This window comes from Streptomyces sp. NPDC058335 (genome assembly GCF_042723915.1).
Taxonomy (GTDB): Bacteria; Actinomycetota; Actinomycetes; order Streptomycetales; family Streptomycetaceae; genus Streptomyces.
On record NZ_JBHXHX010000014.1, the window covers coordinates 1 to 57,671 of the forward strand.

Annotated in this window: 47 protein-coding genes and 1 pseudogene; 24 read left to right on the forward strand and 24 right to left on the reverse strand. The window is 73.1% G+C overall.

Features of this window, described 5'->3' with window-relative positions; all coding sequences use genetic code 11:
• Positions 1-142 (forward strand): annotated as a pseudogene (locus ACFWJX_RS26075) (sulfurtransferase); the annotation flags it as partial.
• Between the two features lie 23 nt (positions 143-165).
• Here the strand turns inward: ACFWJX_RS26075 and ACFWJX_RS26080 are convergent.
• Together ACFWJX_RS26080 and ACFWJX_RS26085 are read right to left on the reverse strand one after the other, a co-directional pair.
• A complete protein-coding gene (locus tag ACFWJX_RS26080) occupies positions 166-462 on the reverse strand; it encodes a DUF4235 domain-containing protein (protein ID WP_383247746.1) in 297 nt (98 codons plus the stop codon).
• 28 nt (positions 463-490) lie between these two features.
• Positions 491-1,510 (reverse strand): glutathione S-transferase family protein, encoded by a 1,020-nt coding sequence (locus ACFWJX_RS26085; RefSeq protein WP_383247748.1) that lies wholly within the window; start codon positions 1,508-1,510, stop codon positions 491-493.
• A gap of 132 nt (positions 1,511-1,642) precedes the next feature.
• Between ACFWJX_RS26085 and ACFWJX_RS26090 the strand changes: the two genes are divergently transcribed.
• Positions 1,643-2,701 (forward strand): cation diffusion facilitator family transporter, encoded by a 1,059-nt coding sequence (locus ACFWJX_RS26090; protein ID WP_383247751.1) that lies wholly within the window; start codon positions 1,643-1,645, stop codon positions 2,699-2,701.
• Positions 2,702-2,835: 134 nt separating this feature from the next.
• Here ACFWJX_RS26090 and ACFWJX_RS26095 read toward each other — a convergent pair whose 3' ends face one another.
• The 3 genes from ACFWJX_RS26095 to ACFWJX_RS26105 form a co-directional block, all read right to left on the reverse strand.
• On the reverse strand, positions 2,836-3,288 hold the full coding sequence (locus ACFWJX_RS26095) for a nitroreductase family deazaflavin-dependent oxidoreductase (protein WP_383247754.1): 453 nt from the start codon (positions 3,286-3,288) through the stop codon (positions 2,836-2,838).
• 88 nt (positions 3,289-3,376) lie between these two features.
• On the reverse strand, positions 3,377-4,000 hold the full coding sequence (locus ACFWJX_RS26100; protein ID WP_383247757.1) for a LysE family transporter: 624 nt from the start codon (positions 3,998-4,000) through the stop codon (positions 3,377-3,379).
• A 167-nt stretch (positions 4,001-4,167) separates the two neighbouring features.
• Positions 4,168-5,322, reverse strand: coding sequence for a serine hydrolase domain-containing protein (locus ACFWJX_RS26105; protein ID WP_383247760.1), 1,155 nt, complete (start codon positions 5,320-5,322; stop codon positions 4,168-4,170).
• Between the two features lie 140 nt (positions 5,323-5,462).
• On the opposite strand from ACFWJX_RS26105, the gene ACFWJX_RS26110 reads away from it, so the two are divergent.
• From ACFWJX_RS26110 to ACFWJX_RS26120, 3 genes are all read left to right on the forward strand, one after another.
• On the forward strand, positions 5,463-5,978 hold the full coding sequence (locus ACFWJX_RS26110; protein WP_383247761.1) for a flavoprotein: 516 nt from the start codon (positions 5,463-5,465) through the stop codon (positions 5,976-5,978).
• A gap of 96 nt (positions 5,979-6,074) precedes the next feature.
• Positions 6,075-7,043, forward strand: coding sequence for an aldo/keto reductase (locus tag ACFWJX_RS26115; RefSeq protein WP_383247764.1), 969 nt, complete (start codon positions 6,075-6,077; stop codon positions 7,041-7,043).
• Positions 7,044-7,447: 404 nt separating this feature from the next.
• Entirely contained in the window at positions 7,448-9,424 is a 1,977-nt protein-coding gene (locus tag ACFWJX_RS26120; RefSeq protein ID WP_383247767.1) for a ricin-type beta-trefoil lectin domain protein, read from the forward strand.
• A gap of 45 nt (positions 9,425-9,469) precedes the next feature.
• On the opposite strand, the gene ACFWJX_RS26125 is transcribed toward ACFWJX_RS26120, so the two are convergent.
• On the reverse strand, positions 9,470-10,177 hold the full coding sequence (locus ACFWJX_RS26125; RefSeq protein WP_383247770.1) for a DUF4232 domain-containing protein: 708 nt from the start codon (positions 10,175-10,177) through the stop codon (positions 9,470-9,472).
• Positions 10,178-10,298: 121 nt separating this feature from the next.
• Positions 10,299-12,683: a SpoIIE family protein phosphatase gene (locus tag ACFWJX_RS26130; protein WP_383247773.1), complete on the reverse strand. Its 2,385-nt coding sequence runs from the start codon at positions 12,681-12,683 to the stop codon at positions 10,299-10,301.
• 268 nt (positions 12,684-12,951) lie between these two features.
• Here ACFWJX_RS26130 and ACFWJX_RS26135 point away from each other — a divergent pair, with 268 nt between their 5' ends.
• The 5 genes from ACFWJX_RS26135 to ACFWJX_RS26155 all read left to right on the forward strand — a co-directional run bounded on the left by ACFWJX_RS26135 (position 12,952) and on the right by ACFWJX_RS26155 (position 21,321).
• On the forward strand, positions 12,952-16,038 hold the full coding sequence (locus tag ACFWJX_RS26135) for a glycoside hydrolase family 2 TIM barrel-domain containing protein (RefSeq protein WP_383247776.1): 3,087 nt from the start codon (positions 12,952-12,954) through the stop codon (positions 16,036-16,038).
• 172 nt (positions 16,039-16,210) lie between these two features.
• Positions 16,211-18,451, forward strand: a complete 2,241-nt coding sequence (locus tag ACFWJX_RS26140; RefSeq protein ID WP_383247779.1) for a glycoside hydrolase family 9 protein — start codon at positions 16,211-16,213, stop codon at positions 18,449-18,451.
• 154 nt (positions 18,452-18,605) lie between these two features.
• Complete coding sequence (locus ACFWJX_RS26145) at positions 18,606-18,851, forward strand: hypothetical protein (protein ID WP_383247782.1); 246 nt, start codon at positions 18,606-18,608, stop codon at positions 18,849-18,851.
• Positions 18,852-18,854: 3 nt separating this feature from the next.
• Positions 18,855-19,232 carry a toxin Doc gene (locus ACFWJX_RS26150; protein ID WP_383247785.1) on the forward strand — a complete coding sequence of 126 codons (378 nt, stop codon included), beginning with the start codon at positions 18,855-18,857 and terminating at the stop codon, positions 19,230-19,232.
• A 436-nt stretch (positions 19,233-19,668) separates the two neighbouring features.
• The gene (locus ACFWJX_RS26155) at positions 19,669-21,321 is read left to right on the forward strand and encodes a ricin-type beta-trefoil lectin domain protein (RefSeq protein ID WP_383247788.1); all 1,653 of its coding nucleotides are present in this window, start codon (positions 19,669-19,671) and stop codon (positions 21,319-21,321) included.
• A 19-nt stretch (positions 21,322-21,340) separates the two neighbouring features.
• Here the strand turns inward: ACFWJX_RS26155 and ACFWJX_RS26160 are convergent, their stop codons facing one another.
• Positions 21,341-22,510 carry a lactate 2-monooxygenase gene (locus ACFWJX_RS26160; protein WP_383247792.1) on the reverse strand — a complete coding sequence of 390 codons (1,170 nt, stop codon included), beginning with the start codon at positions 22,508-22,510 and terminating at the stop codon, positions 21,341-21,343.
• A gap of 371 nt (positions 22,511-22,881) precedes the next feature.
• On the opposite strand from ACFWJX_RS26160, the gene ACFWJX_RS26165 reads away from it, so the two are divergent.
• Complete coding sequence (locus ACFWJX_RS26165) at positions 22,882-23,313, forward strand: subtilase-type protease inhibitor (protein ID WP_383247795.1); 432 nt, start codon at positions 22,882-22,884, stop codon at positions 23,311-23,313.
• A gap of 162 nt (positions 23,314-23,475) precedes the next feature.
• On the opposite strand, the gene ACFWJX_RS26170 is transcribed toward ACFWJX_RS26165, so the two are convergent.
• Genes ACFWJX_RS26170 through ACFWJX_RS26180 form a run of 3 tightly spaced genes read right to left on the reverse strand, consistent with a single transcriptional unit; the run spans position 23,476 to position 25,355 of the window.
• Positions 23,476-23,673, reverse strand: a complete 198-nt coding sequence (locus ACFWJX_RS26170) for a CDGSH iron-sulfur domain-containing protein (protein ID WP_383247797.1) — start codon at positions 23,671-23,673, stop codon at positions 23,476-23,478.
• Entirely contained in the window at positions 23,654-24,283 is a 630-nt protein-coding gene (locus ACFWJX_RS26175) for a HemK2/MTQ2 family protein methyltransferase (protein ID WP_383248202.1), read from the reverse strand. Before ACFWJX_RS26175 ends, ACFWJX_RS26170 begins: the two co-directional genes overlap by 20 nt.
• 46 nt (positions 24,284-24,329) lie before the next feature.
• Positions 24,330-25,355, reverse strand: coding sequence for an iron-containing redox enzyme family protein (locus ACFWJX_RS26180; RefSeq protein WP_383247799.1), 1,026 nt, complete (start codon positions 25,353-25,355; stop codon positions 24,330-24,332).
• Positions 25,356-25,429: 74 nt separating this feature from the next.
• Here ACFWJX_RS26180 and ACFWJX_RS26185 point away from each other — a divergent pair, with 74 nt between their 5' ends.
• Positions 25,430-26,038, forward strand: coding sequence for a flavodoxin family protein (locus tag ACFWJX_RS26185; RefSeq protein ID WP_383247802.1), 609 nt, complete (start codon positions 25,430-25,432; stop codon positions 26,036-26,038).
• 23 nt (positions 26,039-26,061) lie between these two features.
• Here ACFWJX_RS26185 and ACFWJX_RS26190 read toward each other — a convergent pair whose 3' ends face one another.
• From ACFWJX_RS26190 to ACFWJX_RS26220, 7 genes are all read right to left on the reverse strand, one after another.
• Positions 26,062-26,289, reverse strand: a complete 228-nt coding sequence (locus tag ACFWJX_RS26190) for a hypothetical protein (RefSeq protein ID WP_383247805.1) — start codon at positions 26,287-26,289, stop codon at positions 26,062-26,064.
• A gap of 63 nt (positions 26,290-26,352) precedes the next feature.
• Positions 26,353-27,363: a Ppx/GppA family phosphatase gene (locus ACFWJX_RS26195; protein ID WP_383247807.1), complete on the reverse strand. Its 1,011-nt coding sequence runs from the start codon at positions 27,361-27,363 to the stop codon at positions 26,353-26,355.
• Positions 27,364-27,444: 81 nt separating this feature from the next.
• Positions 27,445-30,261 carry an NHLP bacteriocin export ABC transporter permease/ATPase subunit gene (locus ACFWJX_RS26200; RefSeq protein ID WP_383247810.1) on the reverse strand — a complete coding sequence of 939 codons (2,817 nt, stop codon included), beginning with the start codon at positions 30,259-30,261 and terminating at the stop codon, positions 27,445-27,447.
• Position 30,262: 1 nt separating this feature from the next.
• Entirely contained in the window at positions 30,263-32,380 is a 2,118-nt protein-coding gene (locus tag ACFWJX_RS26205; protein WP_383248204.1) for an NHLP family bacteriocin export ABC transporter peptidase/permease/ATPase subunit, read from the reverse strand.
• A gap of 98 nt (positions 32,381-32,478) precedes the next feature.
• Positions 32,479-33,285, reverse strand: a complete 807-nt coding sequence (locus ACFWJX_RS26210; protein ID WP_383247813.1) for an HlyD family efflux transporter periplasmic adaptor subunit — start codon at positions 33,283-33,285, stop codon at positions 32,479-32,481.
• 127 nt (positions 33,286-33,412) lie between these two features.
• Entirely contained in the window at positions 33,413-33,628 is a 216-nt protein-coding gene (locus ACFWJX_RS26215) for a type A2 lantipeptide (RefSeq protein ID WP_383247816.1), read from the reverse strand.
• A gap of 540 nt (positions 33,629-34,168) precedes the next feature.
• Positions 34,169-34,582 carry a PaaI family thioesterase gene (locus tag ACFWJX_RS26220; protein ID WP_383247819.1) on the reverse strand — a complete coding sequence of 138 codons (414 nt, stop codon included), beginning with the start codon at positions 34,580-34,582 and terminating at the stop codon, positions 34,169-34,171.
• Between the two features lie 189 nt (positions 34,583-34,771).
• On the opposite strand from ACFWJX_RS26220, the gene ACFWJX_RS26225 reads away from it, so the two are divergent.
• Positions 34,772-36,181 carry a S1 family peptidase gene (locus ACFWJX_RS26225; RefSeq protein ID WP_383247822.1) on the forward strand — a complete coding sequence of 470 codons (1,410 nt, stop codon included), beginning with the start codon at positions 34,772-34,774 and terminating at the stop codon, positions 36,179-36,181.
• Between the two features lie 134 nt (positions 36,182-36,315).
• Here the strand turns inward: ACFWJX_RS26225 and ACFWJX_RS26230 are convergent, their stop codons facing one another.
• Positions 36,316-38,466: a SpoIIE family protein phosphatase gene (locus ACFWJX_RS26230; RefSeq protein WP_383248206.1), complete on the reverse strand. Its 2,151-nt coding sequence runs from the start codon at positions 38,464-38,466 to the stop codon at positions 36,316-36,318.
• 1,225 nt (positions 38,467-39,691) lie between these two features.
• Between ACFWJX_RS26230 and ACFWJX_RS26235 the strand changes: the two genes are divergently transcribed.
• From ACFWJX_RS26235 to ACFWJX_RS26250, 4 genes are read left to right on the forward strand one after another with little or no spacing between them, the layout of a single operon-like run.
• Positions 39,692-42,136, forward strand: coding sequence for a SpoIIE family protein phosphatase (locus ACFWJX_RS26235; protein WP_383248208.1), 2,445 nt, complete (start codon positions 39,692-39,694; stop codon positions 42,134-42,136).
• Between the two features lie 49 nt (positions 42,137-42,185).
• A complete protein-coding gene (locus tag ACFWJX_RS26240) occupies positions 42,186-42,557 on the forward strand; it encodes a DUF6479 family protein (RefSeq protein ID WP_383247825.1) in 372 nt (123 codons plus the stop codon).
• Positions 42,558-42,585: 28 nt separating this feature from the next.
• Positions 42,586-42,771, forward strand: a complete 186-nt coding sequence (locus ACFWJX_RS26245) for a hypothetical protein (protein ID WP_383247828.1) — start codon at positions 42,586-42,588, stop codon at positions 42,769-42,771.
• Between the two features lie 40 nt (positions 42,772-42,811).
• Positions 42,812-43,312, forward strand: coding sequence for a metallophosphoesterase family protein (locus ACFWJX_RS26250; protein WP_383247831.1), 501 nt, complete (start codon positions 42,812-42,814; stop codon positions 43,310-43,312).
• A 10-nt stretch (positions 43,313-43,322) separates the two neighbouring features.
• Here ACFWJX_RS26250 and ACFWJX_RS26255 read toward each other — a convergent pair whose 3' ends face one another.
• A complete protein-coding gene (locus ACFWJX_RS26255; RefSeq protein WP_383247834.1) occupies positions 43,323-44,450 on the reverse strand; it encodes an XdhC family protein in 1,128 nt (375 codons plus the stop codon).
• 205 nt (positions 44,451-44,655) lie between these two features.
• Between ACFWJX_RS26255 and ACFWJX_RS26260 the strand changes: the two genes are divergently transcribed.
• Complete coding sequence (locus ACFWJX_RS26260; protein WP_383247837.1) at positions 44,656-46,626, forward strand: GTP-binding protein; 1,971 nt, start codon at positions 44,656-44,658, stop codon at positions 46,624-46,626.
• Between the two features lie 93 nt (positions 46,627-46,719).
• Positions 46,720-48,585 (forward strand): cellulase family glycosylhydrolase, encoded by a 1,866-nt coding sequence (locus ACFWJX_RS26265; protein WP_383247840.1) that lies wholly within the window; start codon positions 46,720-46,722, stop codon positions 48,583-48,585.
• A gap of 57 nt (positions 48,586-48,642) precedes the next feature.
• Here the strand turns inward: ACFWJX_RS26265 and ACFWJX_RS26270 are convergent, their stop codons facing one another.
• Entirely contained in the window at positions 48,643-49,899 is a 1,257-nt protein-coding gene (locus ACFWJX_RS26270) for a YncE family protein (RefSeq protein ID WP_383247842.1), read from the reverse strand.
• 149 nt (positions 49,900-50,048) lie between these two features.
• Between ACFWJX_RS26270 and ACFWJX_RS26275 the strand changes: the two genes are divergently transcribed.
• Complete coding sequence (locus ACFWJX_RS26275; RefSeq protein WP_383247845.1) at positions 50,049-50,714, forward strand: TetR/AcrR family transcriptional regulator; 666 nt, start codon at positions 50,049-50,051, stop codon at positions 50,712-50,714.
• A 14-nt stretch (positions 50,715-50,728) separates the two neighbouring features.
• On the opposite strand, the gene ACFWJX_RS26280 is transcribed toward ACFWJX_RS26275, so the two are convergent.
• Together ACFWJX_RS26280 and ACFWJX_RS26285 are read right to left on the reverse strand one after the other, a co-directional pair.
• The gene (locus ACFWJX_RS26280; RefSeq protein ID WP_383248210.1) at positions 50,729-51,940 is read right to left on the reverse strand and encodes a glycosyltransferase; all 1,212 of its coding nucleotides are present in this window, start codon (positions 51,938-51,940) and stop codon (positions 50,729-50,731) included.
• A 93-nt stretch (positions 51,941-52,033) separates the two neighbouring features.
• Positions 52,034-52,399, reverse strand: a complete 366-nt coding sequence (locus ACFWJX_RS26285) for a nuclear transport factor 2 family protein (protein ID WP_383247848.1) — start codon at positions 52,397-52,399, stop codon at positions 52,034-52,036.
• A gap of 172 nt (positions 52,400-52,571) precedes the next feature.
• Between ACFWJX_RS26285 and ACFWJX_RS26290 the strand changes: the two genes are divergently transcribed.
• Positions 52,572-52,871 carry a hypothetical protein gene (locus tag ACFWJX_RS26290; RefSeq protein WP_383247850.1) on the forward strand — a complete coding sequence of 100 codons (300 nt, stop codon included), beginning with the start codon at positions 52,572-52,574 and terminating at the stop codon, positions 52,869-52,871.
• Positions 52,872-52,938: 67 nt separating this feature from the next.
• Here the strand turns inward: ACFWJX_RS26290 and ACFWJX_RS26295 are convergent, their stop codons facing one another.
• Positions 52,939-54,693, reverse strand: a complete 1,755-nt coding sequence (locus tag ACFWJX_RS26295) for an ABC transporter ATP-binding protein (RefSeq protein WP_383247853.1) — start codon at positions 54,691-54,693, stop codon at positions 52,939-52,941.
• Positions 54,694-54,865: 172 nt separating this feature from the next.
• Here ACFWJX_RS26295 and ACFWJX_RS26300 point away from each other — a divergent pair, with 172 nt between their 5' ends.
• From ACFWJX_RS26300 to ACFWJX_RS26310, 3 genes are all read left to right on the forward strand, one after another.
• Positions 54,866-55,954 (forward strand): S-(hydroxymethyl)mycothiol dehydrogenase, encoded by a 1,089-nt coding sequence (locus ACFWJX_RS26300; RefSeq protein ID WP_383247856.1) that lies wholly within the window; start codon positions 54,866-54,868, stop codon positions 55,952-55,954.
• Positions 55,954-56,583, forward strand: coding sequence for an MBL fold metallo-hydrolase (locus ACFWJX_RS26305; protein ID WP_383247859.1), 630 nt, complete (start codon positions 55,954-55,956; stop codon positions 56,581-56,583). Before ACFWJX_RS26300 ends, ACFWJX_RS26305 begins: the two co-directional genes overlap by 1 nt.
• A 98-nt stretch (positions 56,584-56,681) precedes the next feature.
• Positions 56,682-57,614 (forward strand): SDR family oxidoreductase, encoded by a 933-nt coding sequence (locus ACFWJX_RS26310; protein WP_383247862.1) that lies wholly within the window; start codon positions 56,682-56,684, stop codon positions 57,612-57,614.
• The last annotated feature ends 57 nt before the right edge of the window (positions 57,615-57,671 follow it).

The window sequence follows — 57,671 nt, forward strand, 5'->3', positions numbered from 1 at the left end:
CGGCCACGTACCGGGCGCCGTGTACGTCGACCTGGACCGGGAACTGGCCGGGGCGTGCGGCGCGGGCGGCCGGCACCCCCGGCCGGGCCGGGCGGAGGTCGGGGCCGCGCTGCGCCGGGCGGGGGGGGGGGCCCCCCCGCCGGGGGGCCCCCCCGGCCGCAGCCGTCAGTCCCGGCCGCCCTTCTCCTTGGCGGGCCACACGCCGGTGGTCCGCTCGATGGCCTTCGCGCCCGTACGGTCCGCCGCGCTGCGCACCGCGGCGAAGATCGCCCCCTGGATCGCCGCCGCCAGGATGACCTCCCCCCAGCCACGGTCCCGGTCCAGCGCGTCCGGGGCGTCGTCCTCCTTGCGGACGGCCTTCCAGACCTTGCGGAAGGCCATCCCCGCCAGCGCGCCGCTGGCCCAGCCGAAGACGAATCCGACGGGCTGGTAGACGAGCGGGAGCTTCTGCTTCTTGCCCACGTGTACCTCCTGTGTGTGTAAGGGGAGTTCAGGGCCGGCCCCGCGGCGGGACCTCCTCGCCCGGCCGTACCGGGCCGGGCGGCGTGCCGTCGCCGAACGGCCGCCCGCCGAGCCGCTCCCGGTGGTGCGGGCTCAGCCAGCCGGACAGGTCGGGCCCGAGGGGGACGATCCGGGTCGGGTTGATGCCGGTGTGGACCTGGTGGTAGTGGCGTTTGATGTGATCGAAGTCGACGGTGTCACCGAAGCCGGGCGTCTGGAAGAGGTCGCGGGCGTACGCCCACAGCACGTCGTTCTCCGCCAGCTTCCACCGGTTGCACTTGAAGTGGCCGTGATACACGGCATCGAACCGCACCAGCGTGGTGAACAGCCGGATGTCCGCCTCGGTGATCGTGTCGCCGACGAGATACCGCTGCCCGGCCAGCCGGGACGACAGCAGCTCCAGCCGCCGGAAGACCGCCGCGCAGGCCCCGTCGTACTCGTCCTGTTCCTTGGCGAACCCCGCCCGGTAGACACCGTTGTTGACGTCCTCGTACACCTCGGCCATGACCGCGTCGATCTCGTCGCGCAGCGGCTCCGGGTAGAGGTCGGGCGCCCCGTCCCGGTGCAGGCCGCTCCACTCGGTGGCGAGGTCGAGGGTGATCCGCTGGTAGTCGTTCGTGACCAGTTTCCCGTCGGTGACGTCCACGATCGCCGGTACGCTCACCCCGCCGGGGTAGTCCTTCTCGCGCCGGTCGTAGGCCTCGGCGAGGAAGCGGATCCCGAGTACCGGGTCCCGGCCGTCGGGGTCCAGGGTGAAGCGCCAGCTGCGGTCGTCCTGGACCGGGTCGGCGATCGCCATCGACAGGGCGTCCTCCAGCCCGAGCAGCCGCCGGGAGATCACGGCCCGGCTGGCCCACGGGCAGGCACGGCTGACGACAAGGCGGTAGCGGCCGGACGCCACGGGCCAGCCGTCGCGGCCGTCCGCGGTGATCCGGTCGGCGAAATGGCTCTTGGACCGCTTGAACGCCTTGTGCCCGTAGGCGCTGTTGCCGTCGTCCCGGCCCGCCATGGTTCCTCCCGGTCGTGGTGTGCATGGATTTCGCTCACCCACCGCGTTCCCCGTTTTCCGCCGTCGGCACGGTGTGAGTCCGAACGGCCGGGGCAGTCGGCGGAGGTGACTGGGACGACTTCGAAAGGCACGATGGCGAAAGGCACGACCGGGAAGGACGAGGTCCCCGAAGGCCCGGCCTCGGAAGGCCCCACCGCGGAAGGCCCCACCGCGGAAAGCCCGACTTCGCGGAGCACCGCCGAACCCGTCGAGGACCGCAGGACACGCGTCACCGTGCTGGTGGCGCTCGCGGCCAACCTGGTCATCGCGGTCGCCAAGCTGGCCGGTGGTCTGCTCGCGGGCTCGCCCGCGCTGCTGTCCGAGGCGGCGCACTCCGTCGCCGACAGCCTCAACGAGATCTTCCTGCTCGCCGCGCTGCGCCGCAGCCGCCGCCCCGCCGACCGGCGGCACCCCTTCGGCTACGGCAAGGAACGCTTCTTCTGGTCGCTCCTCGCGGCCGTGGGCATCTTCGTCATGGGCGGCTGCTTCTCCTTCTTCCAGGGGGTCGAAGCCCTGCGGACCGGCGCGGAGGAGAGGTTCAGCGGCTATGTGGCCGGCCTGATCGTGCTCGGCGTCGCCCTCCTCGCGGAGGGGGCCTCGCTGTTGCGGGCCCTGCACCAGGCGCGCCGGCAGGGCGGCACCGCGGGCCTGCGCGACCCGGCCCTGCGCACGGTCCTCGCCGAGGACGGGACCGCGGTGCTCGGCGTCGTCCTCGCCGCGACCGGCATGGTCCTGCACATGGTCACCGGCCAGGTGGTGTGGGAGGCGTCCGCCTCGCTCGCGATCGGCGCACTCCTCGTCTGCGTCGCCTACGGCCTCGGCCGCGAGGCCCGGGACCAGCTGATCGGCGAGGCCGCCGATCCCGAGACCGCCGACCGGATCCGCGCCCTGCTGGCCGCGCAGCCGGAGATCGACAGCGTGGAGGGGCTGTTCACGATGCGGACGGGTGTGGACTCGGCCCTGGTGGCGGCTCGCGTCGACCTGATGCCCGGCCTGGACAGTGAGCGCGTCGAGGAGGTCGCGATGCGCATCAAGCGCTCCCTCGCCGGTGTCGTCCCCGAGGCGGACCAGATCTTCCTCGATGTGACCGACCGGCCCGCCCGGGAGCACGGCGAAAGCCCCGCCGCGACGGGGGAGCGCGGCGGGGCCTGACTTTCGAGTGCCCGGCACGGAGACGTCCATGCCTCCCGCGGGCAGATTTTTCTACGGAGTTCTCCCGGCGAACGCCGGCCGAGGCGTCGACCGGCTCCCTTCCGCGGGCCGGTTCCGCGGGCCGGTGCGGCCGGTCAGTGCGGCCGGTCGACCGGCTCCAGGACGAAGACGGGGATCTCCCGGTCCGTCTTCTTCTGGTACTCGGCGTACTGCGGGAACGCGGCGACCGCGCGCTCCCACCACTGCGCCTTCTCCTCGCCGGTCACCTCACGGGCCCTCATGTCCCGTTTCACCGGCCCGTCCTGGAGCTCCACGCGGGGATCGGCCTTCACGTTGAAGTACCAGACCGGATGCTTGGGGGCCCCGCCCAGCGAGGCGACCGCGGCGTAGCGCCCCTCGTGCTCCACCCGCATCAGGGGTGACTTGCGGATCTTCCCACTCTTCGTCCCGACGGTCGTCAGGACGATCACGGGCTTCCCGGTGTTCTGGAGCGTGGTCCCCTTGGTGCCCCCGGAGCTCTCGTACAACTCCACCTGCTCGCGCACCCACTGGGTCGGACTCGGCTCGTACTCGCCCTCGAGAGGCATGGCACCGTTCCCTTCGTCACGTCGTCGTCGACCGGTATCCGCCTTCAACACCGGCACCGGCGCGTTTCATCCGCCGTCCGACGCACCGTCATCCGGCCATGCGCACCGCCAGCACCGTCATCACCCCGCTCGACACGAGCGCCGTCACCAGCCGCCCCCGGTGACCGGTCAGCGCCCGCCCCAGCAGGGCGCCGCCCCCGGCGAGCAGCACCTGCCAGCTCGCGGACGCGGCGAAGGCCGCCACGACGAACACCCCCTGTTCGATGGGGCGTACGGCGTCCGCGGTGCCGGTGCCGAGGACGAGCGCCGCGAAGTAGACCACGGTGGTCGGGTTCAGGAGGGTGAGCCCCAGCAGGCTGAGAAAGGCCCGCGCCGGGCTCGGCGGGGGAGGGGCGACCCGGGTGGTGAGCCGGTGGGCGCGGTAGCGGCGTACGGCCGATGTCGCGCCCCACACCGCGAGGGTCAGCAGCACGAGGGCCGAGGCCCAGCGCAGCGGACCGAGCACGGGGCGCAGCGCGGCGGCCACGGCCGAGCCGCCGACGGTGGCGAGGAGGGCGTAGATCCCGTCGGCGGTGGCGACGCCGAGCGCGGCGCACACACCGGTGCGCAGGGAGGTACGGGCGGTGAGGGAGACGAGGTAGGTCCCGACCGCGCCGACGGGTACGGCGATGCCGTACCCGGCGACCAGGCCGGCGACGAGCGCGGCCGTCACGGGCGCGCGGGCTCGGGCCTCCGGGGGACGCCGGGCTGCTGCTGGACCCGCGCCGGAAGGACGGCGGCGGACAGCGGCGGCAGGAGGGCGATGGGCGTAGGCATGGGCAGATCCTGCGGGCGGGCGCCTCGGCACGGCAACGGGTTTTCCGGGCCGCGGCGCGTCCGCTAGCGCAGCAGCGCGCAGACGAAGTCCTCCTGGACGGCACGCAGCCGCGCCAACCGGGCCGGAGCCTGGGCCTCGTTGATCTGGGCGGTGACGGTGAACGTCAGTGAACGGCGGCCGTCCGCAGTCGCGGCGATCAGCTGCGTGTAGCCGGGGAAGTTGCCGGTGTGGCCCAGGACGACGCCGCACCGGGTCGCGTAGCGGAAGATCGCCAGCCCCGCCAGGTTCCGTCCCGGTCCCGCGGGCTCCGACGCACCGGCGACCCACCGGCGCTGCTCCCGTACGACGGCCCGGTCGTACAGCGCGCCGGGCGCGTAACCGCGGATGAAGCGGGTCATGTCGGCCGGCGTGGAGATGATCCCGCCGGACGCCCAGACGCCCGAGGCGCTGAGGATCTCGCTGACGTCCTCCGGAGGCGGCGGGGTCACGTCGTACCCGTGCAGGTAGGGCTCGGGCATCCGGTGGCCCAGCGGGAGGCTCGTGTCGCGCAGTCCCAGCGGCCGGTACACGAGGTCACGCAGCAGCCGCTCGTACGACGTGCCGGTGGCGGCCTCCGCCATCAGCGCGACGGCGATGTTGTCGGAGTTCGAGTACAGGTACCGGCTGCCGGGCCGGAAGCGCAGCGGCTCGTCGGCCACGTGGTCGAGCAGGCGGCGGGGGTCGAAGCGGTGCCGCGGGTCGGCCGTCAGCACGCGAAGGAACTCGGCGTCGCGCGTGTAGTCGGGCAGGCCGCTGGTGTGGTTCAGCAGCTGCCGTAGCGTCACCGCGCCCCAGGCGGCGGGCAGCCGGGGCAGCCGCTCGCGCAGGGTGTCGTCCAGGTCCAGGACGCCGCGGTCGACGAGGCTCAGCGCCACCGCGCCGCTGAAGGCCTTCGCCGTGCTCGCGATCCGCATGTGGTCGTCGGGCCGGGGCGGGCGGCCCGTCTCCAGGTCGGCCACGCCTGCCCGCAGGACACGGCTCTCGGAGCCTCGCCGCAGTACGGCGATGACGCCGGGTGGCCCGCCCGGACCGCGGACGAACTCCTCGATCCGGCGCTGCAGCGAGCGGTCGGCGTCCGGGCCGGCGGACGCGACGGCGGGGGCCAGCGCTCCCAGAGACAGGACGAGCACGGACATGGCCCGCAGCCGGCGGCGGGTTGGTACGCAGGGCAGGGACATCGGGGCTCCCGGAGGCGGGCGGACAGTACCGGTGATCCAGCCTTCCGGCGCAGCGCGGCTCTCGCCCGCCGCGTTGCTGCACCCGGCCCAGCGCACCGGTCCCCGAGGGACCGCCCGTGCCCCTTCAGTAGGGTGCGGACGTGACCGCACAGGACGAGAAGCCGCCCTTCCTCTACGTCGTCGTCTGCGCCGCCGGCATCGCCGCGGACGTCGGAAAGCTGATCACCGCCGCACAGGAGCGCGAGTGGCACGTGGGTGTCATCGCGACGCCCGTCGCCATGAACGGCTTCTTCGACACCGCGGCCGTCGAGGCGCAGACCGGCCGGCCCATCCGCTCGGCCTGGCGGCGGCCCGGCGAACCGCGGCCCTTTCCCGGGCCCGACGCGGTCGTCGTCGCCCCGGCCACCTTCAACACCGTCAACAAATGGGCGGCCGGAATCGCCGACACCCTCGCCCTGGCCACCCTGTCCGAGACGGCCGGCCTGGGCGTCCCCATCGGCGTCCTGCCCTGCGTCTCCGACGCGCTGGCCGGCCACCCCGCCTACCAGGAGAGCCTGATACGGCTGCGCGGGATGGGTGTCCGGTTCGGGTACCCCTACGACGGCACCGAGGGCGCGGAGTTCGGCTGGGAACGGGCACTCGACCTCGTCGAGTGAGCCGGACGGCGAAGATCGCGACCGGCCCTGCCGGTGAGGGGCGGCCGATATTCTGCGAACTCGTCCGTAGCCCCACCGACGACAGGAGCGGCCAAGATGCAGTACGTGAAGCTCGGTTCGACGGGTCTGGACGTGTCGCGGATCTGTCTGGGCTGCATGACCTACGGAGTCCCCGACCGGGGCACGCACGGGTGGACCCTCGACGAGGACGCGTCCCGCCCGCTCATCCGGCAGGCCCTCGAGGCCGGCATCAACTTCTTCGACACCGCCAACGTCTACTCCGACGGCACCAGCGAGGAGATCGTCGGCGCGGCGCTGCGCGACTTCGCCGGCCGGGACGAGATCGTCCTGGCGACGAAGGTGCACGGCCGGATGCGGCAGGGGCCCAACGGCGGCGGCCTCTCCCGCAAGGCGATCCTGACCGAGATCGACCACAGCCTGCGCCGCCTCGGCACCGACCACGTCGACCTCTACCAGATCCACCGCTTCGACCCGTACACCCCGGTCGAGGAGACGATGGAGGCCCTGCACGACCTCGTGAAGGCCGGCAAGGTGCGCTATCTCGGGGCGAGTTCGATGTACGCCTGGCAGTTCTCCAAGATGCAGTACACCGCGGAGCGGCACGGCTGGACGAAGTTCGTCTCCATGCAGAACCACTACAACCTCCTCTACCGCGAGGAGGAGCGCGAGATGCTGCCGCTCTGCGCCGACCAGGGCGTCGGCGTGCTGCCGTGGAGCCCGCTGGCCCGCGGCCGGCTCACCCGCGACTGGGGCACCGCCACCGACCGCAGTGCGCGGGACGAGTTCGGCAGCGGCCTCTACCCCCGCAGCGACCGCGCCGTCGTGGAGGCGGTCACCCGCGTCGCCGAGGCCCGCGGCGTCCCGCGTGCCCAGGTGGCCCTGTCCTGGCTGCTCCGGCAGGGCACGGTGACGGCCCCGATCGTCGGCGCCTCGAAGCCACGCCACATCGAGGACGCGGTGGCGGCGGTGGAACTGACCCTCACCGACAAGGAGTCGGCAGAGCTGGAGCAGCCGTACACCCCGCACGCGGTCTCGGGTCACTGACGGCGCGGACGCGGCGCCGGGCCCGGCGTGGACGGGCCCGGAATGCGCCCCGCAATTACCTCCCGAAAAGGGACACCATTACAGCGACCGCCTCGAATGGCGAACCGTAATTGACGGATTGTCAAAGCTATTGCGGCGGTACTCAATGCCCGAAACCGCGAGATCCCTTGTTCCGCCTGGTCCGCGTGTGCAAAGGTGGGGCCTTGTCGGCGCACGGAGAGTATTTTCCCCGACCGTGCGCGCGAGGCATCCCCGTCCACACCCCCACGCTCCAAAAGAGCCGCACTCTGCGGGCGTTCGGGATGTCGAACACTGTGCGCAAGGATCCCCGTCGTGGCGAGGGCGGGTTCACCCGCTCATTTGGTACAGACTTTATCTCGCATGTCCCCGGGAGGAATGCACCCGTGAAAGACGCAGGCCTGTCGAATTCCCCTTCGGCGCGCCGCTTCGAGGTGACGGACGAACAGCTGAGCGCCGAGCTCAAGAACTGGACGGGCACCTCGCCCGCGCTGCACCCCGTCGGTGAACTGCTGGACCGGCACTGGGAGGCGGCCTTCGCCTACGCCCGGCTGTGCACCGACGGGGAGCGTGCGGCCGGCATGCTCACCACGGCGGCCTTCACCCGGCTGTTCGGTGAGACCCTGCGGCAGAACGGGCCGACCTCCGCCTGGCGGCCCCACCTCCTGCTCACCGTGCGCCGCATAGCCGCGGAGTGGGACTCCGACGGCCGTCGGGACCTGCTCCACCCCGACCTGCGCGCCGCCGAGGACGACGGCGAACGCCCGGCCGCCCGGCTGCTCCCGCCCGTGCACCGCCGCCTGCTGTCCCGGGCGTTCCAGCGGCTGTCCCAGTCCGCGCGCTGCCTGCTGTGGCACACCGAGATCGAGGCCGAACCCCTCGCCGTCCCGGCCGGACTGCTCGGCCTGGACGAGGAGGGCGCCCACGTCGAACTGTGCCGGGCCCGCGATCGGCTCCGCGAGGAATGCCTCCAGGTCCACCGCGAACTCGCCGCCGACGAGGACTGCCACCGCTACCACCGGCTCCTCGACGTCACCTGCCGCCGCGGCGGCATCGACGTCGACCCCGACCTGCGCACCCACCTGGGCCACTGCCGGCACTGCGCGCACACCGCCGACCAGCTGAACCAGTTCGGCGCGGGCCTCGGCATCGCCCTCGCCGAGGGCGTCCTCGGCTGGGGCGCCGCCGCCTACCTCAGAGCCAGGACGGAACCCTCCGCCGAAGCGTCCGTCGCGGCACCGCCCGTCCGGCGACTGGCCTCCGTCGGCGAGGCCTTCACCGACGAGACGGCCGTCGCCGCACGCCTCGGCGCGCCGGGAACCGGCGAGCCCGCCGCGGAACCGGCACCGGGCACGGAACCGGGCACGGAACCGCACGACGGCTCCCGCTCCGCGGCCCGCTCCGGCCAGGACTCCCGTCCCGGCTCCCGCCGTTCGGCGAACAAGGCGGCCCGCCGTGTCCGCCGCCGCAACCTCGCCGCCGCCGTGCTCACCGTCAGCGGGCTGGTCGTCCTCCCGCTCGTGCTGTGGTCCGCGATCTCCGGCGGCGACACCGCCTCCTCGGGCGAGGACACCGCGGCCCCCGCGCCGGACACGGACGCGTCCACCTCCGACCCGTCGTGGGTCGGCGCCGGCGAGGAGACCCAGGGCACCCTGCGCGGCCGTCTGCACAACGTGGCCTCAGGGCTGTGCATCGGCATCGCCGGCGCGAAGGCCGTCAAGGACGCCGAGACCGAGCTGGCCACCTGTTCCTCGGACGCCGGCCAGCAATGGTCGTACGAGGCCGACGGGCTGCTGCGCAACACCGAGAACCCGGACCTCTGCCTCGACTCCCACCTCGGCTACTCGGTACGGCTGGCCGCCTGCTCGGGCGCCTCGCAGCCCGGCGCCAGAAACGTCCGGTACGACTTCACCCTCCAGGGCACGCTCGTCCCGCGCTCCAACCAGAACCTCGCCCTCGCGCCCGCCGCCACCGACGGCTCCGGTGCCCTCGTCCTGAAGAACCGCACGGACAGCGGTGCCCAGCGCTGGGTGATCGACACCTCGCAGCCCGACCCGCAGATGCAGGTCGTCAACTGGGGTGCCGACAGCAACCTCGCCGAGACCCGGACCTCGACCCCGCCCCCCGCCCCCGAGGCGTCGAAGTCCCCGGCCCCCTCGTCCGCCCCGGAGCCGTCCCCGACTCCCACCACGGCCGCCCCGAGCCCCGCACCCACCCCCGGAAACAGCACCTGCGGCTACCCCTACGCGTACTCCTGCTCGGGCAGCGGCACCCCGGGCTACGGGTACGGATACGGCGGCTACGGATACGGCGGATACGGCGGTTACGGATACGGCGGCCCAGGCTCGGGCGGCCGCCCCTGACAGCACGGCCGACCGGAGCACCTCCGGGCCGGCCCGGACGCCCGATCAGGGGCCGGTGCCGGGCGCGAGCACGGTGAGACGCACCGAGGACGCATTGCCCGACACGGGGACCGTTCCGCCGGACCACGGCACCCGCAGCGGGTCCCGCTCGTCCGGCGGGGTCACCAGCAGGGTCGTAGGAGTGGCCGCCTCGGCGCCGCTGACCTCCGGGTGGGAGAACGTCAGCCCGGCCCACGCGCTGCGGCCCGGCGCCAGCGTCACGGTGACCGGATCGGAGCCCGCGTCACGGCGGGGATCAGGGCCCAGCTGCCTGCCGGAGGCGTCCAGGAAGGCGGCGCCCGGATAGCCGCGCACGGTGCAGGTACGGTCGGACGCGTTGGTGAGGACGACCGGGAAGTTCCTCTGCCCGGCCCCGGGGTCGTTGCGCCCGACGGAGGCACGCAGTTCCGAGGTGTGGCAGCGGTCGCCGGCGGCGGGTTGAACGGGGGAGGGCGCGGTGGCCGCGGCGGCCGGCGCCGTGGACGCCTGCGCGGACGTCGCCGACGAGGGGACCGACACGGAGGAGGGGGAAGCGGGGACGGACGCGGAGCCGCCACCCTGCGCACCTCCTCCGCCGCAGGCGCTCAGCAGCCCGAGCACGGCCATGGCGCCGATCGCCGGAACGGCGGAACGCCGGCCCCGCGGCGAGCGCGCCGGGCCCGTATCCGTCGGACTCGTGTCCGGCAGATCCGTGTCCGGCAGATCCGTATCCATCGGGTCCGTGTCCGTCAGGGCCGCATGTTCCATCGCTCCGCCCTCCGACGACGCCTCACGTACGGGGCAGCCACCCGTGGCGGGTGCCCGCGGCGGTACGGCCGACACCCGCGACCGCGCCTCAGTCGTCCGCGAGCAGTCCCAGCTCCGCCCAGATCGTCTTTCCGTCCGTCGTGTGCCGGCTGCCCCACCGCTGGGTGAGCTGGGCGACCAGCAGCAGCCCCCGGCCGCCCTCGTCGAACGTCCTGGCCCGGCGCAGATGCGGTGCGGTGTGGCTGTTGTCGGAGACCTCGCAGATCAGCGTGGTCGCGTCGTGGATCAGACGCAACCGGATGGGGCGGGCGCCGTACCGGATGGCGTTGGTGACCAGCTCGCTCACCACCAGCTCCGCCGTGAACGCGTGCTCGCTCAGCTCCCAGCGCGCGAGCTGCTCCACGACCTGCTTGCGGATCGGCGCGACGAGCGCGGGGTCCGCCGGAATGTCCCAGGTGGCGACCTGTGAGGCGGGCAGCCCCCGGGTGCGGGCGAGCAGCAGGGCCACGTCGTCGGCGGCCCCGCCCTGCGGGAGCAGCGTGTGCAGCACCCGGTCACAGGTCTCGTCGAGGGAGTCCGACTCCGCCGCCAGCGCCTCGCGCAGCAGCCGGTGACCGGCGTCCACGTCCCGTTCGCGGGACTCGATGAGACCGTCGGTGTAGAAGGCCAGCACGGAGCCCTCGGCGACCTCCAGCTCGGTCGACTCGAACGGCAGCCCGCCCAGGCCCAGCGGGGGCCCCGCGGGCAGCTCGACGCCGCGTGGCCCGCCGTGCGGCGGCAGCAGCACGGGCGCGGGATGCCCGGCCCGCGCCAGGGTGCAGCGTCGCGAGACCGGGTCGTACACCGCGTACAGGCAGGTCGCGCCGACCTCGCCGGGGCTGCCCTCCCCGCCGGCCTCCTCGGAGAGCCGGACCACGAGGTCGTCGAGGTGGGTGAGCAGCTCGTCGGGCGCGAGGTCGATGTCGGCGAGGGTGCGCACGGCGGTGCGCAGCCGGCCCATGGTGGCCGAGGCCTGGATGCCGTGCCCGACGACGTCCCCCACGACCATCGCGACCCGCATCCCCGACAGCGGGATCACGTCGAACCAGTCGCCGCCGACCCCGGCGCGGGCGGCCGGCAGATAGCGGGAGGCGGCGTCCACGGCGGCCGTGTAGGGCAGGGTGCGGGGCAGGAGGCTGCGCTGGAGGGCCAGGGCGGTCTCGCGCTCGCGGGAGTAGCGGCGGGCGTTGTCGATGCAGACGGCGGCGCGGGCCGTCAGTTCCTCGGCCAGCAGCACGTCGTCGGGCGAGAACGGCTCCGGCCGCCGGAACCGGGAGAAGACGACCACACCCAGCGTGGTGCCGCGGGCCTGCAGGGGGACGGACATCGTCGAGTGGGTGCCGTACTCGCGGGCCAGCTGGACCCGCCGCTCGTCCCAGCAGCGCCACGCCTCGATGTCGTCGAGCGACACCGCGGCCGCGACCGTACGGCCCGCGATCAGTGAGCCGGCCTGCGGGGAGCCGGCGGGGTAGCTGTCCACCTGACCCGGCTTGCACACGGCCTCGGGGGAGCCCGGGTTGACCGAGTGGTGGGCGGCCCGCCGCAGCTGGACGGGCGCGGTCAGCGGGCCGGTGGCCTCGGCGCCGTGCTCCTGCGGGTCGAGCAGGTCGACGCTGACGAAATCGGCCAGCGTGGGTACGCACACCTCCGCCAGCTCCTGGGCCGTGCGGGTGACGTCGAGGGTGCTGCCGATGCGCACGCTCGCCTCGTTGACCAGCTGGAGGCGCTCGCGCGCGAGGAAGTGCTCGGTGAAGTCGTGGGCGGTCACGCAGATGCCCCGGACCTGTCCCGAGGCGTCGGTCAGCGGAGCGATCCGGGCCAGCCAGGCGTGCGCCCGCTCCTCGCCCGGGGCCTTCATGACGGTCTGCATCTCCTGGCGCTCGCCGGTGGCGAGGACCCGGCGCATGTACGTCTCGATCTCCGCGTTCTGCGGCCGGTCGCCGAGGTCGGTGGCCCGCAGGCCGCGGATACGGGCCGGGGGCAGCTCGACCAGCTCGGCCATGGCGTCGTTGGCCCCGCGCAGCCGCAGCCGGTCGTCGAAGATCATGGTGGCGCAGGGGGACTGGACGAGCGCCGCGCGCATCAGGTCGTCGTCCTGCGGGTCCGGGAACCCCGCGTGCAGCGGTGTCACGGCGAGCCAGGTGACCGGGCCGCCGTCCGGCGGCTGCCGGCGGTGGGCGAGCACCCACACGGACACGGTGTGGCCGTCGCGGTGGCGCAGCGCCAGCGTGCCGCTCCAGCGGTCCTCGTCGGGGCCGGGGGGTCCGGCGGCGTCGCCGTCGGCCAGCAGAACGGCGGCCGGTCTGCCGACGACGTCGGAGGAGTGGTGGCCCAGCAGACTGCGGGCACCCTCGTTCCACTCGGCCAGCGTGCCGTCCTCGTCAATGACCGCTCGCGCCGTCGTGGCGTCGTCGAACGGGTCGTCCGAGGTCATCGTCCCCACTCCATCGCGGACACTCACAGTGAACAGGCAAGCCACTTCCGTTCCACCTTAGTGCTTGTGGCGTCGGCACGGAGGAGAACGGCCGCCCGCCCCCCTTCGTGCGGCCGGGGTGCGGGAACAGGCCGAATTCCGGGGCGCGGGACGCGTGGGACGGAAGGGCGCGACCGCCCCCTTGACGGGCCGGAGGGACACGGCGTCAGATTCTGTTTGTTGACGTTCAGTTGTGAGTACTTCTGGTTCCTGATGAGGGAGAGCCGTCATGACGGTCACTCGCAGATCGGTCCTGCTCGCCTCCGCCGCCGCCCCCGCCGCGGGCGCGTTCCTCGGCACCCCGGCGGCCGAGGCCGCGGAGACCGCCGCGGGCGACACCGGCCGGCGCACCGTCGCTCTGCGCGACGGCTGGCGCTTCGCGCTCGTGAATCCGGGCGGGATCACCGACCCGACCGGTCGGTACGCCGATGCCGCCGCCCCCGGTCACGACGACTCCGCCTGGCGACAGGTGGCGGTCCCGCACGACTGGAGCATCGAGCAGACCCCCACCACCGAGCACGGCACCACCAGCGGCACCGGCTTCTTCCCCGGTGGCCTCGGCTGGTACCGCCTGGCCTTCACCCTGCCGCCGGACTGCGCGGGCAAGCGGATCTCCGTCGAGTTCGACGGCGTCTACATGGACTCGTACGTCTACTGCAACGGCACCGAGGTGGGCCGGCACCCCTACGGCTACACCGGTTTCGCCCTCGATCTCACCGATCTGGTGCACACCGACGGCACCACCGAGAACGTCCTCGCGGTGAAGGTGCAGAACCGGCTCCCGAGCAGCCGCTGGTACTCCGGCAGCGGCATCTACCGCGAAGCCCGCCTGATCGTCACGGAGCCGGTCCACGTCGCCCGCTGGGGCACGTACGTCACCACCCCCGAGGTCGGCGACGAGCGGGCCGTCGTCCGGGCCCGCACGGACCTGGTGAACGCCTCCGGCACCGCCGCGGAGGTCGAGGTCCGCTCCCGGATCATCGCGCCGAACGGCCGCACGGTGGCCCGTGCGGCCACCACCGTCACGGTCGCCGACCGGGCCACGGAGGCCCATGAACTCACCGTGCCCGAACCGCAGTTGTGGGACTTCGCCACACCCCGCCGCTACACCCTGGAGACCGAGCTGCGGGTCGGCGGCCGGCGTACCGACACCTACCGCACCCCCTTCGGCATCCGCACCTTCCACTTCGACCCCGACGAGGGCTTCCACCTCAACGGCGCCCACGCCAAGCTCAGGGGCGTCGACCTCCACCACGACCTGGGCGCGCTCGGCGCCGCCGTCAGCGCCGACGCGATCCGCCGGCAGCTGACCATCATGAAGTCGATGGGCGTCAACGCCTTCCGCACCTCCCACAACCCGCCCGCGCCGGAGATGATCCGGGTCTGCGAGGAGCTGGGCATCGTGATGCTGGTGGAGGCCTTCGACTGCTGGCGCACCGGGAAGACCCGGTACGACTACGGGCGGTTCTTCGACGAGTGGTGCGAGCGGGACGCCGCCGAGATGGTCCTCGCGGCCCGCAACTCGCCCGCCGTCCTGGTGTGGTCCATCGGCAACGAGATACCCGACTCCACCGCCACGGCCGGCCTCGCCATGGCCGACCGGATCATCGCCGCGATCCGCTCGGCCGACGACACCCGCCCCCTGGTCATCGGCTCCGACAAGTACCGCCGCCTTCCCGCGAAGGGCTCGGCGGCCGATCTGATGCTGGCCAAGCTGGACGGACTCGGCCTCAACTACAACACCGCCAGGTCCGTGGACGACCTGCACGCGGCCTACCCCCACCTGTTCCTCTTCGAGTCCGAGTCGTCCTCGGAGACCTCGTCCCGTGGCACGTACCAGGAGCCGGAGCGACTCAACACGGGCGAGAACCACACCCCCGGCAGACGAGCCACCTCGTCCTACGACAACAACCTCGCCTCCTGGACGATGAGCGGCGAGTACGGGCACAAGAAGGACCGCGACCGGAAGTGGTTCACCGGGCAGTTCCTGTGGTCGGGCATCGACTACATCGGCGAGCCGACGCCGTACGACGTCTTCCCGGTGAAGGCGTCCTTCTTCGGCGCGGTGGACACGGCCGGCTTCCCGAAGGACATGTACCACCTGTTCCGCAGCCAGTGGACGGACGAGCCGATGGTCCATCTGCTGCCGACGACCTGGAACCACGAGCCGGGCGACACCGTCGAGGTGTGGGCGTACGCCAATGTCGGCACCGTCGAGCTGTTCCTCAACGGGAAGTCGCTGGGCGTCCGGGAGTTCGACGCCAAGAAGACCGTCGACGGGCGGCCGTATCTGGAGACCACGGAGGCCACCGGCGACGACAAGACGTTCACGGCCGGGCCGTACCCCGGCAGTTACACCAGCCCCAACGGCAGCGCGGGCAAGCTCCATCTGGCGTGGAAGGTGCCCTACGAGCCGGGGGTGCTGAAGGCGGTGGCCCGCAGCGGCGGGAGGACCGTCGCCACCGACGCCCTGCGCACGGCCGGTGCCCCGCACGCCGTCCGCCTCACCGCGGACCGAAGGTCCCTTCCCGCCGACGGCCGTTCCCTCGTCTTCGTCACCGCCGACGTGGTCGACGCGCGCGGCGTGGTCGTGCCCGACGCCGAGCACCTGATCTCGTTCGAGGTGGACGGCGGCTCCCTCGCCGGGCTCGACAACGGACGCCAGGAGAGCGCCGAGCGCTACCAGGCCAGCACCCGCACGGCCTTCCACGGCAAGGCACTCGCGATCGTGCGCTCCGGGACCAGGGCGGGCGCCCTGAAGGTGACAGCCCGGGTGGACGGGTTGCGCAAGGGCACCGTGACCGTGCGCACCGCCCACGCCGTCACGCAGGCGACGACCGCCGCGGCCGCCTTCGCGCCGGACCTTCCCGCGCCCCCCAACCATCCGTACGCCGACGCCGGTTACTCGGGCCGGACCGACACCCTGCCCGCCGCGATGCTGGACGGCGACCCGGCCACCGGCTGGTCCAACGCCTTCGTCAAGGCGGCCACCGCCCTGCTGCCCGCCTTCAGCCAGGCCCGCCCGGAGGACTGGGTGTCGGTCGACTGGGGGCGGACGCGGACCTTCGACCGGGTGGAGGTGTCCTTCACGACCGGCGGCGCGCACAGCCTGCCCGCGGCGATCGGCGTCGAGGTCGGCGACGGGGAGCGCTATGCCCCCGTCGAGGGGATGGCCGTCGCGTGGGCGGACGCCTCGGACCGGCCGACGGTGATCACCTTCGACGCCGTCCGCGGCTCCCGGCTGCGGCTCACCCTGACGAGCGGCCACCCCGGCCAGGTCGAAGGGGCTGTCAGGATCAGCAGGTTGGAGGCCTAGGAACCGGTGGGGTCCGGGCGGGGCGGCGGCCAAGACGGTCAAGCCGTCCCGTCCGGACCGTTGACGAGGTGTCATGACTGCAACAAACATGTCCTCCGACCGCCTTTGGGAGCGCTCCCATGGCAACTGCTCCCGCCCGGAGCGCTCCCGCACCTCCCGGAGGAGCCCAGACGTGAAACGACGCAGAACCACCCTGCTGTCCCTGGCGGCCCTGCTGGGCGCGGCCCTCACCGCGCTGCCCGTGCCGCAGGCCGGGGCCGAGGAGACCGAGCAGATCAGGAACGGCACCTTCGACACCGGCGCCGACGCGTGGTGGTCCACCAACGTCACCGCCGCCCCGTCCGAGGGACGGCTGTGCGCGGACGTGCCGGGCGGCACCGTCAACCGCTGGGACTCCGCCGTCGGCCAGGACGGCATCACCCTCGTCAAGGGGGAGACGTACCGGTTCTCCTTCGCGGCGTCCGGCGTGCCCGAGGGCCATGTGGTGCGGGCGGTCGTCGGCCAGGCCGTCGCGCCGTACGAGACCTGGCAGGAGGCGAGCCCGGTGCTGGGCGAGGCGGCCGGGTCGTACTCCTACACCTTCACCTCGCCCGTCGACTCCGCCCAGGGTCAGGTCGCCTTCCAGGTCGGCGGCAGCGCCGACCCCTGGCGGTTCTGCCTCGACGACGTGTCCCTGCTGGGCGGGGTGCCGCCGGAGGTGTACGAGCCCGACACCGGGCCGCGGGTGCGCGTCAACCAGGTCGCCTACCTGCCCGCCGGGCCGAAGAACGCCACCCTCGTCACCGACGCCACCACGAAGCTGCCGTGGGCGCTGAGGAACGCCGCCGGCGCGACCGTCGCCCGCGGCTGGACCGTGCCGCGCGGCCTCGACGTGTCCTCCGGGCAGAACGTCCACTCCGTCGACTTCGGCGCCTACCGCACCCGCGGCACCGGCCTCACGCTGGCCGTGGACGGCGAGATCAGTCATCCCTTCGACATCGGCACGGCCGCCTACGAGCGGCTCCGCGTGGACGCGGTCAAGTACTACTACCCGCAGCGCAGCGGCATCGCGATCCGCGACGACCTGCGCCCCGGCTACGGCAGGGCCGCGGGACACGTCGGCGTCGCCCCCAACCAGGGCGACACCTCCGTGCCCTGCCAGCCCGGCGTGTGCGACTACACCCTCGACGTCTCCGGGGGCTGGTACGACGCCGGTGACCACGGCAAGTACGTCGTCAACGGCGGCATCGCCACCTGGGAGCTGCTGAGCACCCACGAACGCGCGCTGACGGCCCGCACCGGCGACCCGGCGAAACTCGGCGACGGCACCCTCGCGCTCCCCGAGAGCGGCAACAAGGTGCCGGACGTCCTCGACGAGGCCCGCTGGGAACTGGAGTTCCTGCTGAAGATGCAGGTCCCGGACGGGCAGGCCCTCGCGGGAATGGTCCATCACAAGATCCACGACGAGCAGTGGACCGGCCTGCCGCTGCTGCCGGGTGACGACCCGCAGAAGCGCGAACTGCACCCGCCGACCACCGCCGCGACCCTCAACCTGGCCGCGACGGCCGCGCAGGCCGCCCGCCTGTACAAGCCCTACGACAAGGCCTTCGCCGCCCGCGCGCTGACCGCCGCCCGCAAGGCCTGGACGGCAGCTCTCGCCCACCCCGCCGTCTACGCCGACCCGGCCGACGGCACCGGCGGCGGCGCCTACAACGACGACAACGTGACCGACGAGTTCTACTGGGCCGCAGCCGAGCTGTATCTCACCACCGGTGAACGGCAGTTCGCCGGCCACGTCCTCGACTCCCCGGTCCACACGGCCGACGTCTTCGTCCCCAAGGGCTTCGACTGGTCCCGGACCGCCGCCGCGGCCCGCCTCGACCTGGCGACCGTCCCCAGCAGGCTGCCCGGCCGCGACGAGGTGCGCCGCTCGGTCGTCACGGGTGCCGACACCTACCTCGCCACCCTGCGCGACCACGCGTACGGCATGCCGTACGCGCCCGAGGACAACCGCTACGACTGGGGCTCCGCCCACCAGGTCCTCAACAACGCCGTGGTCATCGCCGCCGCCTACGACATCACCGGCGCCTCGAAGTACCGCGACGGAGCCGTCCAGGCGATGGACAACATCCTCGGCCGCAACGCGCTGAACATCTCCTACGTCACCGGCTACGGCGACGTCGCCGCCCATCAGCTGCACAGCCGCTGGTACGCCCGCCAGCTCGACCCCAACCTGCCCAGCCCGCCGGACGGCACCCTCGCGGGCGGCCCGAACTCCAGCATCCAGGACCCTCTCGCGCAGGCCAAACTGAAGGGCTGCGTCGGGCAGTTCTGCTACATCGACGACATCCAGTCCTGGTCGACGAACGAGACGGCGATCAACTGGAACGCCGCCCTGGCCCGGATGGCCTCGTTCGTGGCCGACCAGGGGTAGTGGCCGGGGGGTGACTGTCTGCGGCCGAACGGTGTCCGAGTCTGCCAGGAAGTGATCGGTGACAGGATCGCTCGGACACCGTTCGGTACCGCCTACCCGCCACTTTGACCAGGGGATATTTACGAGTAAGTACCCGAGCGGTACCGTGAAGGACATGCCAGCCCTCAATGTGGAATTCAGCGATCGCGAGCTGGAGGACCTGCGGCAGATCGCCAAGGAACGCGGTACGTCGATGAAGGCGCTCGTCAGGGAGGCCGCCGCCGCGGACATAGCCAGGCACCGGGCGCTCCAGGAAGGAGCCGAGGCCTTCCGCAGGTTCTTCGCCACCCACGCCGACGAGTTCGCCGCGGCCTTCCCCGACGACGAACCGCCCGTCAAGAGTGAGGGGCGGGTCGCCTGACCGATGGCACCTGTCATCCATATCGACGTGCCCTGGCTGCTCCAGCGCCACGAAGAGGTCCTGCCGGACCAGCCGACCATCAACGACTTCTCCGCGCTCGTCGCCGCCGTCGCCCGCCATCGGGTCGACCCGCCGCGGCTCGGCGTGGACTCCGACCCGGCCTGGCGGGCCGCCGCGCTCCTGCACACCCTCGCACTGCTCAAGCCGCTGCCCTCGGCCAACGCCCGCTTCGCCAGCGCGACGGCGGTGGCCTACATGTTCGTCAGCGACGTCGGCATCGACCCGCCCTACGGCGCCCTCGTCGACCTGACCCGCGACCTGATCGACGGCAAGACCGACATCTACGGCGCGGCCGACCGGCTGCGGTCCTGGCAGATCTGAGGAAGGGGCCTTCCCGGGCCGCCGGCCGAGGGCGGGAGGAACAGGGCCGGCGGCCGTTTCGCGCAGGGAGAGCCGCCGTCCCGCGCGTGGCCTCCGAGGAAGGGCCGACCCTCAGTCCACTACGCGCCGCACACGCGGGGAACGTGTGCGTGGCACAGCCGCGTGCGCGCGCTTCACACGGGGCGCGCGATGCGCACGGGAGCGCACGGCCGAAGGGGCAGGGTCAAATCCGCTGCGCGAGGGGCGAATCGGGCGCCGCCTGTCGACATTCTTTCAACAGCGGCCGGGAACCTTCGGCGGCTTGTTGTGCCCGACTCGGTTGTGCGAAGGTGAGCCACTCGTGCGGGGGCCGGGGCCGGGCGTCCCGTGTTCGCCGGCGGAGGTGAACGCGCGCCCCCGCCGCGCCGGACAGGTACGTACCGAAGGAAGCCGCACAGTGCTCACCCCCCAGCCCCCTCGCCCTCCCTACCCCCCGCCCGGCTCCGGACCCGGTGAATCCGACGAGTCCCTCGCCTCGGGGACGCGCAGCGGCACGGACGGCGAGGTGGCCCGGTCCACCGCGCTCCTCATCGCGCGGCACTGGGAGCCGGTGCACGACTACGCGGTGATCTGCCTCGCCTCCTCCACCGGCATCGCCGCCATGGTCGCCACCGCCGCCTTCCACCAGGTCCTCGACCGGCTGAAAATGGGCGAGCCCGGCACCGCGCTGCGCCCCCGCCTGCTGGTCACCGTGCGCGACACGGTCCGGCAGTGGGCCGCCGACGAGGAACTGTCCGGCGTCCTGCCCGACCTGGGCAAACCGGCCGGCGCCCGGGGGATGCGGGCCGCCAAGTCCATGACCCCGGAGAACCGGCTGCTCGCCGAGCGCGCCTTCCAGAGCCTGCCCCCCGTCGCCCGCTGCGTGCTGTGGCACGCCGAGGTCGAGGCCGAGCCGATCACCGTCGCCGCCGGCCTGCTCGGCATGGACACCGACACCGTGGCCGCCGTCCGTGAACAGGCCCGGGAGAAGCTCCGCGAGGGATGCGTCCGCGCCCACCGGGACCTCGCGCCCAGCAAGGAATGCCGGTTCTACAACCGGCTCCTCGACGTCCCCATAGGCCGCGGCGGCGACCTCCTGCCCGACGTCCGCCGGCACCTGGACGCCTGCCGCTACTGCCGTGCCGCGGCGGAACAACTCGGCCACTTCGAGGGCGACCTGGGGATCCTTCTCGCCGAGGCGGTGCTCGGCTGGGGAGCCCGCCGGTACGTCGAATCGCGGCCCGGCCGCACCGCACAGCAGACCGTCGGCCTGCGCGGCTCCGCCCGGCACCGCGGCGGCCGCCCGCGCGGCACCCGCCGTGCCGGTGGTCTGCTCGCGCGCATGCCCTCGCCCGGCCGCCGCGAACCCGGTGCCGGCCCGCGCTCCCCGCGGGCCCTGTTCACGGGCGTCGGCCTCGCCGGGGCCGGTCTGCTGACCACCCTGCTCGCCGCCGGCCTGTGGACCGACGACGGCACCGCCGACCCGGCCGCCTCCCCGGCCACCGCCGGCGGCACGGCCTCCTCCGGCACCGGCTCCCCGGCCACCCCCACCGTGCCCTCGGGCCCCGACACCGCCCAACTCCCCAATGCCCCGCGGGAGACCCGGCTGCGCAACCTTGCCGCCGACCTGTGCCTGGACATCCGCGGCGAGGCCGAGGCGGGCGCCGCCCTCGAACTGGCGGACTGCTCCGACGACCGGTCCCAGCAGTGGTCGTACGAGGAGGACGGGCAGCTGCGCAGCCTGGCCGAACCCCATCTGTGCGTGGACGCGCACGCGGACGCCGGCGTGGTCATCCTGGAGACGTGCGTGGAAACCGGTGACCCGCGCGCCGACGACGTCCGCTACGACCTCACGCCGCAGGGGGAGTTGCTGCCCCGCTGGAACGAGTCCCTCGCCCTCGCCCCGGCCGGTACGGACGCCGCCGCCGACATCGTCGTCAAGGTCCGCGACCGCTCCACCGGACAGCGCTGGCAGTCCGACGCGGCCCCGGCCGGTACCGGCTCGCTGTCGATCACCGGCACCGAGCCGCCCCCGGCACGGCCCGTCGAACTGTCGGACCGCACCGCCTGAGGAGCGGCCGGTCCGGCGGTCACCCGGCGCCCTCCTCCAGGTCCGCCGGGCCGACGGTCGCCGGGCCGGCATGACCGGACAGGGCCAGCGTGAGGTCCAACTCGGCGAGCAGACAGCGGATCACATGCTCCACGCCGGGCTGTCCGTCCAGGCCCAGACCGTAGACGTACGGCCGGCCCAGCAGCACCGCGCGGGCACCCAGCGCTAGCGCCTTGAAGACGTCGTCGCCGCTGCGCACCCCGCTGTCGAACAGCACGGTCAGCCGGTCGCCGACCGCCGCCGCGACCCGCGGCAGGGCGTCCGCGGCGGCGACCGAACCCGCCACCTGCCGCCCGCCGTGGTTGGAGACCACCACGCCGTCCATCCCGGCGTCGGCGGCCAGCCGGGCGTCGTCCGGATGCAGAACGCCCTTCAGCACGATGGGCCCGTCCCAGTGCTCCCGCAGGAACGCCAGGTCGGGCCAGGTCTTGCCGGGGTCCGAGAACAGGTTCACGAAGTGCATCACCGCCGCGTTCGGGTCCTCCTGCACCGGCTTCGCCAGGCCCGCCCGGAACGCCGGATCGGTGAAGTAATTGGCGGTGCCCACCCCGTGCAGGAACGGCAGATACGCCCGGTCCAGGTCACGCGGCCGCCAGGCGAGCAGCGGCGTGTCCAGGGTGACGACCAGCACCGAGAAACCGGCCGCCCGCGCCCGGCCCAGGAAACTCCGCGCCACCTCACGGTCCTTGGACCAGTACAGCTGGAACCAGCGCTCGGCGTCCCCCATCGCCGCCGCGACCTCCTCCATCGGCGTGCTCGACGCCGACGACAGGATGAACGGCACGCCCTGCGCGGCGGCGGCGCGGGCCGCCGCCGGCTCGGCCCCCGGATGCATGATCGACAGCACCCCCACGGGCGCCAGCGCCACCGGGGCGGGCAGGGAGCGGCCGAGCACCTCGACCGACAGATCGCGCTCGTGCACGCCCCGCAGCATCCGCGGCACGATCCGACGGCGTTCGAGGGCCGCCCGGTTGGCGCGCGCGGTACTGCCGTCACCCGCGCTGCCCGCCACGTAACCGACCGGCCCGGGGCCGAGCCGCCGCTCGGTCAGCTCCTCGAGCCGGCTCAGGTCGGTGGGCAGCCGGGGAACCGCGCCCGTCATCCCGTTCAGATAGATCTCGTACTGGAAATCCGCCCAGTGCCTGGCCATCCGTACGCCCCGCCTCTCGTCGTCGAGCCGCGCTCCACGGCGACCATACCGGCGGGTAGGCGAGGAGGGGACGGCGGCCGGACAGGGGTCGGCGAGCGCGGGCGGGCGGGGACGCGGAATGTTTCCGGACTATTAACGAGCCTATGAAAACCGGTCACCGCGGCCAAGGAAGGGATCATGAAGCGCTTGCCCAGGGGGTTGGAACGTTCGAATTCCGTGACTTCGCGCCACTGATTCAATACGCAAGGTTACTGAAACCCATGGGGTCGATGTGAGTTTCGGTGGTGGACTCGGCAGAGTGGCGCTCGCCGCGTTCGACACCGACCGAGCCGGACCGGCACACCCCCGAATCGAGCGGAAGGATGCACACAATGCGGAACACCGCGCGCTGGGCAGCGACCCTCGGCCTCACGGCCGCCTCTGTCTGCGGAACCCTCACCGGGTCCGCGCTCGCCGCCCCGGCCGCCCCGGCCTCGCTCTACGCCCCGTCGGCCCTGGTGCTGACCCTCGGGCACGGAGAGAGTGCCACCGCCGTCAGCCCGGCCCGTGCCGTCACCCTCACCTGTGCGCCGGGCCCCTCCGGCAGTCACCCGGCAGCCGCCCTGGCCTGTGCCGAACTGCGGTCGGCCGACGGTGACTTCGAGATGCTGGCCGACCCGGGTGACGCGCTGTGTACCAGGGAGTACGACCCCGTCGTCGTCACCGTCGACGGCGTGTGGCAGGGCAAGCGCGTCTCCTACGAGCGCACCTTCTCCAACGACTGCGTGAAGAACTCCTCCGGGAGTGCCCTCTTCGCGTTCTAGACCGGGGTCGCGTGGCCCCGTGGGCAATGCGAACGGCTCGTGACGTGGGGAGTGCGAGCCACTGACACGGACAACCACGGCGATCCCGCGACCAGGGACCGGCCGGGCGGAGTGGGGCCGCCCGCCGGTCCCTGGCATGTGTGGCCGTCGGCGCGGGCGGAGTCAGGCCCGGTCGCGGTGGCTGGTGTCGCACCACGGATAGCGGCGGCTGCGCCGGCAGGTGCACAGAGCGACCCGGAAGCGGTCGGAGACGACCGTGGAACCGTCCTCCAGTTCCACCTCGACGGGCCCCTCGACGAGCAGGGGCCCCTTGCGCTGCACACTGATCCGGCGGGGCCGGTCAGCGGGGGAGTTCGGCACGGACCACCACCAGTTCCTCGTTGTTCTCGCCGCCGGACAGCAGCCCTCGCCGCCGCAGCCACTCCTCCCGGGAGCGCAGGACCGGCCCGAACGGGATGCGGCGCCGCCGCGTCACGGACGCCTTCATGCCCGCCGTGCGCAGATGTCCGACGGTCCGGTCCGGGTCGCTCAGCGCGGAGTGCACCAGCAGCAGCACCCCGCCCGGCCGCAGCAGCCCCGGCGCTTCCCGGCAGATCCGGTCCAGCACCAGGCGGCCGTCGCCGCCCGCGTCCCAGGCGCGGGCCGGCCCGCGCGGTGCCCGGCTGCCGTTCGGGGCCGGCACGTACGGCGGGTTCGCCAGGACGAGGTCGAAGGTCCGGCCCCGCACCGGTTCGAAGAGGTTCCCGCGCAGCACGCGCACCGGCAGCCCGGCCCGCCAGGCGTTCCAGCGGGCGGCGTACACCGCCCGCCGGGACACGTCGACGGCGGTCACACGGGTCCCGCGGCGCGCGGCCTCCAGGGCCAGCGCGCCGGAGCCGGTGCCCACGTCGAGGACGTCGGAGCCCGGCGACAGAGGTTCTTCGGACAGCGCCCCGGCCAGCAGGTCGGTGTCCTCCTGAGGGGCGTACACGCCCGGAAGTACCAGCGGATTCACGCCGAACCAAGTACCCCGGCAATCAAGAAATATGGGCTGCCGCGGGAGTCGGGGGAGTGTGCGGCGTCAGGGGAGTGCGCAGGGAGGAGCGTCCGGCACGCCAGTCCCCGAGCAGCCGCGCGGCCAGCCGGTCCTCCAGCAGGACCGTGGCGCCGACGCCGAACGCGACATCGGGGGCGAGATGCGGCTCCTCTTCGAGCAGACCGCCGATGACGTCGTGCCGTACGACCTGCTCGTGGACCGCGTCGGCCTCCACATGCTCGTCGTAGAAGTACGCGGCGGCGGGCCCGGCACCCGCGCGGCGCATCGCCTCCGCGAGCCGCCGGGAACCCGGCGAGGAGGTGATCTCCACGGTGGCGAAATGGCCGACCAGCGCGCCGCGCAGACCGCGGTGCAGGCCGAACAGCGACATCAGGTTGACCGTGGCCAGCGTCTCGGCGCACGCGGCGTCCAGGTAGCGGCCGTACGTCGTGTCCAGGTCCAGGTCCGTCATCAGGTCCGCGAACAGACGGGCGTGCACCCGGTCGGGGCGCCCGCCACCGTACTCGTCGAACTCCACCGCCGCCATCGCCGCCTTGGCCCGCCCCCACAGCCGCGGCAGCACCCAGGCGTGCGGATCGGCCTCCTTGAGGTGGTAGAGGGAGCGCTGTGCCGCGTACTCGCGCAGCTGCCACAACTCGCCCTCGTCGCGCAGGAAATGGGAGACGCCGGAGCCCTCCACCGGCTCGACGAGCAGTTCGGCGAGGGCGTCCTCCACGCTGTCGTGGACCGGGGTGTCGGCGCGCAGGGCGGTCAGAAAACGCTGCTCCAGCGCGGCGCGCAGCCTCAGCAGGTCGGGGTCCCACTCGACGTCGGCGCTCACCCCGGCGAAGCCGCGGTAGTGCAGCTCGTAGCAGACGTACAGGGCCAGCTGGAGGTCGTCGCCGTACGCGGGCCCCTCCGCCACCGTCCAAGCGGGCGGCAGCGGGCCCGTGCCGAGCAGGTACTCCCGTACGCCGGCGGACAGGGGGCCGCGGGCGGCGGGCAGCCGTGGTCCTTCATATGCCATGCGCGCCGGGTACCCCGCGCGCCGGGTGCCATCCGCCCGCGTGGACCCGGCCCGAAGGGGTACTCCGGACCGTCATGAAGGCGCTCGTGATCAACTGCACGCTCAAGAGGTCCCCGGACCCCTCCAACACCGAGGCGCTCGCCGGGGTCGTCGTGGACCAGCTGGAGAAGGACGGTGTCCGTGTGGAGGTGGTCCGGGCCGTCGACCTGGACATCGAGCCGGGCGTGACCAGCGAGCCCGTCCGCGAGGGCGACGCCTGGCCGTCGGTGCACGCCAAGCTGCTGGACGCCGAGATCCTGGTCATGGCCTCGCCTACCTGGCTGGGCCGACCGTCCTCCGTGGCCCAGCGGGTGCTGGAGCGGATGGACGCCATGCTCTCCGAGACCGACGACGAGGACCGTCCCGTCGCCTACAACCGGGTCGCGGGCGTCGTCGTCACCGGCAACGAGGACGGCGCCCACCACGTCGTCAGCGAGATCTCGGGCGCGCTCGCCGACATCGGCTACACCATCCCGGGCCAGGCCTGGACGTACTGGCACCTGGGCCCCGGAGCCGGCCCCGACTACCTCGACGAGGAGCGGGGCCGCGACTGGTCGCACAGCACCGGTCGGGCCATGGCCGCCAACCTGGCCGGGGTCGCGCGGGCGCTCGCCGAGCGGCCCCTGGGAGCGCCGCCCGGCTGAGCAGCAGACCCAACGCCCTGGCGTCAGTCCCCGTGGGACTCCTCCTGGGCGCGGGTGTTCGGGGTGATGGCCTCACCCGCCTCACCCGAGGCGCGCCGCGCCTCCCGCTCCTCGTCGGTGCGGCGCTCGGCCTCCTCGATCTCGCGCATCACCTCCTCGAGCGCGGTCCTGGGACGGTCCCGCCGGTCTGCCTTCGCGTCCCGCTCCTTGTGCCCCGCACGGTCCTCGGGGTGCTCGGCGTCCTCGGACACGGACGACTCCCTTCCTCTCGGTGCCCGGCTCCTCGCTTCCTCACGGCGCCCGGCCGGGTCTGGTCAGTGCGTGGCGGAGGCCGCCACGCGCAGCGGCACCGGCTCCGCCGGCGCCGACTCCTCGGAGAGCCGGGTGACCTCCGCCCACCAGGACGCCCCGTCCTCGATGTGCCGCAGCAGGACACCCTCGCGGATCGCCCACGGGCAGACGGTGACCGTCTTCAGGCCGATCAGCTTCATCGCCGTGTGCCCGACCACCGCGCCGGCCAGGCTCTGGGCGGCGCGCGGCGCGGAGATGCCGGGCAGCTCGGCCCGCGCGGCGACCGGCAACCGTGCCAGCCGGGTCACCGCCTCGCCCAGGGCGGCGCAGTCCAGCGTGCGGGCGACGAACGGGCCCTGGCGGCCGGGCGGCGCCCCGCACAGCCGGGCCAGCTGCTGGAACGTACGGGAGGTGACCACCGCCGTGCGCGGGCCCTCCCAGCGGATCCGGGCGGCCACGTCCCGGAGCTGGTGGCGGACCTTGCGGCGCAGCTCGCGCACCCGTTCCGGGGGCGGCGGGTCCTGGTCCGCGAAGAACTCGTGGGTCAGCCGCCCGGCCCCGAGCGGCAGGGAGGCCACGAAGTCCGGCAGCCGGCCCCGACCGAACGCCACCTCGAACGAATTGCCGCCGATGTCCATGAGCGCGAGCGGCCCCGCCCGCCAGCCCATCCAGCGCCGCGCCCCGAGGAACGTCAGCTCGGCCTCCACCTCGCCCGGCAGGGTGCACAGCGGCACACCGGTGCGCGAGGTGACCGTGCGCAGCACCTCCCGCCGGTTCGGGGAGTTGCGCACCATGGCGGTCGCGAAGGCCAGCGGGCTCGTCGCGCCCCACCGGGCCGCCGTACGGTCCGCGGCGGCCACCGCGTCGACCAGGTTCTCGATCGCCTCGCCGGGTATCGGCTCACCCGGCTTGACCTGCTCGGACAGCCGCAGCCGCCACTTGGCCGTGTGCACCGGCAGCGGCACGCCGTCCTGCGCGTCCGCCACCACCAGGCGCACGGCGTTGGATCCCACGTCCAGCACGCTGATTCTCATGGCCGGGCGAGTACCCGGCCCAGGCACTCCATACGTCACCCGGCGGCATACGACTTCTCCGCTCCGGTGCCGCCCGACCCCTCAGGCCACCTGCCGCCGCACCAGTTCGTGCAACCGGCCGGCCGGGTCCGCGAGCAGCCGGGACGGCGGGCCCTGCTCGACGACCTTGCCGTTCTCCATCACCACGACCCGGTCGGCGTCCAGCACCGTCGACAGACGGTGGGCGATGACGACGCGGGTGGCGTCGAGCTTGCGGGTGCTGTCGATGACCGTGCGCTGGGTCTCGTTGTCCAGGGCGCTGGTCGCCTCGTCGAAGAAGAGGATCCGCGGGCGCCGGATCAGCGCCTGGGCGATCATCAGCCGCTGGCGCTGACCGCCCGAGACCGAGCCGCTGCCCGAGACGATCGTGTGCAGCCCCATCGGCATCCGCCTGATGTCCTCCGCGAGCCCCGCCATCTCGGCCGCCGCCATCGCCTCCTCGGGCGTGTAGGACCCGGTGCCGCAGATGACGTCCAGGATCGACCCGGTGAACGGCTGGGCGTGCTGGAGCACCACCCCGCACTGCCGGCGTACGGCCGACTGGTCGAGGGCGGCCAGGTCCTGACCGTCGTAGAGCACGCTGCCCGAGACCGGGCGGTCGAAGCCGATGAGCAGGCGCAGCAGAGTCGACTTGCCGCAGCCGCTGGGCCCGACGATCGCCACGAACTCGCCCGGCCGCACCTCGAAGGAGACGTCGTCCAGGACGAGGGGGCCGTCGTCGGAGTAGCGGAACGACAGCCGGCGGGCCTCGACCGCGCCGGACAGCGGACCCGGCCGGGTGCTCGCCGCCCGCACCTCCGGGGTCGCCTCCAGCACCGGCCGGATCTCCTCGAACAGCGGAAGCGCGGCCACCACCGACACGAACGCGCCGGTCAGCGAGGTCACGGAGGTCAGCAGCATCGTCATCGACGTGTTGAAGGTGAGGAAGTCCGCCGCCGACAGCGTGCCGCGTGCCGGACCGGCCAGCAGCATGAACATCACCAGGGAGCACAGCGGCAGATAGACCGCGCCCAGCACCGTGGACAGGTTCTTGATCCGGCCGAGCCGCTGCTGGAGCTCCCGGCTGCGGGCGAACTGGCCCGCCCAGGCGGCGTACGCGTAGTTCTCGGCGGCCGCGATCCGCAGCTTGGGCAGGCCGCGCAGGGTCTGGAACGCCTGGTTGTTGAGCTTGTTGGAGAGCACCACCAGCCTGCGCTGCCAGCGCACCTGCCACAGCCCGAGCCCCAGGAACACGGCGGCGATGACGACGAGCATCGCGATCGCGGCCAGCGCCATCGGGACGCTGTACCAGAGCAGCAGGCCCAGGTTCATGGCGCCGATCGTGACGGACTGCGCGACCGACGGGCCGAGGCCCGCCAGCAGCCGGCGGATCGCGCTGATGCCCATGGCCGCGCTCGCCAGCTCACCCGTGGAGCGTTCGGCGAAGAACTTCGTCGGCAGCCTCAGCAGCCGGTCCCACACGGCCGGCTGGAGGGTCGCCTCGATCCGGCCCTCCAGCCGCAGGATGGTCATGTTCTGGAGCAGCATGAACGCCGCCGCCACCACACCGCTGACCAGCACGGCCAGACACACCTGCTCGATCAGCCCCTGCTGGGCCCGCGGCACGTACTCGCCGAGCACCTTGCCCGTGGCGACCGGCACCAACGCGCCGATCGCCACCGTGACGAGCCCGCTGAGCAGCAGGTTCGTCAGGTCGCGGCCGGTGCCCCGCATGCTGAACCGCAGCAGTCCGAGCGGACCGAGCCGCCGCTCGGGCAGCGGGCGGTAGAACATGACGGCCCGCGGCTCGAACTCCTCCGCGTTGGCCTTCTCCACCGGCGTCTCGCGGCCGGTCGCGGGATGGACGGCGACATAGCCGCCGCGCCGCCACAGCAGCGCGACCGGTGCCCCGGACAGCGCCCGGTGGGCGACGAGCGGGCCGACGTCGTCGCGCCACCAGCGGCCGTCCAGCCGTACGGCGCGGGTGCGCACGCGGGAGGCGAGCGCGATCTGCTCGACCGGGTCGAGACGGTCGTTGCCGGCGCCCATCCGGGTCGGCTCGACGAGGGCGATGCCGGCGGCCCCCGCGACCAGTTCGCAGGCGGCGAACGTGGCGTCCGCGTCCGCGGCCGTCGCGCGCGGCCCGGTCCTGCGGCCGATCGACGCCAGCAGCGTCCGGTCGGCCCGCGCGCGCACCGCCTCGCCGGCCTCGATGCCGGCGGCCGTGCGCGTCTCGTGGGTGCGCTCCAGCTGCTCGATCCAGCGGTCCAGGGTGGTCAGCAGGCGGTACTGCTGGTCGACCATGGACTGCCACACCGCCGGGTCCATCAGCAGGTCGGCGGCTGCCTCCGCGCCGTACAGCGAGCCGTACTGGACGCTGCCCGGCGGGACCTGCATCCAGAACACGTCGTCGTCCGTGACCTCCGCCGGCCGCTCGGTGGCCATCGGGGCCTGGAAGAGGACGGACAGTCCGCGGCCCACGCCGAGGGCGAGGGCGTACTCCAGCGGGCTCGACGTGGGCGGCACGTACTGGGGGTTGCCGTACTCGTCGTAGGACCAGGTCTGGGTGCTCGCGGGCTGGTACAGCTCCCGCAGGCCGACGCGGTGGACCACGCAGTCGCGCAACGGGCGGGCCACCAGAGTGTGCTGAGGGCCGACGACCGGGCCGAGCAGCAGCGATCCCGCCTCCAGCCGGCCCAGGTGGTGCCAGTGGCCCTGCTGCTCCGCGTCCACCGCGAACAGGTCCAGCGCGCCGGAGGCGACCAGCCACAGCACCTGCGGACCCTCCAGCTCGAGCCGGCCGACCCCGGCGCAGTCGACCCGCGTGCCCATCCGCCCCAACGCCGAGAGGACGACATCGCCTTCGTGTACGGCCGTCATCTCACCGCTCCCTGACCAGCGCCGCGTACGCCCCGCCGCGCGCGAGAAGGTCCTCGTGCCGTCCGCGCTCCACGATCGTGCCGTGTTCGAGGACGACGATCTCGTCGCTGTCGCGGACCGTGCTGAGCCGGTGCGCGATCACCACGCAGGCGCAGCCGCGCCGGCGCAGGTTGTCCATCACGATCTGCTCGGTCTCCGCGTCCAGCGCGCTGGTCACCTCGTCCAGCACCAGGATGCTGGGCCGGCGCACCAACGCCCGCGCGATCTCCAGGCGTTGGCGCTGTCCGCCGGAGAAGTTGCGGCCGTCCTGCTCGACCCGGCTGTGGAGGCCGCCCGGCCGCCGCTCGACGACGTCGTACAGGGCGGCGTCCCGCAGGGCCTCCACCACCGCGTCGTCCGGGACGGAGGGGTCCCACAGCGCCACGTTGTCGCGGACCGTGCCCTCGAAGAGGAACACCTCCTGGTCGACGAAGGAGACCGAGGCGGCGAGGGCCCCGCGCGGGATGTCCTCCAGGCGCTGTCCGTCGATGCGGATCACGCCCTCCCACGGCGCGTACAGGCCCGAGATCAGCCGGGACACCGTCGACTTGCCGCTGCCCGAGCCGCCCACCAGCGCCACCTGCTGCCCCGGCCCGACACTCAGGTCGAAGCCGGTCAGCAGCGGTTTGTCGAGCGGGCTGTAGCCGAAGCCGATGTTCTCCAGCTCGACATGGCCGTGCAGCCGGCGGGTGGAGTCGCCGCCGGAGCGGCGGTCGTAGAGCGGGTCGGCCCGGAAGTTCTCCACGTCCTTCAGCCGGGCCACGTCCGCCGCGAAGTCCTGGATGCGGCCCGCGACACCGTTCAGCCGGGTCAGGGGAGCGGTGAAGCGGGCGACCAGTGCCTGGAAGGCGACCAGCAGACCCACCGAGATGGCGCCCTCGATCGCCCGCAACCCGCCGATCCACAGGATCAGCGCGCTGTTGACGGTCGCCAGCGTCGGCGCGACCACACCCAGCCAGGCGCTCGGCACACCGAGCCGCTGCTGTTCCTCCAGCGTGGTGGCGTGCTGCCCGGCCCACTTGCGGAAGTAGCCGTCCTCACCGCCGGTCGCCTTCATCGTCTCGATCAACTGGAGCCCGGTGTACGCCGTGTTGGTCAGCCGCGCGTTGTCCGCGCGCAGCTTCGCCGTCCGGGTCGCGCGCATCCGGATCACCACCCGCATCGCGACCAGGTTCAGCAGGGCCACGCCGATGCCGACGAACGTCAGCTGCGGGTCGTAGGTGTAGAGCAGGACCGCGTACAGGACGACGACCACCGCGTCCACGCCCGCCGACGCGAGGTCGCGGGCCAGGGTCTCGGCCACCGCGTCGTTCGACTGGAGGCGCTGCACCAGGTCGGCCGGGCTGCGCTGGGAGAAGAAGGTGACCGGCAGCCGCAGCAGATGGCGCAGGAAGCGGGCGCTGGACAGCGTCGAGGAGATGATCCGGCCGTGGTGCAGGTTGGCCTGCTGGAGCCAGGTCAGCGCGACGGTGAGCAGCACGCAGGTGCCCATCGACGCGAACAGCACCTCCAGCAGCGAGGTCTGACCGCCGATCAGGAACATGTCGATGTAGGTCCGGCTCAGCGCCGGGACGGCCGCGCCCACCACGACCAGCAGCAGGCTCGCCAGCACGGCGGCCGGCAGGGTGCCCGCGGTGCCCCGCAGCCGGGCCGGCATCGCGCCCAGCACACCCGGCTTGCGCCCGCCGCGCTCGAAGTCCTCGCCGGGCTCCAGCACCAGCACCACGCCCGTGAAGCTGCCGTCGAAGTCCTCCATCGGCACGAACCGGCGGCCCTTGCCGGGGTCGTTGACGAACACACCCCGGCGGCCGAAGCGGCGGCCCAGGCCCTCGTAGACGACGTAGTGGTTGAACTCCCAGAACAGGATCGCGGGCGACCTCACCTCGGCGAGGGCCGCCAGATCCATCTGCATCCCCTTGGCGGTCAGCCCGTAACTGCGGGCCGCCTTCAGCAGGTTGCTCGCGCGCGAGCCGTCCCGTGACACCCCGCACGCGATGCGCAGTTCCTCCAGCGGGACATGCCGGCCGTAGTGGCCGAGGACCATGGCGAGGGAGGCGGCCCCGCACTCCACGGCCTCCATCTGGAGCACGGTGGGCGTACGGACGGTCTTCACCCGGCTCTTGGGGACCGCACGCCGGGGCGGCGCGGCCCGCCGCCTGCCGCGGGTCTCGGTCGCGGTCACGGAAGCAGCCAATCGAGGGGACGCTGGTCGGCCAGCCGGATCGAGGCCGTGGCCATGGTCATGGAGGTGAGCTGGTACGGCGGCCCGTCGGCCGACGACCACGCGTAGCCGCTCTTGGTCGCCGAGGAGCGGTCGAGGCGGACCAGGACCGCCACCGGGCGGCCCTCCTTCGTGAACTGCTCGCCCAGTTGGCCGTCACCGAGGAACGCGGCGATCCGCTGCGCGGACTGCGCCGCGCGGTCCACCGACTTCACATGGCCGCGCAGCACGCCGTACCGCTGCGACGGCACGGTCTGCACGGTCAGGTCGACGGCCGCGTCCGCGGGGACGGAGGCCGCGTTCTCCGCCGCGACGTACACCGTCGCGTACAGCGGGTCGTCGGCGTCCGCGACCTTCTCCACGGCGGCGACGTTCGCGCCGGTGGCGATGATCTGCCCGATGGTCGCGGCGAGCGCGGTGATCCGGCCCGCGGCGACCGTGCGCACCACGGTCTCGCCGTCGGCGGTCCGCACCTTCAGCACGGGGGAGCCGGCGGGCAGCCGCTCACCCTCCTGCGCGAGGACCGCGGTGACCTGGCCGGCGGCGGGGCTCTGGAGGATGTAGCTGCCCTCGCCGTGGGTGAGGACGGCGGGCGCGCTCACCGTGGAGGCGACCGAACCGGTCACCGCCCACACGGACGCGGCGGCCATGACGACCACGGTCACGGACAGCACCAGCCAGCCCTGGGGGCGGGCGAAGCGCACCGGCAGGTCGAGTTCCTCGGGCGACTGGAGCTTGGCGAGGGCCTGTTGGCGGAACTGCACGGGACTTCCCTCGGGGATCTCACGGCACCGACTCGGGATTTCACGGGACCGAGCCGGGGGTGCGCGGCACCGCAGAGTCCCGGAACCGGGTGACGGCTCCGGGACTCAAAGGGTCACAAGGCTGCGATCAGAGACCGGCGACCAGGTTGGTGACCGGGGCGGTGCTCAGACCGGTCGCACCCTCGACGGTGCCGACGACCGTGTCGACCAGGCCGGAGACCGGGGCGATGCCGTCCACCAGGCCGGTGACGGTGCCGAGGGCGTTCACGGACAGGCCGCCGGAGACGTTGTCGAGGTCGGCGTCGGCGATCTCGACGGTCTCGACCTGGGGGGTGGAGTTCATGGTGGAACTTCCCTTCATATGGATATCTCACAAGGGGGGAGCGGCCCCCTCTGGGGACAGATGACGGCCGCGACCGCGGGCGCCGAAGGCCCGTTTCCGGGACCCCGGCGGACCCCGCGGTGCGTTGGATCAAAGCAGGTCCGCCGCCGACGCTTCCAATCAATCACCGGCCTCACCAGGGCACTTGCGTCCCGGAAGAGTCAAAGCGTGCAGGGGCGGCCACGCCTTGTCGGCGACTTCTTCACACCTCGGGCCGAGATCGCTCCGATGAGCGGCGCACGCCCTCGCGGCGAATCCGACACACCCGCCCCAATGGCACGGCGCGGCCCGCGCAGTTGTGCAGAAGCTCGGCGTCCCGTGACCCGCTTGGGCAATCGGTGTGCAGATTCCCTGAAGCAGGGATTCCGCTCTCCGACCGGCACGGCCCGTCAACGACCGGTCACCGTCGGTGTGTCACTCGGTATCCGGTCGCCGTGCCGTCGCCGTGCCGTCCCCGTGCCGTCCCCGTGCCGTCGCCGTGCCGTCCCCGTGCCGTCGGTATCAGCCCAGGAGGGCGTAGACGGTGCTCGCCCGTGCGGCGAGTTCACCCGAGCGCTCGGCCGTCAACGTGACGTCCGCGAACGCCATCCGGCGGCCCAGCTTCGTCAGGACCGCTTGGATCAGGACATCCGAACCGGTCACCGCGCGCTGGAACGACGTCGACTGCTGCACCGTCGTCATCGGCACGAAGGCCCCCCGGGCCGCCGAGACGGCGATCACGGTCGCGGTGTCCGCGGCCGCCATCAGCGCCTGCCCCGACAGCCCACCGCCCTCCCGGGCCAACTCCGTCGACCAGGGCAGACGCAGAATCGCCCGGTCGTCCCCCAGCGCCTCCACGGACAGGCCCAGCGCGCGCACCCAGGGCGCGAAGCAGTCGGAAAGGATCTTGTCGGCTTCGGTGGTCGTCATCGTCATATGGGCGATTGTTCCCCGGCCGACGGCCCCGGACTCCGGTCATGGCCGATTCACGGTTTCGCAAAGGAAGCCGGCAAACGCGATTGAACGCACGTCGCGCCCTCTGCGTACCCATGGCCAACCAGGCGCCGCTGTACGGAGCTGCCGCCCCCGGCAGCCGGACCCCGTCCCCCCAGGAGGTCGAGTTTTTTGAGTCACAAGCGAATTCCGAAGCGCAAGGCCGCGATAGCGGTCGGCGGTGTCGCGGCGCTCGGAGCGGCGGCACTCCTGCTGCCCCACGCCAACGCCTCCCAGGACGGCGGCGACACGGCCGCCGCGGCGCCGAGGACCATGAAGGCGGCGGACGCCTCGGACCTCGCCTCGCAGTTGCAGAACCTGCTCGGCGACGCCTTCGCCGGCTCGTACTTCGACACCGGCAGGAATCAGCTCGTCGTCAACGTCGTCGACGTCTCCGGTGACCAGAACAACGTCATCGTCCAGGCCAAGAAGGCCGGCGCGAAGATACGCGAGGTCGACAACAGCACGGCCGAACTCGAGGCCGCCGCACAGACCCTCAAGGCCGACGCGACCATCCCGGGCACCTCCTGGGCGGTCGACCCGCGGACCAACAAGATCCTCGTCACCGCCGACTCCACGGTCACCGGCGGCAAGTGGGACCAACTCGAGTCCACCGTCCAGAACCTCGGCGCCGGGACCGCGACCATCAAGAAGTCGGCCGGCACCTTCAAGACCTTCGCCTCCGGCGGCGACGCCATCTTCGCCGGCGGAGCGCGCTGCTCCCTCGGCTTCAACGTCACCGCGGGCGACGGCTCCCCGGCCTTCCTGACGGCCGGTCACTGCGGTGTCGCGGCCGAGGCCTGGTCCGACTCCGAGGCCGGCGAGCCCATCGCCACCGTCGACCAGGCGGTCTTCCCCGGCGAGGGCGACTTCGCACTCGTGAAGTACGACGACCCCGCCACGGTCGCTCCGAGCGAGGTCAACCTCGGCGACCAGACCGTGCAGATCTCCCAGGCCGCCGACGCGACGGTAGGCACCCAGGTCTTCCGGATGGGCAGCACCACCGGTCTCGCCGACGGGCAGGTCCTCGGCCTCGACGCCACCGTCAACTACCCCGAGGGCACCGTCACGGGCCTCATCCAGACCGACGTCTGCGCGGAGCCCGGCGACAGCGGCGGCTCGCTGTTCACCCAGGACGGTCTCGCGCTCGGCCTGACCTCCGGCGGCAGCGGCGACTGCACGGTCGGCGGCGAGACCTTCTTCCAGCCGGTGACCACCGCCCTGGAGGCGGTCGGCGCGACCCTCGGTGACGCCGGGGCCGGTGCGGGTGCCGATGAGGGCGTCGGCGCCGATGACGGCGTCGGCGGCGAGGAGGCCGGAGCGGGCGCCGGTGAAGGTGCCGACGCGGGCGCCGGTGCCGGTGCCGGTGAAGAGGCCGGCGGCGAGGCCGGCGCCGGTGAGGAGGCCGGTCAGGATGCCGATCAGGACGCAGGTCAGGACGCAGGTCAGGACGCAGGTCAGAAGGCCGGCGGAGCTGCCGGTGCCGAGGACCAGGACGGTGACGGCGTCCAGGACGACTCCGGGCTGACCGAGACCCACTGACACACCGTCCCAACCGCTCCCCCTCACCACCGGCCGGACCTACGCACCCGTCCGGCCGGTGCCACGGTCCGGCCCTCCGGCGGGAGGGCCGGACCGTCCGCGTCCCCCTGCGCAGACATGTCCTGGACGGTGCGTCAGCCCACGTCCCGCGCCGACGACGCCCGCAGCAACAGCAGGGCCACGTCGTCGATCCGCTCCTCCGCAGCCGCGTAGTGCCCCACCAACTCGTCGGCCAGCTCCTCCAGCGGCAGATCGCCCGCCTCGCCCAGCCGCCGCCCCAGGTCGGCCACCGCGTCCTCGATGTCCACCCCCGGCGACTCGATCAGCCCGTCGGTGTAGAGGGCGAGTACACAGCCGGGCGACAGCTTGATCTCCGTGGTCGGGTACGTCGCCTCCGCGTCGATGCCCAGCAGCGGGCCGCCCGCCAGGTCGAGGACCCGCACCCTTCCGTCCGGCCGCCGCAGCAGGGGCGGCGGATGCCCGGCCCGCGCCATCACCGCGTGACCGCGCGCCGGGTCCAGCCGCAGGTACAGGCAACTGGCGAACAGCTCCGTGCCCAGGTCGATCATCAGCCGGTTGGTGCTGCGCATGACCTCGGCCGGTTCCTGCCCCACGGTCGTGTAAGCCCGTACGGCGGTGCGGAGTTGGCCCATCAGCCCGGCCGCCGTCACGTTGTGCCCCTGTACGTCCCCGATCACCGCCGCCGGCAGCGGCCGCGAGGGCACCAGGTCGTAGAAGTCGCCTCCGATCTCCATGCCCCGGGTGGCCGGCAGATAGCGGGCGCTCGCCTCGATGCCGGGCAGCGAGGGCAGCGAGTGGGGGAGCAGAGCGGCCTGGAGGCCGTGCGCGAGCTGGTGCTTGGCGTCGTACAGCAGGGCCCGGTCCAGGGCCTGCGCGATCAGCCCGGCCAGGCTGCTCAGGACGGCGCGCTCGTGCGTGGAGAAACCGTGCGGCTCGGCGTAGGCCAGCACGCAGACGCCCACCGGGCGGCCCGAGGCGATCAGCGGCAGATAGGCCCAGGCCGCGAAGCCGTCGGGGGTGGCGTGCCGCGCCGGGTAGAGGTGCTCCAGCTGGCGTCGGGAGTCGAAGAACGCGGGCACTCCGTGGGTGAGGGCGTGCGTGCCGGGCGTGGGGGAGGACAGCGGCATCCCGTCGAACCGCTCCACCACGTGCGGATCGGGGTAGCCGTGGTGCCCCAGGACGTGCAGTCGGCCCGCCCGCGCCCCGAGCAGTGCCAGGGCCCCGCTGCCCACGGCCGGCGCGATCTCCTCGGCCACCAGCCGCACCACGTCCTCCACGCTCACCGTCTCGGTGAGCGCCCCGGCCAGGCTCAGCGCCTGCGACATCGACACCAGCCGGGGCGGGGCGTCGCCGCGCTCCGTGCCGGCCGGGCTCGTCGCCGACACCGCCCGCGCCCGGACCACCCGCACACTGATCCCGGTGGTGCTGGGGTACAGCCGGAAGGACAGCCAGTCCGAGGGCGGGCGCAGCGCCACGAACGACGTGACGTGCTGGCTGATCAGCGCGGCCCGGTAGCGCTCCTCGTACATCGGGTCGGCCAGCCACGGCACCGAAGCCCACAGGTGGGTGCCCAGCAGCTCGCCGACCGGGACCCCGAGCAGGTCCGCGGCGGCGGGGTTGGCGAAGCCCGCCCGCCCCGTCAGGTCCAGCGAGCACAACCCGTACGGCAGCCGGGCCACCAGCCGCGCCGCCTCCACCGTGCCCAGTGTGTCGGTGGCCCCGGCCGGCCCCGCGTCCAGCGGATGGGACCCGCCGCGCACCGGACGGTTCTCCGCCTCGGCCCGCTCCAGCCGCAGCGCCAACCGCTCACAGGCCACCTCGAGCTCGTTCCGCTCCCGGTCGGACAGCTCCGGCGGATGCGAGCCGGGCCACGTCACGAAGACCGCGCCGTACACCTTCGAACCGGTCGCCAGCGGCAGCGCGGCCAGTGCGAACGGATACGGCAGGACCATGGCGATCCGCGGATACGAGCGGGCCATCTCCTCCTCGCCGCCCACCCACACCAACCGCCGCTCACGCACCGCGCGCGCGATCGGGATGGGCGCGCCGAGCCCCACCCGCTCCCAGGGCGCCGCGAACGACCGGGGCAGTCCCGCCATCACCGCCATCTCCAGCACCGGCTCGTCGTCCGGCAGCAGGTAGACCGCGCCGGAGTGCCCCCCGACGGCGTCCATCATCGCCGTCAACGCCGTCGACAGCATCGGCCGGCCGACCGGGTCCCCGGGCGCCCGGCCGGACCGCTGCCCGTCGGACACGGCGACCACCTCCTCGCCCGGCCGCACAACCCCAGGCAACCAAATCTGCCCCCTGCGCGCTGCGAGCGCACGGCGAGGGTCCGGCCGGGGGCGACGGGGGCGACGGGGGCGGCGGGGGCGGCGGGGGCGGCGGGGGCGGCGACAGGACACTCGGGCGGGCGGCGGAGCGGCGCACGGCCGCACCAGCACCCCGCCTGGCGCCCGCCGCGGGGCCACGCGAGAGGCCACGGCGATGCCTACGGTCCCGCTGTGCGGGCAGGGGCGGCTGACAGACCCGTGCGCGGGCCGAGGAAGGCCCTCGGGGCCGTGCCGCGCGGGCCGCAGCGACGCCTGGCAGGCCTGGCGCTCGGGCCAAGGGACGCCTGCGATCCCGCCACGCGTGCCGCGGCTCCGCCCAACAAGCCCGGCGCGCGGAGCCCCGTCCACGCGCGCTGGCCCGTCAGCCTCCCTGGCAGGGTGCTGCACCCCGTCGTCGGTCCCGCGCGGTGTGAGCCCGCCCGCGCCGGACCGTCCACCCGTGCTGGCCCGTCAGCCTGCCTGGCAAGGCGCTGCACCCGTCGTCGGTCCCGCGCTGTGTGAGCTGCCCGCGCCGGACCCTCCACCCGTGCTGGACCATCAGCCTGCCTGGCCAGGCGCTGCACCCCGTCGACAGTTCGCGCCGTGTGAGCCCGCCCGCTCCGGACCGTCGACCCGTGCTGGCCCGTCAGCCCGTCTGGCAGGGTGCTGCACCCCGTCGACAGTCCCGCGCCGTGTGAGCCCGCCCGCGCCGGACCGTCCACCCGTGCTGGCCCGTCAGCCCGCCTGGCAGGGTGCTGCACCCCGTCGTCGGTCCCGCGCTGTGTGAGCTGCCCGCGGCGGACCGTCGACCCGTGCTGGCCCGTCAGCCTGCCTGGCAGGGTGCTGCACCCGTCGTCGGTCCCGTGCTGTGTGAGCTGCCCGCGGCGGACCGTCCACCCGTGCTGGACCATCAGCCCGCCTGGCAGGGTGCTGCACCCCGTCGTCGGTCCCGTGCCGTGTGAGCTGCCCGCGGCGGACCGTCCACCCGTGCTGGACCATCAGCCTGCCTGGCAAGGCGCTGCACTCCGCCGACAGTCCGTGCCGTGTGAGCTGCCCGCGCCGGACCGTCCACCCGTGCTGGCCCGTCAGCCTGCCTGGCAAGGTGCTGCACCCCGTCGACAGTCCCGCGCCGTCGCAAGGGCTGCGGGAACGTCTTATTAGCGCTGTAATTACGGTCGTGGTCAGTCAGGGTGCGGCGGAGCGCAAGGCGAGAGCCCTGCGTGTCGAGGTTGCCCTGAAGACGGTCACGGGCGGGCCCGCCTCGCCCGAGCGGATGCGGCGCGTTCTGGAGCAGGCCCTGGTCTTTTCGAGCGCGAGCCTGGCCGCCGTCTACACGCCCGGCGACGGCGGCGACCTGCTCTGCCTGATCGAGTCGGCAGGCGTCCCCAGGACGCTGTACGGGCTGCGCGAGAGCTACCCCGTCGACGGCCGTTCCCCGGCCGCCGACGCGCTCCGCGCCGGGGCGTCCCTGTGGCTGGGCCCGGAGCAGCTCGCCGACTGCACGGAGTCGCGGCGGATGCCCGGGGACGTCCACCTGGCCGCACTGCCCGTGCACGACGGTGACCGCGGCTGTCTGCTCGCCGTCAGCGAGAACCCCGGCGGCTTCGACACCGACGACCGCGCCTGTCTGGAACTCGTCGCCGAGGCCGTCTCCCTGCCCGCCCCCACCGAGCCCGACGAGGCGGAGGAACTGCGGGGCAACTCCTTCAGCCTCGCCATGGACACCGGCCGGGTCGAGGTCGGTGACGAGATCCTGGAGCTGTTCGGCCTGCGCAGGGACGAGTTCGACGGCCGGGTCGAGACCCTGCTCGGGCACACCGTCCCGGACGACCTGCCCTCGCTGATGTCCGTGGTCGAGGCCGACCACATGTCGATCGGCGAGCGCGAGCTGGAGTTCCGGGTGCTGCGGGCCGGCGGCGGCCCGCCCCGCTGGCTGAGGCTGCGCGGTCGTCTCCTGCCCGGCGGCGAGGGCCACCCGGCGCGTCTCGTCGGCACCGTCGCCGACGTCTCCACGCTGCGCTCCGGCGTCACCGACGTGGCCCGCGTGCAGCGCCTGGCCGCCGCCCTCGCCACCGCCGGCACGGTCCGTGACGTCAGTCAGGCCGTCGTCTCCGCGCTGCGCCTTCCGCTGCGGGCCGACCGGATCGCGCTGGCCGAGCTGGAGAACGAACGCCTCGTCGTCACCGTCCTCGACCCGCCCGAGCCCGAGTCCTGGCCCGAGCTGTGGCGGTTGGAGTGGCGTACCGAGTGGCCGGACGCGCCCGTGCGCACCATGCCCACCCTCGCCGCCGCCCTGCGCGAGGGGCGGGCCCGGATCTGGCCCGCCGGTACTCCGCTGGAACCGGCCCTCGCCGACGTCGGCCCCGGCGGCCTGGCCGTCCTGCCGCTGTCGGCAGGGGGCCGTATGGCGGGCGCCTGCCTGATCGGCTGGGACACCCCGCACGACTTCGGGCCCGACGAGCGCGCCCTGCTCACCGCCTCCGCCGGACTCGTCGGCCAGGCCCTGATGCGCGCCCATGCCTTCGACGCCGAGCACGAACTCGTCGGCATGCTCCAGCGCCAATTGCTGCCCCGCCGGCTGCCGAAACTCCCCGGCGCGGTCGCCGTCGCCCGCTATCTGCCGGCCACCGCGGGCCTTGAGGTCGGCGGCGACTGGTACGACGTGATCCCGCTGCCGGACAACCACGTCGCCCTCGTCATCGGTGACGTCCAGGGCCACAGCACCGGCGCCGCCACCCTGATGGGCCAGATGCGCACCGCCCTGCGCGCCTACGCGGCCGAGGGACACCCGCCGGACGTGGTGGTCTCGCACGCCAACCGGCTCCTGATGGAGCTGGAGACCGACCTCTTCGCGACCTGCTGCTACGTCGAGGTCGACATGGAGGCGGGCACCGCCTGGTGCGTACGCGCCGGTCACCCGCCGCCCGTGCTGCGTCACCCGGACGGCGCAACGGAGATCGCCGAGTCCGACGGCGGCCCCCCGCTCGGCGTCGTCACGCAGGCCGACTTCCCCATGACCCCGCTGCGGCTGATGCCCGGCACCGTCATCGCCCTGACCACGGACGGGCTCGTGGAGTCCGCGGAGATGGACATCGACACCGGAATGGACCGGCTCGCGCACGAACTGTCCGTGTCCGACCCCGCCCACCTCGGTCTCGTCGCCGACGCCCTGCTCGGCAACGCCCACCGCGGCGACGACGTAGCCCTGCTCCTGATGCGCTACGACGGCATGGCCGTACGCCCCCTGCGCGAGGGCTGGACGGTGTGGCGGGTACCGGAGGCCGCCCGGCACGCCCGTCGCTTCACCCGGCGCAGCCTGCGCGCCTGGGGCGTGCCGGTGGACGCCATGGACGCGGCTCTCCTGGTCGTCTCCGAACTCGTCACCAACGCACTCGTGCACACCGAAGGCCCGGTCCGCCTCGACCTGACCCTGGTCAACCACCGGCTGCGCGTCTCGGTCACCGACAACTCGCCCCGCTCGCCCGTCAAACCGACCAGCCTGGGCTGGGAGGCCACCGGCGGCCGCGGCATCCTCCTCGTCGAGGCCATGTCCGACACCTGGGGAACGCTGCCGGTCAGCGGCGGGAAACAGGTGTGGAGCGAGCTTCTGCTGGAGGAGTGAGCCGGCGGAGCGCGGGTGTCTCCGAGCGCGGGCAGGGTACCCGCCGTCCATGGACACCATTGCCACCACCGTTCTGGCCGCCTCCGGAAAGTCAGTTCTGGCCACCGTCGCCTTCGTCGTCGTCGGTGTCGTGCTCGTCGGCGGTCTGATCTGGGCCTTCCGGCTCGGCGCCAGGATCCGCAGCCGTGAGCCCGCGCCGCCGCGTCCCGAGGAACAGCCCCGGATGCCCGCGTCGGGCCCGGTGCGCGAGAGCCACGGGGTGCGCGAGCCGAACGAGATGCCGCAGCCGGAGGACGGTGAACGCCTCACCCCGCACGAGCTGCGGCCCACCGGCAGCCGCGAGAGCGACGAGCAGAGTCGTCCCCGCTGGAATCCGGGGTCCGGCGGCTCGTTCGGCAGTGGCGGGCCCGGTGCCCGGTGACCGCGGAAGAGAAAGGCGATGAACGACCGTGACGACCTCACACCTGGAGGAGAAACCCGCTGCCCGCCGAGCCGAGACGGGCTGGGCCAGGGCACGCAGGCTGCGCGGCGCCAAGGCTGCGCTGCACACCTGGATACCGGCCGTGGAGGTCCCCGGCACCGCGCCTGCGACGAGGTTCGGCGCGGAAGGCAACATCGTCCGGGGTGAGGACTGAGCGGGGCGGGGAAAGCGGCCCGCCGCCGTACGCTGAGGGCGTGCGCCTCCTGCTCATGTCCGACACCCACCTGCCCAAGCGTGCCAAGGCGCTCCCCGCGCCGCTGCTGGACGCGCTCCCCGAGGCCGACGTCGTCGTGCACGCGGGGGACTGGGTCGACACGGACACCCTCGACCTGCTGGAGCGCCGCAGCCGCCGGCTGATCGGCGTGTACGGCAACAACGACGGCCCCGAACTGCGCGCCCGCCTCCCCGAGGTCGCGTACGCCGACCTCGGCGGGCTGCGCTTCGGCGTGATCCACGAGACCGGCCCCGCGCAGGGCCGGGAGGCCCGCTGCGCCGCCCGCTTCCCCGATCTCGACGTCCTGGTCTTCGGCCACAGCCACATCCCGTGGGACACCACCGCCTCCGGCGGGCTGCGCCTGCTCAACCCGGGCTCCCCGACCGACCGCCGCCGCCAGCCGCACTGCACCTATCTGACGGCCGCGGTGGACGGGGGCCGGCTGACGGACGTCGTCCTGCACCGCCTGCCGCCCCGCTGAGGCGGGCGTGCTAACGCACGGGCCGGGAGGAGGGGTGGGTCGCGGAGGGGTGGATGGCCCCCGCTGTGGCCGTCAGCGGAGCCCCGCTGCCGCCCCAGCGCAGCGCGACGATCTCGGCGGCCACGGACACGGCCACCTCCTCCGGCGTACGCGCCCCCAGGTCGAGCCCCACCGGTGAGCGCAGCCGGGACAGTTCACCCTCGGTCAGCCCCGCCTCCACAAGGCGGTTCCTGCGTTCGTCGTGGGTACGGCGGCTGCCCATGGCCCCGATGTACGCGGCCGGCCGGCGCAGCGCGACCTCCAGCAGCGGCACGTCGAACTTCGGGTCGTGGGTCAGCACGCAGATCACCGTGCGCCCGTCGGTGTCCGCCTCGCGCAGATAGCGGTGCGGCCACTCCACGACCACCTCGACGCCCGCGGGGAAACGGCGCGGAGTGGCGAACACGGGCCGCGCGTCGCACACCGTGACCCGGTAGCCGAGGAAGTCGCCGATCCGGGCGACGGCCGCCGCGTAGTCGATCGCCCCGAAGACGAGCATGCGCGGCGGCGGCGCGAACGAGTGCAGGAACACCGGCACGGTGTCCTCGCGCCGCTGACCGCCCGGCCCGTAGTGCCGTACGCCGGTGGCGCCCAGGGCGAGTTCGCCGCGCGCGTCGGCGGCGACCGCCGCGTCCAGGCCGTCGGTGCCCAGCGTGCCGGAGGTCCGCTCCGGCCACACCGCGAGCGTGGCCCCGCGCCGGGCGAGTCCGTCCACCACCGTGGCGACGGTCACCGGATCGCCCGCTGCGACCGACTCGGCGACCGCCCCGAACGACGGGTCCAGGGCCGGCGTGACGGGCCGCACGAGCACGGTGATCTCGCCGCCGCAGGTCAGACCGACCGTGAAGGCGTCCTCGTCGCTGTAGCCGAAGGTCTCCAGCCGGGCCTCGCCGCTCGCCACCGCCTCGCGCGCCAGTTCGAACACCGCGCCCTCCACACACCCCCCGGACACGCTGCCCACGACCTCGTCGTCCGGCCCGACCGCCATGGCGGCGCCCGGATCGCGCGGCGCGCTGCGGCTGACCGCGACCACGGTGGCGAGCCCGAACGGCTCACCGGCCGCGTACCAGCCCTTCAGCACCGGGAGAATCTCACGCACGCTCGGCTCCTTTCCGCCGCCGCCCCTGCCGCCTGCCCGGCCCCGCTTCGCGCACCCGTACCGGCCTTAATTCCGTTGCCGCCGCTCCGGCCCGTCTGCTGCACTGCACGGGACCCGTCACCGGAAGACCCAGGAGCAGAGATGCGAGCAGCGTTCATGTCCCCCCAGGAAGGAATCACCCCCACTCCGAAGGACATGACGCTTCGTGCACCTGCTGAACCTCGGGATCCTCGCCCACGTCGACGCCGGTAAGACCAGCCTCACCGAGCGGCTGCTGCACTCCGTCGGGATCACCGACGAGATCGGCAGTGTCGACGCCGGGAGTACCCACACCGACACCCTCGCACTCGAACGACGGCGGGGCATCACCATCAAGGCGGCCGTCGTCTCGTTCCCCGTCGACGACGTCACCGTCAACCTGATCGACACCCCGGGCCACCCCGACTTCATCGCCGAGGTGGAACGCGCCCTCGGCGTGCTCGACGGCGCCGTCCTCGTCGTCTCGGCGGTGGAGGGCGTCCAGGCGCAGACCCGCGTCCTGATGCGGACCCTGCGGCGGCTGCGCATCCCCACGCTGGTCTTCGTCAACAAGACCGACCGGCGCGGCGCCCGCTACGAGGGCGTCCTGCGCGAGCTGTCCGGCCGGCTCGGCGTGCCGGTCGCCCCGATGGGGACCGTCACGGGGCTCGGCACGCGCGAGGCGGCGTTCCGTCCCGCCCGTCCCGCCCCGGACACGCTCGCCGACGTACTAGCCGACCAGGACGACGACCTCCTCGCCGCGTACGTCGACGGATCGCTCACCCGCGAGCGCCTGCGGGCCGCCCTCGTCGACCAGACCCGCCGGACCCTCGTCCACCCCGTCTTCTTCGGCTCGGCGGCGACCGGCGCGGGCGTCCCCGAGCTGATCGCCGGCATCAGGGACCTGCTGCCCCCGGCCGACGGGGATCCGGAGGGCCCGCTCTCCGGGACCGTCTTCAAGGTGGAGCGGGGACCGGCGGGGGAGAAGATCGCCTACGCGCGCCTCTTCTCCGGCACCCTGCGCACCCGCGACCGCGTCAACTTCGGCGGCCGGGAGGGCAAGGTCACCGCGATCAGCGTCTTCGACCACGGCACCGACGTACGGCGGGAGACGGCCGAGGCAGGCCACATCGCCCGGCTCCGGGGGCTGCCCGAGGTCAGGATCGGCGACAGCCTCGGCGTCCCGCGCACCGGACCCGGCCAGGTCTTCGCGCCGCCCACTCTGGAGACGGTCGTGGTGCCCGGCCCGGACACCGACCGGCGCTCGCTGCACCTCGCGCTGACCCGTCTCGCGGAACAGGACCCGCTGATCGCCCTGCGCCACGACGAGATCCGCCAGGAGGTCTCCGTGTCGCTCTACGGGGAGGTGCAGAAGGAGGTCGTCCAGGCCACCCTCGCCGACGAGTACGGCCTGACGGTCGCCTTCCGTGAGACGACGCCGCTGTGCGTCGAGCGGCCGGCCGGCACGGGCGGGGCCGCCGAGTTCGTCAAGAAGGGCGCCAACCCCTTCCTCGCCACCGTCGGCCTGCGCGTCGACCCCGCCCCGCCGGGCACGGGCGTGACCTTCGCCCTCGAGGTGGAGCTGGGATCGATGCCGTACGCCTTCTTCAAGGCGGTCGAGGACACCGTCCGGGAGACGCTCGGCCAGGGGCTGCGCGGCTGGCGGGTCACCGACGTGGCGGTCACCATGACCCACTGCGGCTACTGGCCCCGTCAGAGCCACGCCCACCAGGGCTTCGACAAGAGCATGTCGAGCACCGGGTACGACTTCCGGGGGCTGACCCCGCTGGTCCTGATCGAGGCGCTACGGCGGGCGGGGACGCAGGTCCACGAGCCGATGCACCGCTTCCGGATCGAGGCCCCGGCGGACACCCTCGGCGCGCTGCTGCCGGTGCTGGCCGCGCTGCGGGCCGTACCGCGCACGACGCGGACCCACGGCGCGCTGTGCGTGCTGGAGGGCGCGGTGCCGGCCGCCCGGGTGCACGCCCTGGAGCAGCGGCTGCCGGGGCTGACGCGGGGCGAGGGCGAGCTGGAGAGCGCCTTCGACCACTACGCGCCCGTCGTCCACGGCACGGTCCCCGAGCGCCCGCGCACCGACCACAACCCGCTCGACCGGAAGGAGTACCTGCTGAACGTGGCGGGGCGGACGGGCAGTTGAGGCGGGCCGCGCCAACTGACGTGACGGGCAGGCAACTTACTCCTGGGTCAGAAGGTATTGACGGTGTCCGGAAATGGCCGGACTGTAGTGGACATGCCGAATATCCGGGCACGTCTGCTCGCTGTTCTGGTCGTCCTCTGCGGACTCTGCGGATTCCTGACGGTGGCGGGCACCCCGGCCGCCACCGCCGCCCCCCTCCCCGACTCCCTCCCGTTCGACGGCACCGCGCTCACCGTGTCCGGTGGCCGCTTCGTGGACGGCACCGGCCGCGAGGTCGTGCTGCGCGGCTACAACGTCTCCGGCGAGACCAAGCTCGCCGAGAACAAGGGCCTCCCCTTCGCCTCGGTCGCCGACGCCAGGAAGTCGGCGACCGCCCTGCGCGCCCTCGGCGGCGGCAACTCCGTGCGTTTCCTGCTCTCCTGGGCCTACGCCGAACCCGTGCGCGGCCAGGTCGACACCGCCTACCTGGCCGCCGCCACCGACCAGATGCGCGCCTTCCTCGACGCCGGCATCCGCGTCTACCCCGACTTCCACCAGGACCTCTACTCCCGCTGGCTCTTCGACCCCGACAGCTGGTACACGGGCGACGGCGCCCCCCGGTGGGCGGTGGAGCTGGGCGACTACCCCGACGAGTCCTGCGGGATCTGCTTCCTCTGGGGCCAGAACATCACCCAGAACGGCGCGGTGAAGGCCGCCCAGTACGACTTCTGGCACAACGCGTACGGCCTCCAGGACTCCTTCCTGGCCATGGCCCAGAAGACCATGACCCACCTCAGGCAGAACCTGACCACCGAGCAGTTCGCGGGCGTCATCGGCTTCGACCCCTACAACGAGCCGTACGCCGGCACCTACGACTCCGGCCAGACCAGCCGCACCTGGGAACGCGACCTGCTGTGGCCCTTCTACGTGAAGTTCCGGGCCCGGATGGACGCGGCCGGCTGGCAGGACAAGCCCGCCCTCGTCGAGCCGAACCTCTTCTGGAACGGCAACGTCAGCAAGGAGGAGGGCGGGCTCCTCGACGCGGGCACCCTCGGCTCCCGCTACGTCTTCAACACCCACTTCTACGACCAGAAGGCCATCTCCGGAATCCTGATGTGGGGCAACGCCGCGGACGGACAGTACGTGAGCGACTTCGGCACGGTCCGCGACCGGGCCTCGGCGGCCGGCACGACGGCGATCGTCAGCGAGTTCGGCCACCCGCTGAACGGCTCGACCGCCGGCAAGGCGCCCACCGTCCTGAAGGCGATGTACCAGGCCCTCGACTCCCGGGTGAAGGGCGCGAGCTGGTGGACCACCCCCGCCGCCTCCGGACCGGTCCTGTCCGGCAACCAGTGGCAGTGGGACATCTACCACGGCCGTCACCACGAGCTGATGAACGACAACCCCGACAAGGTGCTCACCACCGGCGACGCCTGGAACGACGAGGACCTCTCCGCCGTACACCTCGACGACACCGGAAAGGCGACGCTCCGCCAGGACGCCCGGCTGCTCGACCGGATCTACCCCGGCGCCACCTCCGGCACGACCCTCGCCTTCACCTACGAGGACCGCTCCCGCGACGGCTCGGCCACCCTCACCTGGAACCCGGTGCCGAGTTCGCTGCCCAGCGTGGCCCGACTCGTGGGCTCGGGGCAGTACGGGCTGCACGTGTGGCGCTCGGGCAGCGGCTCGGCGCCGACCGAACTGCACCTGCCCGCCTCGTTCGCGGCCGCGTCGACGACCGTGGTCTCCGACCTGGGCACCGTCCACACGCCGCCGGCGTACACCGCGACCACCCCGGTCGGTGTCGCCGCCGAGCCGGGCGGCACCGGAAGCCGGCGCCTGCTGCTCACCGACACGGACTCGGGCACCCTGCACTACGCCCTGGTGACCAACGGCGCCACCGCCCCGTCCACGGCCCTGCTGACCGCGGCCCGCGGTGAGCTGGCCGCGTGGGCGGCGCAGCGGATCGGCGGGTGACGGCACGCCCGTGCGCCGGGGTCCGCCTCACCCCGGCGCACGGGCGGACGGGCCCGCTCAGCCGGCCGGAGACGTCCAGTCGGCCGCGACACGGCCCAGCCGCACCCGCTGCGGGTGGTCGCCCACCGGCACCGAGACGACCTTGCGGCCGGTCGCGAAGTCGATCGCCGTGACCTGGTCGGACCCGCTCTCGGAGACGACACAGTCCTTGCCGTCACCGCTGACCGTCGCCCAGTACGGCTTGGAGACGGGGACCAGCGGGCCCTCCCGGAGCGTGGCGCGGTCGACGACGGTCGCGTAGTCGTCCATCGTGCCCGCCACGCACAGCTTGCTGCCGTCCGGCCGCATCGACAGACCGTGGTGCCGCGAGTCGTTGACGAACGTGGTGCGGTCGTCGCTCGTCGCGGAGTTCTTCGGCAGCGTCTTGGTCCGGGTGATCCGGTCCGTGGCGATGTCGTACTCGAAGAACCCGTTGAAGAACGAGACCTGGAAGTACAGCTTGGACTCGTCCGGCGAGAACGTGGCCGGGCGCACGGCGTCCGAGTAGTCCGAGAGACCGATCGCGTCCAGCCGCTGCCGCATGTCGATCGTCTTCACCGGCTGGTACGTCGTGGCGTCGACGACCGTGATGCGCCGGTCGCCCTTCGTCCAGTCCAGCCACGTCGCGTCGAGGGCGGTGTTCACGTCGCCGATCGACATGGTCCAGATGTACTTGCCGTCCTTGGTGAAGACGTTCTCGTGCGGCTTGTCGCCCGTGGCGTACGAACCGAGCTGCTTGCCGGTGTCGATGTCCAGCACGTGCACCGTGTTCGACGTCGAGGCGGAGACCGCGACCCGCTTGCCGTCGGGGGAGACGGCCATGTGGTCGGAACGGTAGCCCGACACGGGGAAACGCCAGTTGACGGCTCCCGTCGCCACGTCGATCGAGACGACGTCCGCGAAGCTGGGCCGGGAGATCACCACGGAGGCGCCGTCCGGCGTGGAGTACATGTCGTCGACGAACTGGTCGTGGCCCTCGCCGACGCTGTTGCGGATCGTCATGAAGGCGATCCACCGGACCGGATCGGCGTTGATCTCCGCCATCCGCTGGTCCTTGTCGGGGATGACGTTGATCCGGCCGATCTTCGCGTAGTCACCGGTGGACCTGATGACGTCGGCGGTGCCGTCCCAGTTGTTGGCGACCAGCAGCACCTCGCGCAGTGCGGCGGCATCGGTGGTGGCGGTCGCGGCGGTGGCGACGGCCGTGGGGGCGGTGACGGTCAGGACGAGGGCGGCGGCTACGGAGCAAAGGTGCCTGGTTCTGAAGGCAGCCATGGCTGCTCTCTCCTCTGTGGGGTGGGAGGTCCCGAATCTGAACACGGATGCGTTCAGAGTTGACTTACTGGAAAGTAAGGAAGGGGTGCCCTTCGCCACAAGACCACGTACACGACAAAATTGGGAGACACAGCGATGAGGGAGGAACCGTGGCGGGCAGGCTGAGGGCGCCGACCGGCCGATATGCCGGCAAGTCCGCCGCGGAGCGGCAGGCCGAGCGGCGCCAGAGATTCCTGGACGCGGCGCTGCAACTGTTCGGCGACACCCCCGGCTACCGGGGCACGACGGTCGCGGCGCTCAGCGAGGCGGCCGGGCTGTCGACGCGGCAGTTCTACGAGGAGTTCCGCACCCTCGAGGACGTCCTGGCGGCGCTGCACCTCCAGGTCAACGACTGGGCCGAGGAGGCGGTCGTGGCCGCGTTCGCCGCCGCCCGGGACCTGCCCCTCGCGGAGCGGGTCGCCGCGATCTTCCACGCCTACGCCGGCAATGTCACCGCCGACCCGCGCCGGATCCGCATCACCTTCGTCGAGATCGTCGGCGTCAGCCCCCGCATGGAGGAACAGCGCCTGGCGCGGCGCGCCCGCTGGGTCGAACTCATCTGCGCCGAGGCCACGGCCGCCGCCGACCGGGGCGAGGCCGCCCCCCGCGACTACCGCCTCGCGGCGACGGCCTTCATCGGCAGCGTCAACGGCCTCCTGCACGACTGGAGCGCGGGCTGGGTGGACGCGACCCTCGACGAGGCCGTGGACGAGCTGGTGCGGCAACTGCTGGGCATCCTGCGGCCGGTGGGCTGGGACCCCGAGCAGATCCGATAACGGCGCCGGCGCCGTCACGCCATCCGCCCCACCGCCTCCACCACCCTCCCCACCCCGTCCTCCTCACGCACCCGCGCCCCCAACTCCCGTGCCCGGTCCCGGAACACGGGCTCGCGGGTCGCCCGCACGAGGGCTCCGGCCAGCGTGTCGGCGGTCAGACGGCGCAGGGGTACGGCTCCTGGCGCCACCCCCGCGGCGACCAGCCGCTCCGCCCAGAACCCCTCGTCGAACTGGACCGGCACCGGCACGGCGGGGACACCGGCCCGCACCCCGGCGGCCGTCGTACCGGCGCCGCAGTGGTGGACGACGGCCGCCATCGCGGGGAAGAGCAGCGAGTGCGGGACCTCGTCGACGGTCAGCATGTCGTCACCCTCGGCGGCGAGACCGGCCCAGCCCCGCTGGACGATCCCCCGCAGCCCCGCCCGCCGCAGGCCGCTCACGATCTCGCCGCTGAGCCGCCCCGGATCGGGCACGGTCGCACTGCCCAGGCCGACGAACACCGGCGCCGGCCCCGCCTCCAGGAACTCCCGCACCCCGGCCGGAAGCCGGTCCGCACCGTCGTACGGCCACCAGTAGCCGGTGATGTCGAGTTCCGGCCGCCAGTCACGGGGCCGGGACACCAGCCGCGGGCTGAAACCGTGCAGCACCGGTCCCGCCCGCCGCACGCCCACCCGACGGCCCGCGGGCAGCCCCAGCCGGGCGCGGACGGCCGGCAGAGCCGGGGCGAAGACCTGCTCGACGGCCCACTCCACGCCGTGCCCGGTGAGCCGGTTGGCGACCCCGCCCCAGGAGCCGCCGCCCAGCATCGGCGGCGCGAACTCCCGGGTCCGAGCGACGGGTTGGAGGGCCAGGTCCAGGCTCGGCAGCGACAGCCCCTCGGCGATGACATGCCCGAGCGGCGCCACCGAGGCGGACAGCAGCAGGACGTCACTGGTCCGGGCGGCGGTCACCAGATCGTCCGTCACCCGCCCCACGACCGCCCGCGCGAGGCGCGCCACCCGCACCAGCTTGCCCACGCCGGTGGAACTGCGGTGCAGCCCGCGCCCCCGCTCCGACTCCAGCTCGGCCCGCGGATCGACCGGCACCGGATGAAAACCCACCCCCGACCCCACCACCAGCGGCGCGAACCGCTCATGCGTGACCAGCGTGACCTCGTGCCCCGCACACACCAGCGCGTACCCCAGCCCGGTGAAGGGGGCCACATCACCCCGGGACCCGGCCGTCATGATCGCCACTCTCACGACGGCCAGTATGCGACCGCGGGGAAGGAGGCGGGCCCCCTTCGCGGTATGTGCGGTCCGAACCCGGTGGTTTCCCTCCTACTCGTCCCACGCCTGGATCATCGTCTGTTCGACGATCTTGCCGTCGCGCAGGGTGATCATCGACTCGGAGAGGACGCGGACGCCGTCCGCGTATTCGCAGGACTCGCTGAAGGCGGCACGGTCGCCCTGGACGACGCAGTCCTCCAGTCGGTGGGTCATGTCGCGGCTGTACACGTCGTCCAGCATCTCGGCGATCTTGTCGCGGCCGTGCAGGACCGTCGGGTGGCTGGGCCGGCTGTTGTGGTCCACGACGCGCATTTCCGCATCGTCCGCGTACAGCGAGAGCAGCGTCTCCGGTGTGTGGCCTTCTATGCCCCTGCGCAGGGTCTCGGTGTCGAAGGCGGAGCCTGTCGCGGTGCCCATGGTGACCTCCTTCGAGGACCGCGGGCCGAGGGGGACGGCCCGGTGGGCCCTCACCCTTAGAGACTCCTCCGCGGGGCCGTGCTCGGCAAGCGCGGACGGCGTGCTGCGCCCTGTCGGGTGGGCGCCGCCCCGTACCCGTGTCCGCGGGGCGGTCCGGCGCGTTGCAGTGGGCATGATCTCCACTCGTCGCATCGTCGCCGTCGCCGCTCTCGCCGCCGGGGTCACGGGCCTCGCCGCGCCCCTGGCGAGCGCCGCCGAAGTCCCGGCCGCAGGCAAGCTGAACCCGCTCAGCGCGCTGGACTCGTTCGCCGAGGCGCAGGTTCCCGCCGAGCGGCGGGGCGAACTGCCATCGGTCACGGAACAGGTGAACCAGCTGAACAACGTGAAGCGGCTCCAGCAGCTGAACGAGCTGCAGCAGGTCACCGGCCTCGTCGCCCCCGTCACCGGGCTGGTTCCGGCCGTCCAGACCTGACCCGTGCCGTACGTTCCCGCTGTCCCGAGTGGGGGCCGCCCGGACTCCGGGCGGCCCCCACAGGCGTTCAGCCCGCCGTCGCCAGGAACTGGGTCGCCGCCAGCTCGGCGTAGAGCGGGTCGGCCGCCACCAGCTCACGGTGCGTGCCCACCGCACGGACCTGCCCGGCCTCCATGACGACGATCCGGTCGGCCGAGGTGACCGTCGACAGCCGGTGGGCGACCACCAGGACGGTGGTCGTCCGGGCCACGTCCGCGACGGTGTCGCGCAGGGCGGCCTCGTTCACCGCGTCCAGCTGGGAGGTCGCCTCGTCCAGGAGCAGCAGCCGCGGGCTGCGCAGCAGGGCGCGGGCGATCGCCACCCGCTGGCGCTCCCCGCCGGACAGCTTGGTCCCGCGGTGCCCGACCAGCGTGTCGAGACCGTCCGGCAGCCCGCCGACCAGCGTGTCGAGACGGGTCGTCTTCAGCACCCGCCGCACGGTGTCGTCGTCGGCCTCCGCGTTCCCCAGCAGCAGGTTGTCGCGCAGGGTTCCCGACAGCACGGGGGCGTCCTGCTCGACATAGCCGATGGCGGACCGCAGCCGGCCCAGCTCCCAGTCCGGCAGCGGACGGCCGTCGAAGGTGATCGTCCCGGAGTCGGGGTCGTAGAACCGCTCGATCAGCGAGAACACCGTGGTCTTGCCGGCGCCGGACGGGCCGACGAACGCGGTCATGCCGCGCGCCGGGACGTCGAACGTCACCCCGTGATGGACGTACGGCAGATCGTCGGCGTACCGGAAGCGGACGTCGCTGAAGGCCAGCGAGGCGGGTTCGGCCGTCGGCGAGGGCAGCGGCGCCGGGCTGGACGCCGGCTCGGCGGGCAGCAGCAGCGTCTCCTGGATGCGGCTGAGCGCGGCCGAGCCCGCCTGGTACTGCACGACCGCGCCGATGACCTGCTGGATCGGCGACATCAGATAGAAGACGTACAGCAGGAACGCCACCAGCGTCGCGATGTCGATCGCGCCCGTGGCGACCCGCGCGCCGCCCACCGCCAGCACCGTGATGAACGCGGTCTGCATCGCCAGCCCGGCCGTGTTGCCCGCCGCCGCCGACCACTTGGCGGCCGACACGCTCTGCCGCCAGGAGTCCTCCGCCGCCGCGTGCAGCGCCTTCTCCTCACGGTCCTCGGCGCCCGCCGCCTTCACCGTGCGCAGCGCGCCGAGCACCCGCTCCAGCGAGGCGCCCATCACGCCGACCGCGTCCTGCGCCCGGCGGCTGGCCCGGTTGATGCGCGGCACGATCACCCCGATGACCGTGCCCGCGACCAGGATCACCGCCAGCGTGACCCCGAGCAGCACCGGGTCCACCACCCCCATCAGCACCACCGTCGCGACGAGCGTGAGCCCGCCGGTGCCGAGGCCGACCAGCGAGTCGGTGGTGACCTCCCGCAGCAGGGTCGTGTCCGAGGTGATGCGAGCCATCAGGTCACCGGGCTCGCTGCGGTCCACCGCCGCGATCCGCAGCCGCAGCAGGTACGACGACAGCGCCTTGCGCGCGCCCAGCACCACCGACTCGGCCGTGCGCCGCAGCACGTACGAACCCAGCGCGCCGACCGCCGCGTTGGTGACGACCAGGGCCGACAGCAGCACCAACGCGCCGGTGATCGCCCGGTCGTGGGACAGGTCGTCGATCAACCCCCGCGCCACCAGCGGCAGCAGCAGGCCGGTCGCCCCGGTGACCAGCGAGAGCAGCGCCCCCGCCAGCAGGGTCCAGCGGTGCGGTCTGACGTATCCGAGCAGCTGCCGCCACGGGGGCTGGACGGCGGCCGTCTCTGCGATGCTCACGAGGCTCCTCGATGCCGGTCGGGTTGCGGCGTTCAGGCTACGTCGACGCCCGCGGGACCCGGCCGGGGGACCACGTTCCGGCCGGTGACCTGGCTCGACGTACGTCCGCTACCGATCAGTCACGCGTAGGGTCGGAGGCGGACGGTCGGCCGTCGACGAAAGGAACAGCAGCATGGCGCAGGAAGTGCGCGGAGTGATCGCACCGGGCAAGAACGAACCGGTGCGGGTGGAGACGATTCTCGTGCCGGACCCCGGACCCGGGGAAGCCGTGGTGAAGATCCAGGCCTGCGGGGTGTGTCACACCGACCTGCACTACAAGCAGGGCGGGATCAACGACGACTTCCCCTTCCTGCTGGGCCACGAGGCGGCCGGCGTCGTGGAGTCGGTCGGCGCGGGCGTCACCGACGTGGCCCCCGGCGACTTCGTCGTCCTGAACTGGCGGGCCGTGTGCGGCCAGTGCCGGGCCTGTCTGCGCGGACGCCCCTGGTACTGCTTCGACACCCACAACGCGAACCAGAAGATGACGCTCGCCTCGACGGGGCAGGAACTGTCCCCGGCCCTGGGCATCGGGGCCTTCGCGGAGAAGACGCTGGTCGCGGCCGGTCAGTGCACCAAGGTCGACCCGTCCGTCTCGGCGGCGGTCGCCGGGCTGCTGGGCTGCGGCGTGATGGCCGGCATCGGCGCGGCCATCAACACGGGCAACGTCGGGCGCGGCGACACCGTCGCCGTCATCGGCTGCGGCGGGGTCGGTGACGCGGCCATCGCCGGAGCGAACCTGGCGGGCGCGGCGAAGATCATCGCCGTCGACATCGACGACCGCAAGCTCGCCACCGCGCGGACGATGGGCGCCACCCACACGGTCAACTCCAAGGAGACGGACCCGGTCGAGGCGATCCGCGAGCTGACCGGCGGCTTCGGCGCGGACGTGGTGATCGAGGCGGTCGGCCGCCCGGAGACGTACAAGCAGGCCTTCTACGCCCGCGATCTGGCCGGTACGGTCGTGCTGGTGGGCGTGCCCACGCCGGAGATGAAGCTGGAACTGCCGCTGCTGGACGTCTTCGGACGCGGTGGCGCGCTGAAGTCCTCCTGGTACGGCGACTGCCTGCCCTCCCGCGACTTCCCCATGCTGATCGACCTGCACCTGCAAGGCCGCCTGGACCTCGGCGCGTTCGTCTCCGAGACCATCCGGCTCGACGAGGTCGAGAAGGCCTTCGAGCGGATGCACCACGGCGACGTGCTGCGCTCGGTGGTGGTGCTGTGATGGCCGCCCGCATCGAACGCCTCGTCACCTCCGGCCGGTTCAGCCTCGACGGCGGCACCTGGGACGTCGACAACAACGTCTGGATCATCGGCGACGACCACGAGGCCGTCGTCATCGACGCCGCCCACGACGCCGACGCCATCCTCGCCGCCCTCGGCGACCGCCGGCTGACCGCCATCGTGTGCACCCACGCCCACAACGACCACATCGGCGCCGCGCCCGCCCTCGCCGACGCGACCGGCGCCACCATCTGGCTGCACCCCGACGACCTGCCCCTGTGGAAGATGACCCACCCCGACCGCGACCCCGACGCCCGCCTGGCCGACGGCCAGGTGATCGAGGCCGCCGGCGCCGACCTCACGGTGCTGCACACGCCCGGCCACGCGCCCGGCGCGGTCTGCCTGTACGAGCCGGGGCTCGGCGTCCTGTTCACCGGCGACACCCTCTTCCAGGGCGGCCCCGGCGCCACCGGCCGCTCCTACTCCCACTTCCCGACCATCATCGACTCCATCCGCGACCGCCTCCTGACCCTCCCGCCCGAGACGAAGGTCCTCACCGGCCACGGCGACCCGACGACCATCGGCGCGGAGGGCCCCCACCTCCAGGAGTGGATCACGCGGGGCCACTGACCCGAAAAAGTGACCTCGCCGGAAAAGGTGACAGGAGATGTCCGGCTTCCGCGTGATCCTCGACGAAGGCATCGAAGGAACACCACAGGAGGTCGCACATGTCCGGTCCGTCGGCAGGAAACGCCACGCTGGAAGGCAGGGTCGCCCTGGTCGCCGGGGCGACCCGGGGAGCGGGGCGGGGCATCGCCGTGGAGCTGGGTGCGGCCGGTGCGACGGTCTACGTCACCGGCCGCACGACCCGCGCCCGCCGCTCCGAGTACGACCGCCCCGAGACGATCGAGGACACCGCCGACCTGGTCACCGAGGCGGGCGGCCACGGCATCGCCGTACCCACCGACCACCTCGAACCCGCCCAGGTCCGCGCGCTCGTCGACCGGATCGCCGACGAGCAGGGCCGGCTCGACGTCCTCGTCAACGACATCTGGGGCGGCGAGAACCTCTTCGAGTGGGACACCCCCGTCTGGGAGCACGACCTGGACAAGGGCCTGCGGCTGCTGCGGCTCGCCGTCGAGACCCACGCGATCACCAGCCACCACGCCCTGCCGCTCCTGCTGCGCCGTCCGGGCGGCCTGGTCGTCGAGGTCACCGACGGCACCGCCGAGTACAACCGTGACACCTACCGCGTCAACTTCTTCTACGACCTCGCCAAGACGTCCGTCCTGCGGATGGCCTTCGCCCTCGCCCACGAACTCGGCCCGCGCGGCGCCACCGCCCTCGCGCTCACCCCCGGCTGGCTGCGCTCCGAGATCATGCTCGACCACTTCGGGGTGCGCGAGGACAACTGGCGCGACGCGCTCGGCAAGGTGCCGCACTTCGCCATCTCCGAGACGCCCCGCTATGTCGGCCGTGGAGTCGCAGCCCTCGCCGCCGACCCGGAAGTGGCCCGCTGGAACGGGCGGTCGCTGTCCAGCGGCGGCCTCGCCCCCGAGTACGGATTCACCGACCTGGACGGCAGCCGCCCCGACGCCTGGCGCTACCTGGTGGAGGTTCAGGACGCGGGGAAACCGGCGGACACGACGGGGTACCGGTGAGGGGGGCCGCCCGCGCGATGTCTTAGCGTCGCTTGACGCCCCTGTAGATCTTTCACT

Excerpts from the sequence above, each read along its gene's own strand:
- ACFWJX_RS26085 (WP_383247748.1), bottom strand. The coding sequence starts at position 1,510 with ATGGCGGGCCGGGACGACGGCAACAGCGCCTACGGGCACAAGGCGTTC.
- ACFWJX_RS26090 (WP_383247751.1), top strand. The coding sequence starts at position 1,643 with ATGGCGAAAGGCACGACCGGGAAGGACGAGGTCCCCGAAGGCCCGGCC.
- ACFWJX_RS26095 (WP_383247754.1), bottom strand. The coding sequence starts at position 3,288 with ATGCCTCTCGAGGGCGAGTACGAGCCGAGTCCGACCCAGTGGGTGCGC.
- ACFWJX_RS26105 (WP_383247760.1), bottom strand. The coding sequence starts at position 5,322 with ATGTCCCTGCCCTGCGTACCAACCCGCCGCCGGCTGCGGGCCATGTCC.
- ACFWJX_RS26115 (WP_383247764.1), top strand. The coding sequence starts at position 6,075 with ATGCAGTACGTGAAGCTCGGTTCGACGGGTCTGGACGTGTCGCGGATC.
- ACFWJX_RS26125 (WP_383247770.1), bottom strand. The coding sequence starts at position 10,177 with ATGGATACGGATCTGCCGGACACGGATCTGCCGGACACGAGTCCGACG.
- ACFWJX_RS26130 (WP_383247773.1), bottom strand. The coding sequence starts at position 12,683 with ATGACCTCGGACGACCCGTTCGACGACGCCACGACGGCGCGAGCGGTC.
- ACFWJX_RS26135 (WP_383247776.1), top strand. The coding sequence starts at position 12,952 with ATGACGGTCACTCGCAGATCGGTCCTGCTCGCCTCCGCCGCCGCCCCC.
- ACFWJX_RS26145 (WP_383247782.1), top strand. The coding sequence starts at position 18,606 with ATGCCAGCCCTCAATGTGGAATTCAGCGATCGCGAGCTGGAGGACCTG.
- ACFWJX_RS26150 (WP_383247785.1), top strand. The coding sequence starts at position 18,855 with ATGGCACCTGTCATCCATATCGACGTGCCCTGGCTGCTCCAGCGCCAC.
- ACFWJX_RS26160 (WP_383247792.1), bottom strand. The coding sequence starts at position 22,510 with ATGGCCAGGCACTGGGCGGATTTCCAGTACGAGATCTATCTGAACGGG.
- ACFWJX_RS26165 (WP_383247795.1), top strand. The coding sequence starts at position 22,882 with ATGCGGAACACCGCGCGCTGGGCAGCGACCCTCGGCCTCACGGCCGCC.
- ACFWJX_RS26180 (WP_383247799.1), bottom strand. The coding sequence starts at position 25,355 with ATGGCATATGAAGGACCACGGCTGCCCGCCGCCCGCGGCCCCCTGTCC.
- ACFWJX_RS26185 (WP_383247802.1), top strand. The coding sequence starts at position 25,430 with ATGAAGGCGCTCGTGATCAACTGCACGCTCAAGAGGTCCCCGGACCCC.
- ACFWJX_RS26195 (WP_383247807.1), bottom strand. The coding sequence starts at position 27,363 with ATGAGAATCAGCGTGCTGGACGTGGGATCCAACGCCGTGCGCCTGGTG.
- ACFWJX_RS26200 (WP_383247810.1), bottom strand. The coding sequence starts at position 30,261 with ATGACGGCCGTACACGAAGGCGATGTCGTCCTCTCGGCGTTGGGGCGG.
- ACFWJX_RS26205 (WP_383248204.1), bottom strand. The coding sequence starts at position 32,380 with ATGGAGGCCGTGGAGTGCGGGGCCGCCTCCCTCGCCATGGTCCTCGGC.
- ACFWJX_RS26215 (WP_383247816.1), bottom strand. The coding sequence starts at position 33,628 with ATGAACTCCACCCCCCAGGTCGAGACCGTCGAGATCGCCGACGCCGAC.
- ACFWJX_RS26220 (WP_383247819.1), bottom strand. The coding sequence starts at position 34,582 with ATGACGATGACGACCACCGAAGCCGACAAGATCCTTTCCGACTGCTTC.
- ACFWJX_RS26240 (WP_383247825.1), top strand. The coding sequence starts at position 42,186 with ATGGACACCATTGCCACCACCGTTCTGGCCGCCTCCGGAAAGTCAGTT.
- ACFWJX_RS26265 (WP_383247840.1), top strand. The coding sequence starts at position 46,720 with ATGCCGAATATCCGGGCACGTCTGCTCGCTGTTCTGGTCGTCCTCTGC.
- ACFWJX_RS26270 (WP_383247842.1), bottom strand. The coding sequence starts at position 49,899 with ATGGCTGCCTTCAGAACCAGGCACCTTTGCTCCGTAGCCGCCGCCCTC.
- ACFWJX_RS26280 (WP_383248210.1), bottom strand. The coding sequence starts at position 51,940 with ATGACGGCCGGGTCCCGGGGTGATGTGGCCCCCTTCACCGGGCTGGGG.
- ACFWJX_RS26285 (WP_383247848.1), bottom strand. The coding sequence starts at position 52,399 with ATGGGCACCGCGACAGGCTCCGCCTTCGACACCGAGACCCTGCGCAGG.
- ACFWJX_RS26290 (WP_383247850.1), top strand. The coding sequence starts at position 52,572 with ATGATCTCCACTCGTCGCATCGTCGCCGTCGCCGCTCTCGCCGCCGGG.
- ACFWJX_RS26300 (WP_383247856.1), top strand. The coding sequence starts at position 54,866 with ATGGCGCAGGAAGTGCGCGGAGTGATCGCACCGGGCAAGAACGAACCG.
- ACFWJX_RS26305 (WP_383247859.1), top strand. The coding sequence starts at position 55,954 with ATGGCCGCCCGCATCGAACGCCTCGTCACCTCCGGCCGGTTCAGCCTC.
- ACFWJX_RS26310 (WP_383247862.1), top strand. The coding sequence starts at position 56,682 with ATGTCCGGTCCGTCGGCAGGAAACGCCACGCTGGAAGGCAGGGTCGCC.